The organism is Mucilaginibacter sp. cycad4 (assembly GCF_034263275.1).
In the GTDB taxonomy this organism is placed as follows: Bacteria; Bacteroidota; Bacteroidia; order Sphingobacteriales; family Sphingobacteriaceae; genus Mucilaginibacter.
Genome location: NZ_CP139559.1, coordinates 7,034,752 through 7,092,422, shown reverse-complemented (window position 1 = coordinate 7,092,422; position 57,671 = coordinate 7,034,752). Strand labels below are relative to the sequence as shown.

Sequence of the window (57,671 nt, the reverse complement as noted above, 5' to 3'; positions counted from 1 at the left end):
AAGAGATCTGGTGATTAAATCACTGGAGGGGCATTATAGCGAGGAGCATCTGTTCGCCTTGCGTCAGGCTTATGGCACCTGTTGCTATTACAATAGTTTAATAAAAGAATGCGATGCAGAGATAGAGCGTCAGTTAAAAGATATGTCAAAAGATAAAGACGATATTGAAACAGCTGTAAAACGCAAACCGATTCGTTACCATAAACCTGAAATAGATAACCTGCATAAGCCTTTGCTGAAATTGACAGGAGGCAAAGACCCGATAGGCATAGCAGGAATAACCGATTACAGTTTTCTCCAGATCGTAAGCGAGGTGGGAACAGATATGAGTCCCTGGCCAACAGAAAAGCACTTTAGTGGCTGGTTGAAACTGGCACCGATGAAATCGAGTTCGGGAAAGATGCATAAACGGGTACGGATGAAGCGTCAAAATAATGCAGGGCTGATATTCAGAAATCTGGCCCAGGGTCTATTGAACAGCAAACACCTCGCTCTTGGGGCATTTGGTCGGAGAATACGTGCAAGGCGGGGAAGTCCTATCGCCATAAAGGCAATAGCGCGAAAGATAGCGTGCTATTATTATAGGGTAATGACTAATGGCAGTGAGTTTGTAGAAAAAGGAATAGAGGCCTATCAAAACCATTTAAAAGAACAGAAAAGGAAGCAACTTGAAAAATTGGCACTACAGTTTAATATGCAATTAGTCCCTGCATAAAAAAGTGTGTCCTCAGGATTTGTAGAGGAAAGCCCACAGCGCGGGTTGGGTTTGCGGGCAGGAAAGGCGAGGATTTGCAGCGTAAAGCCCGGCCACAGGCAACGCCCATATCATGAAACCCGATCAAAAAACGCCCTTAATAATCAACCGCTTACAACTAAATCATTATAAAACACGAAACAATTCCCCAAAACAGACAGTAACCGTGCAAATCTCCCTGCAAAGTTGGGGATTGCTTCGTGCCTCGCAATGACGGGAGTATACAGTGACGGGGAATTATAAAACTTACACCTCATTTATTTGTAAATTGTGACCACCGTCATAACTTACGGGGCATTTTTTGCTATTTTTGCACCTACAGTTATGGCTAAAAAAGGAATTTTACTGGTTAACCTGGGCACACCGGATAGCCCAAGTACAGCAGATGTAAAGCGTTATTTGAATGAGTTTTTGATGGACCCGCGGGTTATTGATATCGGAACCATTTCACGTACCCTTTTAGTTAAAGGCCTTATTGTTCCGTTCAGGGCGCCAAAATCGGCTAAATTGTACCAGGCCATCTGGGATCCCAAAACAGGTTCGCCGCTGTTACACTACAGCCTTTTACAACAGCAGGCGTTACAACAGCGCCTTGGCGATGAGTATATGGTTGAGCTGGCTATGCGTTACCAAAACCCATCTATCGAATCGGCTTTGGAGAAACTGAAGGCAGCCCTTGTTGAAAGCATCCGGGTGATCCCTTTGTTTCCGCAATATGCATCGGCCAGTACAGGTTCGGTTTATGAAAAGGTAATGGGTATTGTTGGAAAATGGCCAACATCCCCAAATATCACTTTCATCAACTCGTTTCATGATAATGAGCTGATGATTGAAACTTTTGCAGATAACGCTCAAAAATATAACCCTGAAACTTACGACCATGTTTTGTTCAGCTTTCACGGCTTACCGCAAAGGCAGCTGATCAAAGCTGATCATACACATAACCATTGCCTTAAATCTGCAGGTTGCTGCGAAACGCTTACCGATGCAAACAGGTTTTGCTATTCGGCACAATCACATCATACGGCTAAGCTGATAGCTGAAAAAATGGGCATTCCGAGAGAGAAATATACCATCTGCTTTCAATCGCGGCTGGGCAACGACCCGTGGGTACAACCCTACACCAGCGAAATTGTAGCCAAACTGGCCGGCGAAGGTAAAAAACGCCTTTTGGTATTTTGCCCGGCTTTTGTAGCCGACTGCCTCGAAACCGTATATGAAGTAACTACCGAGTATGGCGATGAGTTTAAAGCCCTCGGCGGCGAGCATGTTCAACTGGTGGAAAGCCTGAACGATGCGCCTAAGTTTATTGATGCTTTGGTAAAGATGGTAAACCCTGAGGTGGTTTAAGAAGGATCTTCGGTTAAGATAAAATTAATACCTAACCTATAACCAAGGGGGGAGGAAATTACTTTTAAAACACGAGGCACCTACGGAGCCTATTTATTAATATACATTCTTTCTATAAACACGTTACTCCTACGGAGTATGGCCACAGGGTTTCCTAAACTCCGTAGGAGTAACGTGTTTATAGATAAAATCAAATAAAGAGTTGGCTCCGTAGGTGCCTCGTGTTTTAAAAGCGATTGTGATCGGCGGTTAGCTTGGGTATATAATTGTTCCAATAATTAAAGGCTTTTTTATTGCATAAAAAAAGCATCTGCTCATTGCTGAACAGATGCTGTACGATTTTTATATAATTGATAGTTTAACCTACTTTTACATTTACCGCATTTAAGCCTTTTTTGCCTTGCTCTACATCGTAGGTAACGCTATCGTTTTCACGGATAGTGTCGATCAGGCCTGAGACGTGTACAAAAACTTCGGCGCCACCGTTAGTTGGTGTAATAAATCCGAAACCTTTGGTTTCATTAAAGAATTTTACTGTTCCTTGCATTATATTTTTATTTAATTATTACAAAGGTAACATTAATAACTCAATAATTAATTAAAAATAAGGCAATTACACTTTTTTAATTTCGCAAGTGTAATTCACAGTTAAAAATCCCCTCTTAAAAACAGCATCCGTGTACTCCCTGAAGCCTTCACACTTAGTGCTTTAACCCTGTTATTGCTGCAATGCAACACTGCTGTAAACGTGATATTCACCGGGCTGCAGCGTCATAGAATATGGCAATGATGTTACACTTATACTGGTTTTGCTAATGTTATCGTACCAGGTTCCGGTAGCCGGGAAACTGATGCTGCCGGTTTGTGGCACCACGTCAAAATTACCAACCACCTCAACATTTGCGCTGACGTCTTTTAGCTGGATAGTTTTGATTGCACCCCCAAGACTGTACGTATAATTTGTTGAGGCAAATACAGCGTTCTTTTCCTTCATCTTAATCATTTTTGAATAAATGCTGTACAAATGCCTCCTGTTGGGATCGGTGTTGTAGTTCCAGTAGATGGGTTTATTGCTGGTGCGGCCGCCCTGGTCAATGCTTACATCGTAGCCAAGCTCGCCAAACTGCCACAGCATTTTAGGGCCCGGAACAGAGAACAGGAAAGCAGCCGCCATTTCCTCGCGCGCCAAACCGGTATTTTTGTCCTTCACGTTGTAGCTGCCAACCGCATTGCCATAGCTTTCATTTTTAAACTGCAGGCGTTCCTCATCGTGGCTTTCAAAATAACTCACCAGGTTATAAGGCTGCGTAAACGTGTGCTGATCATAAAACAAGCCCTGAAAATTGGAGTTGGTTAACCAGCCCATAGTGGCTTCATTGGCATTATAGTTCAGGTTGTTCCAAAGCATCATGCCTTCGCCGGCCAGTTCTTTTTCTTCCTGGTTAGCGGCAAAATGTTCCAGTATCACGTAGAAATTATTATTGTCGATACTTTTGATATAGTTATTATAATCTTTCCAAATGGCTACCCGACTGGCATCATATTGCCCCCAGGGACCAACAGCTGCATCAGATGTGCCATAATTAACCTGCGTAAATCCTTTTGAAAGGTCAAAGCGGAAGCCATCGATCTTATACTCCGTCATCCAGAATTTAAGTACGTTCTTTACAAAATATTTGGTGTCGGCACTTTCATGGTTAAACTGGTAACCCACATTATAAGGATGTGTTGGATCTACATTATACCAGGGATTATTGGCCGCAGGTTTGCCTGCAGCTGTATTAAAATACATCTGTACCATTGGCGATTGGCCAAAGGAGTGATTAAGCACCATATCCTGGATCACTGCTATCCCGCGCGAATGGCATTCATCAATAAAAGCCTTCAAAGCGTTTTTGGTACCATAATATTTATCGGGGGCAAAATAAAAGGACGGGTTATAGCCCCATGAAAGGTTGCCTTCAAACTCATTGAACGGCATCAGCTCAATGGCGTTAACACCCAAATTGGACAGATACTTCAATGTATCGGTAAGGGTTTGGTAATTATGCGCATCAATAAAATCACGCACCAAAAGTTCATAAACAACCAGGTTCTTTTTATCCGGGCGGGTAAAGCTGGCATTTTTCCAATTGTACGCGGGCTGATTGGCCTGGAAAACGCTTACATTGCCGGTAGTTTTTCCGGTTGGATATTTTTTTAAGCTGGGATAGGTATCTGAAGATATGTATGAATCATTATCAGGATCAAGTACCTTTTCAGTGTATGGATCGGCAACTTTTAATGACTTATCAATATAAAACTGGTAGCCATATTCAGTGGCCGGATCTATATTATCAATCTGTACCCACCAGCGTTTACCATCGGGCGTATTGTTCATTACCGCTTTGGTATCATTGGTATCCCAACTATTAAAATCACCGATAACCGATACCGACTTTTTGCCGGGCGCATACAGGTTAAAAATAACCGATTTACCCGAATTGATAAAGGTAACCCCATCTTTTGCGCCGGCCGGCAATGCCTTTCCGGTGTTCACCACCGTATCACCGGGAACGTTCCCGGAATTACCCGGCGAAACGTCCTTCTTTTTGCATGAAGTAAAACCGGCCAATAAAAATCCGGCAAGTAACAGGTAAACATTTTTCATGATCATATTTTGTTATAATTGGTTCTCTGCAGTAAAATAGCTGGTAGCCTGTTGGTTTACAGGCCCAAACGTACTGGCAGCGCAATATCTGTAAAATAATTGGTAAAATTATAATTCCTAAAAATTATGTATTTGTCTTCCCGAGAAGTTTTTATGTAGAGACGCATCACATGCATCTCCCAGCGGACAAGCCGCTTTGTAAGTCATTAACTTCAAGAATTTGCATGCGGGAGACGCATGTGATGCGTCTCTCTACATTTTAAAACAATTAAATTTAAACACCTTCTGAGATAACGCAGTTAAGATACCATCTGTTGCCTAACACCCTTGTTGCGTACCTCCGGCCAATGTCATTAAGTTAAGGGAAAATAGTTGAGGGTTAGTATTCTTAAGGAAGAAAAAGGGAATAAAAAGGATTGTAGTAAGTAGTTTTGAATCGACTAAAACACAAAACACCACTACAACCTTAATGGCCAGGACCGAGATAAAAATAGGAATAAAAATTATTTCCGAACTAAAAAGCTTTGTTTCTTTAATTGTCCAGAACGAACCTCTGTTGAATAATTTCAGAAAGTCTGAAAAAGACTTCACCCGAAATAGAAAACTCCCCTTTGAACGACTTGTTTTACTTATAGTTAAGCTCTGTAAGAAAACACTTAGCATAGAACTTGAAAAGTTTTTTGAAGAATTAGGAGGTCAGAGTCCCTGCTCAGTAAGCGCCTTTACCCAACAACGTATAAAATTAAAAGCATCTTTCTTTTACTGGTGGAACAATGTTCTATTAAGCAGTTATTACCATCATGCGAAGCAGGGGGATATAAAACGTTGGAAGGGTTTTCGGGTAGTTTCCGCAGATGGTTCTAACGTCAGTTTAGTAAACACACCTGTGCTAAGCAATTATTTTGGAGGTGCAAGCAATCAGAGTGGGTGTTTCGTACAAGCAAAGACATTTTACCACTATGACGTGCTGAATGAGCTTGTTCTGATGTCCCGGATCATGCCTTATCGTTATGGTGAGGTACCAATGGCTTATGATGCGATAGAACAACTGAAAAAAGATATGCTGGTTATTTATGACCGGAATTTTTGCAGTTATAAGATGTTTGCCTTGCATCTGTGGGCTGAAGAGGAAATCAAATTTGTCATCAGGGGAAAGAATGATCAGAATATGATAAAGGATTTCATAGCAGGAGGTAAACACACGGCCATTGTTTACTTAGCCCCTGTAACTACAGCTATCAAATCATTAAAAGAGAGTGGGTTTATCACAACCAATAAAACATTATTAAAACTGAGATTGGTACGGGTAGAACTGGAAAACGCGGTAGAGGTGCTGGTAACCAATCTTTGGGAAGAAGAAGGTTATCCCAATAGTGAATTTAAGGCGCTTTACTTTTTGAGATGGGGCGTAGAAACTAATATATCGATTCAGAAAAATATCCTGCAATTGGAAGCTTTCAGCGGCCTAACCGTTGAATCGGTTGAGCAGGACTTTTATGCAACTGTATTCATGACCAACCTACATGCTGTTTTAATAAAAGATGCTCAAGCATCGGTAGATAATAATCTGATAAATAGAAAATATCCCATGAAAGTGAATAAAAATAAGTCCTTTGGAAAGTTAAAGATTAATTTAGTGGCTATTTTCAACGACAATAATGCCGATCACATTTTAGAGGTATTACACAAACATTTTATCAGAGATATATTGCCCGTGAGAAAAGATAGAACCTTTCCACGAGTCAGAAAAAACAGGCAAACAAATAGTAAACACCGAACTTATTCTAACTTTAAACCAGCTTATTAACCCTTAACTTAATGACATTGACCTCCGGCACGCTAAAATTTATTCATTTTACTGTTTCTACAAATCTTTTGTAGCTCTGGTGCAGCCTATCTATAGTGGTAGCGCATCTTTTAGCCCACTACCGAGCTCACAATTTTGGCCGATAACAAACAAAGCGGAATCCCCCCTCCCGGATGTACACTCCCCCCGCAAAAATATAAACCTTTTACTTTAGACGATTTATTGGCATGCCTCAAAAACGCAGCAAACTGGCTGTTTGAACTGGTACCATACAGGGAGCCTTGATATGAGGACGTGCGGCTTTCTATACTTCGCGGATCAAGAACGCTTTCATTAGATATCAGCGGTCTAATATCTTTACCCAGCAGGCGACTTAACTTGTTCAAGATGTTTTTCCCCGCTTCAGCTATCAGCGCATCCCAGTCCTGCCCGGTATTGGCCGGTACATTGATCATCACGAACCAGTTTTCGCAACCCCCAGGAGCATCACCGGGTTCATATTTTGAGCTAATGTTAAGGTATATGGTAGGATCATGATAAATGTTTTTTTCCTGCCAGATATGTTTAAATTCCGCCTCGTAATCAGCACTGAAAAATATATTATGCAGGTTAAGCTCTTTAAACTGATCCCGGATCCCCCAATAAAATATCAGGGCCGAACTGCTCCGCTCCTGGCTTAATATTTTTTGAGGATGGAGCTTGGGATACACACTTAGCAGCGTATGATAAGTAAACCAAATATCCATATTGGATACCACAAGGTCCCCTTCAATTACTCCGTTATTAGTGCTGATTCCTTTTACTTGGTGTCCTCGCAATACAATTTCTGCTACCGGGTTATTGTAGTGAAATTTCACACCTAATGATTCGGCCAGTACCACTAAACAAGAAGTTATGTTATACATCCCCCCTTCAGGAAAATAAGCACCAAAGTGTTGCTCCAGGTGCGGGATCACGTTCAGCGTAGCGGGCGCGTCATATGGATTTGAGCCATTGTAGGTTGCATACCTGTCAAAAAACTGTACAATTCGCTTATCCTTAAAAAAGCTTTGGTTAGCCTTATGCATACTGCGGAAAGCGTCTATTTTTCCAAATCTCAATATTGATTTAACGGTATCCCAGCGCAGGTAAGTTTTGAGCTGATGCAGGGAACGCTCTAAAAAAACATGATTCGTAATACTATAGATCCGGCTGCTGTTTGCAAGGTATTTATTTACAGCCATAGCTGGTTCACCGGTTTGCTGCTGAATCTCATTGCCAAACTTTTCCTTATCGGCATAGGCCATTAACCGGGTGCCATCCTCATAAAAGTATTTGCAAACAGGATCCAGTTTTTGATACCTGAAATAATCGGAGGGATTTTTGCCGGCCAGTTCAAAAAGCTCGTCGACATATTGCGGCATGGTAAACAGGCTCGGTCCGGCATCAAACCGGTAACCATCCTGCTCAAACTGGCTCAGCTTACCGCCGGGGTAGCTATTAGCCTCATAAACTTCAACTTTATATCCTTTTACCGCCAGGCGGATAGCTGTTGCAATACCCGCTATACCGGCGCCAATAATCAAAGCTTTTTTTGAGGAGGGCATGGTGGCAAAGATAACCGGGATTTGGGGGGATTTTTAGGATCAATAGGATTTTTCTTTGACTTAATTAGAAAATCCAGCTGATCTCAAATCTTATAAAACCCCAATTCAGATTCTTCAGAGCTCTTTAAACCAAAGAAAAATCCTGTACTCTCAAAAATCCAATAAAAACCCCGGTTCAGGAATTACACATGATGAACGCCTTCGCCTATCTCTTCAATAGCCTTACGGTTAAATGCTTCCAGATCATCGGGGCGACGACTGGTCACCAGGCCGTTATCAACCACTACTTCTTCATCAACCCAATCGGCACCGGCATTTTTAAGGTCGGTTTGTAGCGAAGGGTATGAAGTTAACCGCCTGCCCCTGATCATACCTGTTTCTATCAGCAATTGCGGGCCGTGGCAGATAGCTGCTACCGGTTTGCCTTCATCTAAAAAAGCAGAGGCAAATGCCACGGCATCTTTATTTTGTCTTAACTTATCGGGGTTAAGCACACCGCCCGGCAAAACCAACGCATCGTAATCATCAGGACTTACTTCGCTTAATTGTTTATCAACATTAATCTCGATGCCCCAGTTGGTTTTGTCCCAGGCTTTGATCTTTCCGCTTTTTGGCGATATCACGTGTACTGTTGCACCTGCCTGCTCCAGGGCTTCTTTTGGGCTTGTTAATTCAACCTGCTCAAATCCTTCTTCGGTAAGGATAGCTACCTTACGACCATTTAAACTTGCCATAATTTATAATTTTTTAATTAATGATTATAAAAATTAAATACAATATAAATACAGGTAAAAACAAGGATGGTTTTAGGAATTTAAAAAGAGGCTATAAGTAATTGATTAGTAATTTATCCGGAGTTTGGCTCCTTAAGCAGCTTCTTCGCAGAGACGCGAAGACGCAAAGTTTTTACTTAGCCACTACGTACTTAATCATTCGGAAGATTGTCCGGTATGCTGCAGCGCAAAATTGATAAAGTTGCTTGTCAGCCCATAATCCTCCGTTCCCTTACGGCGGATGAAAAAGAAATTACGGGTAATTCTAAGGCCTTCAACAGGCACTTCAACCAGGTCGCCTTCGGCCAATTGCCTGATGATGGATGGCCGGGGCATAAAACCAAGGCATTGATCGGCCAGCAGGAAGTTTTTCAAAGCTTCGGTACCACCAAGACGGATCTTCACCGACAGATCGGCCGGTTTAATGTGTAAAGGTGAAAGCGCTTTCAAAACTGCATTCAACGTACCCGAACCGCGTTCCCTTACGGCCAAAGGTGTTTTTACAAACTGTTTTAAGGTTAATGATTTCCCGGCCAGTGGGCTTTTAGCCGAGCAAACCGGGATCACCTCATCGCTCATAAATGGCTTGTATGAAACCGTAGTGAGCTTATTATCAACCTCAATAATACCGATATCAACCTCATGGTTAAGCAAAGCGTTCAGAATATATTCGCTGTTGCGGTTTACCAGTTGTACATCTACATTTGCATATTCACGCTGAAAGCCTGAAAGTATCGACGGTAAAATATACAGGGCGATAGTTGTGCTCGCACCTAATCGTAAATGCCCGGCAGCTTGCGAAAGATTGCTTAGCACCGAAAGATCATACTCAATTTTCCGTTCAATTTCGGTAGCCTGCTGTAAATACTCGTTTAGCTTATTACCAGCTTCGGTTAATAAAATGCTGTTGCCCTTACGCTCAAACAAGGGTACTTTATATTGATCTTCGAGCGCCTTAACGTGCTTGCTGATGGCCGGCTGGGTTATAAACAGCACCTGGGCAGCCTTACTGAAACTCAGGTTGGCGGCAACTTCCATAAATACGCGATGGGCGAAAGAGATCATGGGGCAAAGTTAATTTTTTACCCGTTCAAAGTACTTACCGGTAAATTTATACACGATATAGTCGCGGGTAACCTGTCGGTTTGCATTAACTAACGGACTATGGATGCTTTGTGTTTTAGCATCGTAATAAATAGTCGGGATCACCTTCATATTAACTACCGACAGGAAATTATAATCAAAATATAACTTACTATGCATTCCGGTTTGGGTTTTAACCAGCAATACCGTACCATTTAACTTATCCTTTTCGATAGTAAAAAACTGGATGCCCTGGGTAGCATCCACACTTGAACGTACCGAATTATACGCAGCCAGGTAATAAACTTTATTATTAGCCTTTAAAGTATAAATCTTAGAGTACCAGTAAACCGGGTTATGCTTTTTCCCTACCGAATCCATTTTTAAGGAAGAAAATGTTTTACCATTAACTTTGTACTGCAATACATTGTCAAAATCATAGCCGGTGCTGCCCAGCCTGGTATCCCATGAATAGGTGCGGAACAAGCCATCGGCAGATCTGGCTATCACTACCCGCTCTTTAACCAGTTCGGTAAATGGATAATTAATAGTTTCGGGATATTTGGAGGTGTAATACTTCAGTTTAAAGCCGAAGATTTTATTCATTTTCTCCAATGAATCGACAGCCTTCCACTCTTTTTTGTGAGTACCGTAATAGTTCACCCTTTTAAAAATCCGTAACAGATCAGCTTCAATGGCCTGCGGACTTTGGGCAAACAAATTTGCTGAGTAAAAACAGCAGCAGAAAACAATTATAAACTTAAAGGTTTTCATCGGTAAACAAGATACGCAAAAAAAGCAAATCCGGCGGATATTCGTAGCAAATCAGTGCCAGATGCTTGTTTTTTAGCTTGTTATTTTTTCGAAGTATTGCCCGTTGAATTTGTAGGTAATGAATTTGGATATATAAAAAAATAGGGATAACCAAATGATTATCCCTATCCTATTCTTATGAAAAGAAATATTCTACTTACGCCTCAACCGGCTGACCAATCAAATGCTGAGCAGCAAGGTACTCTGCAATTTGCACGGCGTTGGTAGCTGCACCTTTACGCAAGTTATCAGATACTATCCAGCAGTTAAGTGTATTGTCCTGAGTTTCATCGCGGCGGATGCGGCCTACAAATACCTCGTCTTTATCGTGCGCGTCAAGCGGCATCGGGTATTTCAGGTTAGCGGTATCATCAACCACGACAATACCCGGCGCGTTAGCCAATAACTCACGTACTTCGGCCAGATCAAAATCATTTGCAAACTCAATGTTAACCGACTCAGAGTGACCGCCCATAACCGGGATGCGCACAGTAGTAGCAGTTACTTTGATGCTGTCATCGCCCATGATCTTTTTGGTTTCGAGGATCATTTTCATTTCCTCTTTAGTATAACCGTTTTCGGTGAATACATCAATCTGCGGGATCACGTTCAAATCGATAGTGTAAGGGTAAACTTTCGGCCCGTCGATACCTTTACGCTCGTTAAACAGCTGATCAACAGCTTTAACACCTGTACCCGTAACCGATTGGTAGGTTGAAACTACAACCCTTTTAATTTTGTATTTATCGTGCAGTGGTTTTAAAGCCACTACCATTTGTATGGTTGAGCAATTCGGGTTAGCGATGATCTTATCTTCGGCAGTAAGCACATCAGCATTTACTTCGGGCACAACCAATTTTTTGGTTGGGTCCATACGCCATGCCGATGAATTATCAATAACAGTTGTACCAGCAGCTGCAAATAAAGGAGCCTGCTGCAATGAAGTGCTTCCGCCGGCCGAGAAAATTGCTACGTCCGGCTTCATCTTAATCGCATCCTCAACAGAAACCACCTTAAACTGCTTACCCTTAAAAGTAATTTCTTTACCAATACTTTTTTCTGAAGCTACGGGAATTAATTCTGTAACGGGGAAGTTGCGTTCTGCAAGAACCTGCAACATTTTGGTGCCTACTAATCCTGTAGCACCTACTACTGCGACTTTCATTTTTTAAATTGTTTTTGAAATGTATCAGGCTGCTTCACAGCGCCTGTTTTTAATTAATTATGTGTTTTAAAAGTTAAACCCTCAAATATGCACATTTTTTTGGTATCGGAGAAATATTAAGTCTATGGTTTTTGTGGGGAATTAGTGAGTGGTTGATTGGGTTGATTAAGTGAATGGTTGGTTGCCTGAATCAGAATTTTCAGGATTGGAGAATTAACAGAATGCAAATAAAAATGATAAGTAATTCTGATAATCCGACCTTGGGCGCAAGTCTTGAGCGAAAGCCAGCGGGTGGCGGACTTGTGACTTCTTCGTTCGTTTGGATCTTTTTCTGCTTGAACCTGAATTTTCAGAATTTGAGAATTAATTGAATGACAATAAAAAAATGATAAATAATTCTGATTCAGACAACATCCGGACAATCCTTAAATCCTAAAAATTATGGTTCAGAATATGGGCGTTACCTCCGGCCGCGCTATCCGCTCATACGCCTGCAGGCATTACGCTCATTGACCGGTATCCGCTACTATCGCTAACGCAGAAAAAGTCTGAAGTCCGATGTCCGGAAGTCCGGAAGGTTAAAATTGGCCTGAACTTCCGGACTTTCGGACATCAGACTTGCGGACTCCCAACCACTCACTTAAAAACCCTACCTTTGCCCCGTAAACTCAAAATTGCATGAGCGAAAAGATCTTAGTGATAGGCGCCAACGGCCAGATCGGCACCGAACTGGTAATGGCTTTGAGAAATATACACGGGGCCGAAGCAGTTATAGCTTCAGATATCAATAGCCCAACCTATGCCATGCGCGGCAGCACCGGGCCCTTTGAACTGATCAATGTACTTGATAAAGATAACCTGCACCACATATTTGATAAGCACCGCCCCACGCAGGTTTACCTTTTAGCAGCCATACTTTCCGCCGTAGGCGAACAAAAACCCAAAATGGCCTGGGACCTGAACATGACCGGCTTGCTGCATGTGCTGGATTTTGCAGTTGAGTTTAAAGTAAATAAAGTTTTCTGGCCAAGCTCAATAGCTGTTTTTGGCCCGCATTCGCCGCAGCATAATACACCACAGTATTGTGTAATGGATCCCAACACAGTTTATGGCTTCAGCAAACTGGCCGGCGAGCGCTGGTGCGAATACTATTTTAATAAATATGGGCTCGACGTACGCAGCATCCGCTACCCGGGCCTGATAGGCTGGAAAGCTAACCCCGGCGGCGGCACTACCGATTATGCCGTACATATATTTCACCATGCGTTAAAAACCGGCAGCTACGAAAGTTTTCTGGCTGAAGGTACTGCCCTGCCGATGATGTATATGGACGATGCCATCAGGGCTACCATTAGTTTGATGGGTGCCCCGGCCGAAAAAATCAGCATCCGTTCATCCTATAACCTTGCAGGTATCAGCTTTACACCTGAGCAGTTAGCTGCCGAAATAAAGAAACTGATCCCTAAATTTGAGATCAGCTACAGCGATAATGACCCGCGACAAGCCATCGCCGATAGCTGGCCAAAATCAGTCGACGACAGCTACGCGCAGAACGACTGGGGCTGGAAACTGGAATACGATCTGCCCAAAATGGTAGCTGATATGCTGGAGAACCTTAAAAATATTATTTAAGGTAAAAGGCAAAAGGATAAAGGTTAAAGGTTTTTATCTATCGTTATTTAAACAAATATTATATTTACCGTCTTGTCTTTACAGGGCAAGCTTTGTAAAACAACAAGGTTGATCCATGAACCATCAACCATGAACAATGAACTAAAAAAACATGGGAAGAGCATTTGAATTCCGCAAAGAAAGAAAGTTTAAGCGCTGGGCCAAAATGGCAGTGCAGTTTACCCGTTTAGGTAAAGAAATTGTAATGGCTGTTAAAGCCGGCGGCGGTGATGTTAACACCAACTCGCGCTTACGTACTGCAGTACAAAACGCCAAGGCCGTAAACATGCCTAAAGACCGTGTTGAAGCAGCCATTAAACGCGCCAGTAGCCGCGACGAAAAAGATTACGAAGAGCTTGTTTACGAAGGATACGCGCCTTATGGCGTTGCCGTTTTGGTTGAAACTGCAACTGATAACACTAACCGTACCGTTGCCAACGTACGCAGTTACTTTACAAAATATGGTGGTTCGTTAGGTAAAACCGGATCATTGGATTTCATCTTCACCCGCAAGTCGGTTTTCACTTTTGAGCCGGGCGAACGCGACCTGGAAGAACTTGAATTTGAACTGATAGACGCAGGTTTGGAAGAGATTTTTGTCGAGGCTGACGAAAATGGCAACGATATTGCAGTAATCCACACAGCTTTTGAAGATTTTGGTAAAATGCAAAAAGCATTGGAAGAAATCGGCATCGAGGTAAAATCAGCCAAATTAGAGCGCGTACCGCAATCGTTCCACGCCGTTACCGAAGAACAGGTTACCGATATCATGAAACTGATTGACCGTTTGGAGGAAGATGACGACGTGCAGGCTGTTTACCATAATATGGCGGAGTAAGAGCCCCGCCCAACCCTCCCCGAAAGGGAGGGCTTTGAATACATAATATTAAAAACAAAAGTCTCCCCTTCCGGGGGAGATTTAGAGGGGGCCGATATGCCACTATTCAACACACGTAAAGGAGAGAAAAAAGTAAAGGTTACCTTTGCTAACGGCTTGCTTTTTGTGGAAACTGATGGTGGCAAACCCCAGGCTTTTCCGCTGGAATGGTTTCCACAGTTACTGAACGCTACCGACGAGGAACGTGAAGACTGGAGCCAAACCGAAAAAGGCATCCGGTTTAACAAGCTGGGTGTGGATGTTTCGCTTTAGCTTAGAGTCAGGACAGCAAGAGTCAGGAAACAAGAAAAAAACAAGAATAGGGTACGAGATGTAAGAGGTTAAATCTTCATCTTACAGTCTTGATTCCTGATTCTTACATCTAAACAAAAAATGGTTTTTGAAGAATTTTTAAAGAAGAAAAGAATTGACCTTGCCGCTCTGCAACAGGGCGAACCGGCTTTGTTTTCTGAATTTAAAGATCATTTTGAACAGATGGGCGAAAAAAGTTTCGACCATACTAAAAAGTACTGGTTTAATAAACTAAGGCGCCAGTTCCCGGTACCGCTTGAGGTTAAAACCGAAAAGGCACATATCAAAAACCCGCTTGCCGAACAAACCATTACCGAAAGTTTGATAGAACCCGGCACAGCGGCCAAGGTTGGCTTTACACCGAAGTTCCGCGCAGTGACACCAAAACCGGCGACTCCTGCTGAAGAACTTAAAGAACAGGCAACGGAGCCGGCTACACCGGAAGCTTCATCTGCGGAAGCGGCGCCAAAACCGGCATTCAAGCCGCGTTTCAACCCGGCTATGGCAAAAGCCAAACCGGCAGCAAGTGGGGAACCACAGGCAATAAGTGACGAGCCACAAACCGGAACTCCGACTCCTGCTGCCGAATCACCGACGACAACACCTGCCAAACCCGGTTTCAAGCCCCGCTTTAATGCAGCCATGGTAAAACCAAAGCCAGCAGAGACTGAAGCATCGGCAGAAGATAAAAAAGAAGAAAACACAGCAGAACCACAGTCCCCAACTGCGGAAGCACCCGCACCTAAAATAGGCTTTAAGCCACGCTTTAACGCAGGTATGGTGAAACCCAAACAGGCTGAAAGCGAAACACCTCCTGCAGAGAAAAAAGAAGATACATCTGCTAACGAACCTCAACAACCGGCAGTTGAAACACCGGCGCCTAAAATAGGCTTCAAACCTCGTTTTAACGCGGCTATGATGAAACCGAAACCGGCTGAAAGTGAAGAAGAAACTGAAAATAAAGAGGAGGAACCATCAACTGAAACTTCACAACCAACATTTGAAGAAGTAAACCCGACTGAAACTCCCGCTCCAAAACCTGGCTTTAAGCCTCGCTTTAATGCTGCTGCAATAAAACCCAAAGCCCCTGAAGCTAAGGCGCCGCCAGAAGATAAAAAAGAGGATAAGCCGACCGAAGAGCCTCAGTCGCCGGCTACAGACACTTCTGCACCTAAATTGGGATTTAAGCCACGCTTCAACGCCAAAAATCTTCCTAAAAAATCAGAAGGGGGGGAATAAACATTATTTATTAACCGATTGTCATTTCGATACGAGGAACGAGTGAGAAATCTTGTACACCCTGCTAAGCCGGCATACTTATCGGACTTGCGTGGTGTAGAAGATTTCTCTTTCGCTCTACCACTCAACCCGCCGCTGCTCTATCGAAATGACAATTCTTTAAAGATGTGTACACACGATAGTCTCGAGAGGGGGCGCTGAGGAACGAGTGGTGGCAGGGGTGTATTTCTGCTACAAGCTTATCAAAGCAGAAATACACCCCTCCGCCCCTCTCAAGAGAGGAATCACACAATCCCGCGCTTTTTCTTCCTTAAGTTAACGGCTATGGGCCAAAGCCGGGTGGTAACTATTTCACGGCCTCCGGCCGATGCCGTTATCACTTACTATGCGAAAACAGCCAATGCAGCAAATCAGGCTCATTAAAAGCGTTATCCCAGCTATTATGCCCTACACCAGGATATAGGGTAAACCTTGGATGTCCTCCCGCCTCTTTAATGGCATCAACCATTACCTGCGAATGATCAGCAGGTACTACCGGGTCATTATTGCCGTGGAATATCCATAGCGGAACTTTTTTGGCATATTTTTTTGCATTTAAGGTGTTATCACCGCCGCAAATGGCAAAGGCGGCTGCAAATATCTTAGGTTCGCGGCCAATGATCTCGAAGGTGCCCATGCCGCCCATACTCAGACCACCTACGTAAACTTTGTGCTTATCAACAAAAGGTTTCTCCAAAAACTGGTCAACAAGCCCCATCAACATAATCATAGCCATTGTTGGCGGCGCATCCTCCTGGAAAATAAATTTCCGTTTATTGGTTGCTGAGTCGGTAACCTGTTTCACATTACTCCAGTAGCTTTTTGTGGGGCATTGTGGAAAAACCACTATGGCTTCATACAATTCTCTGCAACTATCCTGCAAAAGTCTTTGCGCTCCGTAAGCCAGCTGCGATTCGTTATTGTTTCCACGTTCGCCCGAACCATGCAGCACAAATAACAGAGGGTACTTTTGCCCCGGGTTAAAATGTTTGGGAAATAAAATGCGGTATGGCAGTGTATCTACTTTAAAAATAAAGCTGCCCCTATCAAACGAGGTCAAATTTTGGGCTTTGGCTAAAAAAGAAAATGCTAAGAGCAAGCTTAGCATTCCTGTGATTCGTAATATTTTGATCATGGGTTAAAATGCTTCTTTGTTTTGCAAGCGGTGTAATTACCGCTGTAGCTTCAAAACAAATTTAACCCCTTTAACGGCCTTTTGTTTATTTTTTTATGCCGAATTAATTTTTTGCGATAGCAGGGCTTTCAAAACCAAGCTTTTTCAAGCCTCCCTGTACTTCGGGACAGCTCATGAAAAGTTTCCAGAGCAAGCCGGTACGGTAATTTTCAATCATCACAATAATCGGCCCCTGGTCTATAGCTAAATAGGAGTTGGCGTACCAGTTATGCGATTCGCTGAAGGCATCGGTAAAACCATATTCGCCCCAGATCTTATCGCCCAGGTCATAATAAAAATGGCGCAGTGCTTTCATCGAGTATTCGGGGGTATAAGGGAACGCCGATAATGCCGCAGTTGGGGTAATTACACCCAGATCGTTAGTTGGCGAATGGGCATTGTATCCTTCAAAGTTATCGCTGGCAGTTAGGCCCCAGCAATTTTCACCATAGCCCTTAAACTTTTTAGGGTTATCAACACAGTAAGCATGATTGATCAATGTGTGGTTTTTATTTTGCTCCCAGTAATCGGCATACTCATCCTTTAATCCCTTAGGATTAAGGCCGAGGAATGAATATTGCGAGAAGAATAGCGGACCGCCATAATCAAAACCAAGCGGCAGTTTAAAACCATAAAAAGTTTTCCCGTTTTTAAAGAAGTCGCTTTGCGCCCAGCCGCGGTGATATACCTCAGCGCTAACCGGGTAACGCTGTGCCGATGCTGCCAGTACATACGTTATTAAACATTCGTTAAATCCGTGGATCGGAAAATTCATGGCCCAGCCATTGTTGGGGCTCCAGTGCCAGTAAAGGGCATCGCGACCGTCGCGGGTGTACCAGTTCCATTCCATTTCGCCCCACATCCAGTTAATTACATCACGGATCCGGCGCTCTTTAGGGGCATCGGCATTGAAATATTGCCTTGCACACAACAAGCCCTGGAATAAATAAGCCGACTCAACAATATCCCCACCATCGTCCTTCCGGCCAAAGCGGATCACTTTGCCTGTTTCACCATTTAACCAATGCGGAAAAGCACCGTGAAAAGCGTCGGCCTTGTATAAAAAGTTAACGATCTTCACCATACGGTCAACCGCCTGTTCATGGGTAATCCATTTGCGGTTGTCGGCCACAATGAGCGACATAATGCCAAAACCCGAACCTCCCGTGGTTACCACTTCATTACCATAATCAAAAGAAGTATTACTGCGTTCGCGGGCCAGTCCGCTTACCGGGTGACCAAAATCCCAAAAGTAACGGAAGGTTTGGCGCTGCACCACATCAAGCAGGGCGCTATCGGTAAGGTTTTTAATAATTCCAACAGGTTTGATACCATCATCTGTTTTTTTTGCTTGTTTTTGAGCAAAGGAACAAATGGCAGCCAATATAAATACCGGAGTAATAAATAGTTTTTTCATAAAGCTATTTGCGTTTGAATATGAAAAACAGGGTTTTCATTAAAAAAAGAGGTTGCCCGTTAAACCCAACAAGGCAACCTCATGATCAATCAACTGTGTGTATTTTATTGGCTAATTAATAACCAGGGTTTTGCGTTAATGCGCCACCGCTCAGGTCAATTTCATTTTGCGGTACAGGCCATACTTCATTTTTGCCAGCTTTCCAACCACGTGAACCAAAAACTGCAGTACCCCTGCCCTGACGGATCACATCGAAATAACGTTCAAATTCCATAGCAAGCTCAACCCTTCTTTCATTGTATATGGCAGTGCGTAATGCAGCCTGATCGGTAGTTGTAACTTTAGGTAAAATAGCGTTATTTCCAGCACGGGCGCGGGCACGAACCTGCTCTAACGGAATTAATGCAGCTGCAGAATTACCAAGTTCATTATTTGCTTCAGCGTTCATCAGCAATACGTCGGCGTAACGTAATACGATCTTGTTTTGCTGGCAGCCTTCATTAAAACCTGATACATACAGGCTGAAAGGCACGTATGATTTTTGGTTATACATTGGGTTATCGCCGGTAGCCGGGATCTTATCACCCTCGGGTGTAGTTTCGCCCCTGAATATGATAGTAGCATCACGACGCGGGTCGCCGGTTTCGTAAGCAGCAGCTAAACCTGCGCTCGGCACGTTAAAGCCCCAGCCGCCGCCCGTAACACCACGTACGCCCTGTACCTGAGAGTACTGCGAATTTGAAGCAGCCGGATTATTAGGGATCAAAGCACACTGTACCTCAAATATCGATTCCTGGTTGTTTTTATGCGTTGTACGGAACATTTGCTCATAATCAGGATACAATGAATAACCAAAACCCATAACCTGGTTGGTATAGCTTAAAACATCGCTCCATTTTTTTAGATACATGGCAACTTTTGCATGCAGTGCAATGGCGGCGCCTTTTGTAGCGTGACCTATATCAGCAGAACTGTAGGTTTGCGGCAATACATTGGCAGCATCAGTCAAATCTGTTTCAATAGCTGCCCAAACCTGTGCTTTGGCAGTACGTGGCAGGTTATATTCAGAAGCATCCTTAGGTAAGCTTAAACGTAATGGTACATCGCCAAATGCCCTAACCAACCTGAAATATGAATAAGCCCTGATAAACTTAGCTTCGGCCAGGTATCTGGCTTTTAAAGTTTCGTCCATCGTAATACCAGGCACATTAGTCAGGATCTGGTTAGCAAAATTGATGTTTTGATACTGCCCTTTCCAGAAACCACCCAGTTGGGCATCACCCGAGGTAATGGTAAAGTTATGGTAGTCATTAAAAAAGGTAGCATCGCTGGCGGTACTGCCTTTTTCTACATCATCAGAACCCATGCTCTCTACAGCAATAGGTGCAAAGGCGATGTTGTTCCACTCGCGCAGGTTGGCATACATGGCGCTAACCGCTTTAGTAGCATCATCCTGGGTTTTAAAAAATTGGGTAGCCGCGGTATTTTGTGCCGGGTCCACATTTAAGAAGCTTTTTTTACAGCTTTGAAACGATATGATTGAAGCGATAAGGCCTAAAGCAACGACCTTACGCGAATATTTTGTACTATTTTTCATCTTTATATTGATTAAAAAGTAACGTTAACACCAAAATTATAGGTAGCAAACAACGGATACACACTTGCATCAATACCACGGCTGCCTACATCACCGCCGATCTCCGGCGAGAAGCCTTTGTAGCCGAACAGGTTGATGGCATTTTGCGCATTTGCATAGATCCTCACTTTTGAAATATTCAGTTTTTTCAGGAAATCGCCCGGTATGGTGTAGCCCAATTGTGCATTCCTCATCCTGAAGTATGCACCGCTTTCAACATAGAAAGAGTTGGGAGCGGCATTGCTATTTTTACCAACATTTACTGAAGGGTAGGTATTTGAAGTATTAGCTCCATGCCAGCGGTGTTCATAAAAATCCTGCGTGAAGTTTTCGTTACCAAAGCGGTAAGCGATATTGGCATTATAAACACTGACACCGGCTACACCCTGGAAATCTAATGCCAGGTCGAAGTTTTTATAAGTGAATGAAGTATTTATACCATAGTTATATTTTGGCAAAGGGCTACCTAAAGCTACACGGTCGCGGCTATCCAATATACCGTCGTTATTGGTATCCTGGTAAATGAAGTCGCCGGGAGCCGCACCAGGTTGTTTTGAAGCAGCAACCTGCGCTGCTGTTTGGAAAATACCCGTCACCTTGTATCCATAAAACTGGCCTATTGGCTGGCCAACCACGGTACGTGTAGCCAATGCACCATTGGCAATACCTTCGCCGCCGTCATAAATTGGGTTTTGACCGGTTACAACTTTAAGTACTTTATTATTGTTGATGCCAATATTAGCACTAAGGCTGTAATTGAAATCTTTAGATGGATTATCTTTCCAACCTAATGAAAACTCCCATCCCCTGTTTTGAATACTTGCCTGGTTGCCTATCAATGAGCTGTTAACCGTACCTAATGAGCCTGCAACCGGGATTGCGAAAATAGCATCCTGGGTTTCCCTGTTGTAATAATCGGCTTCAAAAGTTAATTTATTTTCAAGCAGGCCACCTTCTATACCAAAATCAGATGATACTGTTTTTTCCCAAACGATAGATGGCGGTACTATTGAGTTAATACTTGCACCCGGATAAATTGTAGTCGGGTTGCCGAATAAACCTGTCAGGTAAGGATCTGTTGCAATAACCTGTACGGTTGGGTTAATGGGTACCCCTGAGTTACCAACTTTTCCCCAGCTTCCGCGTAATTTCAGGTTACTGAATACTTTCTGATCTTTCATGAACTCCTCGTTAGTAATTACCCAGCCCGCACCAACCGAAGGGAAGTATCCATAAGTATGGTCTCCATAAAACTGAGAAGCACCATCACGACGAATAGAGGCGTTCAGCAAATATTTATCCCTGAACGAATAATTAACACGTGCAAACTGTGATAATGCACGGGTATGGATCTGGCTGCCCGGAGTTGCAAAGTAGTTTACATTGGTGGTATCAGGGAAAGAGCTTCTGATGCTGCCGTTTTTCACATACGGAACATAATCAGCCTTACCGTCTATTTGTTTAGTATGGTTATTTTGGGCACTGTAACCTACCAAAGCTATAATTTTATGATCTTTTATTTTAACATCATAGGTAAGTGTATTCTCCCAAATCCAGTTACGGACATCAGTATGGTTGATGTCCAGATTGGTTTTATTACTCTGTTGTTTTAAGGTAGCAAAGTATTGAGGGGAATATCCCCTTACTTCATTCTGGCTGATATCGCCGCCAAAGCTCGACTTAAATTTGAAGTTTTTAAGGAAGGTAACTTCGCCGTAAGCGTTATAGGTAAAACGCTTGTTTTTTGTACGCTGATTAAAGAAATCAATAGTGGCCTGCGGGTTATAGTTATTACCATCGCCGGTGCCGTAATCGTTAGGATCGCCATAACCGCCATCAGCTTTTCGTACAGGTAGTGTAGGGGCCGCGCCAAATAACTGGTGAAAAATGTCGCTGTTAACATCACGCGATACATCCGACAAACCACTTGCGGTATAACCGAATTTTAAGTTTTTAGTTGGCTTAAAATCATTTGACAAGTGAACAGTGTAACGCTGATAATTATTTGTTTTAGCCAAACCATCCTGGTTAAGATAACCAAACGAATAGTTGTAAGTATACTTATCAGTACCACCGCTTATTGATGCCTCATGGTTTGTAGTAAATGCTTTGCGCAATATTTGTTTATACCAGTCGGTTCCTTTACCGTATGATGAAGGATCGCTGAATATCGGGTCGCCGCCATTTAATGCCGAAAGCTCATTCACTGCTGTAGCATACTGGTTAGCGTTTGCCATTTTTACCTGGTTAGTAACAGCCTGAAGACCTACATATCCATTGTAATTAATAACCGGTTTACCCTTTGTACCACGTTTTGTTCCGATTAACACTACACCGTTGGCTGCACGGATACCGTAGATAGCTGTACTTGACGCATCTTTTAAAATACTGAAGCTTTCAATATCCTGGGGGTTAAGGAAGCTGATGTCATCGTACCAAACACCGTCAACAACAAACAGCGGTTTGGTATTACCATAAATAGTACCTAAACCACGAATAGTAATATCCGGCGATTTACCCGGAGTACCGCTGTTGGTGATTTGTACACCTGATACTTTACCCTGTAAACCGCTCAGTGCGTTAGGTGAAGCTTGTTTGGCAACATCGGCGCCTTTAACCGTAGCTATCGAACCGGTTACGTCAAGCTTTCGTTGGGTACCGTAGCCAATAACAACTACCTGTTGCAGTTCGTTGGTTTGCGGCTGCAAAGTTATGTTAATGGTTGTTTGCGTACCTACGGCCACAGTTTGTGTGGCATAACCTATATAAGCAACATTTAAAGTGGAATTAGCGGGGGCGTTAAGTGTGAACGCGCCATTTACGTCTGTTTGGGTGCCTATAGTTGTTCCTTTAACTGAAACAGACACGCCTATTAAGGCTTCGCCTGTTTTTCCGTCAGTTATTTTACCTTTTAGTGTAACGTTTTGTGCAAACGCTGCGTCATTGCAAAACAACAGTAACAACATCAACCCTGAAATAGTAAATATTCTTTTCATAGTGGTTAATAAATAATACGGATTGAAAAAATAATTGGTTTGTTGATTTGCAAAGCTGTACAGATAATCAGCCTTTAACAAATAATGTAACTCAACATTAATACACCTGTATAAGAATACTTTCACATGAAATGTTTTTACAAAACATAACAACCTATTTAACAGATAGTTAAAAGCAGACCTACTACTACACAACGTGCATAGCATCCAATGCCTCAAAATGACACAATGAGAGGTAATGATGTAGTGTTAAAGCTCGATGAGAAACTCGGTAAGGTTTTTATCATGCTCCAGGTTGAGCTTTTTGCGGAGCCTGTACCGCCGGATTTCCACACCCCGTAATGAAATATTAAGTAGTGAAGCCATCTCTTTACTGCTCATGTTCATACGCAGGTAAGCGCATAATTTAAGATCATTTGGTACCAGATCCGGGTGGCCGGCTTTCAATTTTTTAAAGAAATTTTCGTGTGCTTCGTTGAAACTGTTTTCAAAAATGTTCCAGTCGCGGTCATCACTCATGCCTTCATCAATCACTTTCTGGATGCGCCGCAATTGCTCATCTGCAAGTTTCTTACCATCGCCTCCTTTCAGGTGGGTTAGTTCGTCGCTTATCTTTTGCAGCAACTCATTTTTATAAACTATGTTCATGGCCGAGTTGGCAAGCTCACGGCTTTTGCTGGCCAGGTCGGCCTGCAGCTGTTCATTTTTTATGTTGATGATATGCTGCTCGTTGGCTATGGCCTCCTGTTTCAGAAATTCCTCTTTTTCTTTTTGTAGCTTTTGGTGAATTTGCTGCTGATGTTTTTTTAATTTAAGGCCGTAATAATACCTTATCAAATAAAACAGCAATACAGCCAGCAACACATAAAACACCATTGCTATTTTGCCGGCATACCAGGGCGGCAACACTGTAAAAGTTATTGTTGAAACAGCAGATTGGTACTGATCATTGATTTTTGCGCGTACCTTGAAATTATAGGTGCCCTGGTTAAGGTTGGTAAACTCTTTTTGGCTTAAAGGCGTCCACTCGCTCCATTGATGCGAGTATCCTTCCAGGTAATATTGAAACCTGATCTTTGCCTGCGTATAGTAAGGCAGCGAATAACTTATGCGAATGTTATTCTCTGCATAAGGAACTTCAATGTTGTTGCTTTCCTCTCCTGCTTCGCTTATCAGCGTAACCTTATCAGTAACATTCTCTATCCTCCTGATCAAAACATCGGGTATTTTGACCCTATTGGGCAGTTGGGCATCCGCATCGTTCAAGATCACAAAGCCATCATCAACGCTTATTAAATAAGTTGAATTGTTAATACGGTTGATGGTTTCATAGTGTTGTACCATTTGGCCGTTCAGAATAGAAAACCTGTTGGTATCAATAGTTAGCTTACCGGGAACAGACATGTCGGCCAAACCAACCCTGCCCTGGTTAATGAACCAGTATTTTTTCCCTATTGCCTTTATGATTTTGCTTGAGGTTGCAAATGTACCCAGCTTGCTGTTAAGCTGCTGATATTTATAAAACCTGTCTGTAATATCATCATAAACATAAAAACCTGAATCGGAAGAGAAAACGATGCGATTATCCAGGTCAAATACATTGATGTTGTAGCTTCCGGGCAATCCATGCTTTTTGTCGTAATAAATGTGCGATACTACAGAGCGCTGATCGGCACTTAAAGTGAGTTTATAGATCCCTTTATAAGCATGGCTCACCCAAATCTGACCTTTGGCATCACGCTCCACGTAACGGGAGGGCTCACTAAACCCTGTCAGTTTGTGGCTATACTGCCAATTGCCTCCGGCATCTTTCCGGTAAATAACCAAACCTGTATAGGTACCCTGCATCAGCACATCGGGAGCCATTTTCTTGATAGTCCAGCCACCTGTTACGTCGGAGATTTTTTTCATTGAAGCTCCGTTTACCTGGTATGTTCCATCATTATGGCCGCAAAGCAACCTGTTGTCCTGTAACGACAAATCCCACACCTGCCCCTGCGAGCCGGGGATCAGCTTAAAATCAAATGTTTGAAATGGGCTGTTATAGTTATCAGGCAGCCAATCGCTGTAAAATAAACCCTGATTGGTACCGAGATAGATCTTTTTATCAAAAATGATACTGGAATAAACCGTACCAAACTTGCCTGTTTTGTCGAAATAAAAATACAAAGGCGAATTAACCTCTATCCTGTCGATCCCATTATCAAGCCCTGCCCACAAGTTTTGCCCCGCATCCGTATAAAGGCTTAACACGGTATTGTTTTGCATACCACTTGCTTTATTGATATGCTGAACCACGCGCCCCGCGGTGTCAATGATCACTATGCCATTTAGGATAGTGCCATAGGCAAAATATTTATTTGCTATAGCTGCGCCATTATTTAGCTGATAGGTTGTTAAAAAATCGTTAGCCTGGTTGGCCCATGGCTTTACTGTTTTTCCGTCATAGATAAACAAGCCGCTCTTTGCCGTGCCGATGAGATATTTATTGTGCTGAAAAGGCAAAATAGATAACACACCGCTTGCACCTAAAATGTTGCTCCCTTCAATATATTGCAACTTTGAACCCTTAAGCTCAAAAATGCCTTTAGTTAACTGCTCTACAAAAAAATGGCTACCGCTTTTAAAAAGAAACAAATACGGCTCATGCGTTTTTACCACCTCAATTTTACCGGCCGAATAAATATAAATAGCACCGAATGATTGAAAAAGCACCCTGTCGTTATCGCAGTATATCTTCCAGATTTCTTCTGTTACCGGCAAAAAACTTTTAGGTACCAGGTTAATAAGCGAGGTATATTTTAAAATACCCCTGCCATCATTGTGCCAGTAACCAAACTCGCCATAGCCCCCTGCATAAACCTTTCCCTTGCCATCCGCACTAACCGAACGTACAATTAAGCCATTAGGCATGTGGTACTGCTGCCAGTACTTGCCATCAAAGGTCAGCAGGCCTTCGGCATTGCCAAAGTACATGATCTCATGCTCATCGCGCGTTACCGACCAGTTTTGATTGCCAAACTGGTAAAGCGCTTTGGTATAATTTTGCACATATGGTACCCCTATGCTCTTGATATCAACCGCAAATGCTTGCCAAACCGAAATACAAAGCAGGTAAATAAAAACTAACAGGGGTTTACGCATGGCTAAAATAAAATGATGCTAATGTAATTCAACTTACGAAAGTAATGTTTGAGCCAGATAAATAAAAAAGCATACCCTTATGGATAAGCTCGGTATCATTTATCATGCAGATGATTTTAATCGGCAGGCTGCAATTTGCTTTTACTTACATTTACTGGCTGCGGCACTTTTACATAATAACCGGTACCATCATAAACGCGTTTACGCGGATGCTCTTTACAAGCGATGCTGCAGCAGCCATCCATAGCAGTACCGCATTCATCGCACTGGGTAAAATGCTCATTGCACTCGGGGTTGGCACAATTGATCATTTTTGGCGTAGTTTTGCCGCAATTTAAACAAGTTGAAATAACAACCGGGTTAACGCTGTTCACATCAACAGAAAGGCGGTTATCAAACACATAGCATTTGCCCTCAAAATCCTCGCCGCCTGCTTCCTTGCCGTATTTAATGATGCCGCCATGCAACTGGTACACTTCAGGAAAACCCTCATGCAAGAGTAATGCCGATGCTTTTTCGCATTTGATACCACCGGTGCAATAGGTCAGGATCTTTTTATCCTTGTACTTAGCCAGCTCATTGATCATCGCCGGAAAATCACGGAAGTTATCGATATCAAGGGTTACCGCATTTTTAAACTTGCCTAAAGAGTGCTCGTAGTTGGAGCGTACATCCAAAACAACCACATCGTCCCTGTCCTTCATCGCCAAAAACTCTTTTGGCTCCAGGTGTTTACCTGTTTGTTGCTTAGGGTCGATCACATTCGGGTCACGAAGACCTGAGTGTACGATCTCCGATTTATAACGCACGTGCATTTTTACAAACGAAGGCGTATCTACTTCATCAATTTTAAAGTCGATACCGGCAAAACGCTCGTCGGCGTGCAGGGTATCCATGTAGGCTTTACAAGCTTCGACAGAGCCCGAAACGGTACCGTTAAGCCCTTCATCGGCCACAATAATGCGCCCGGTTAAACCTAAACTTTTACAAAATTTTAAATGATCGGCAGCAAACTGCTCCGCATTAGCTATTGTTGAATAACAATAGTATAGTAGGGTATTATACATTTCCATAAAATCATTGATACTGCTGCAAACAGTGTTAAATGAGCGCGGCAAAGATACGAACTTTGTTCGTAGTCCGAAAGTCTGAAGTCCGAAAGTCCGTAAGAAAAAGATCAATCATTAAAATCACGAGAAAAAAACTTTCGGACTTATGCGGACTTTCCGACTTCCGGACTCTCCCCTACCTTATTCCGTAAAAGATCCTGAAGCCCTGAATGTACTTTTTATCGCCTGCGTAGGAAATACCATAGTCAACCCGGAAAATGAGGCGCTGGATGCCTACATAAAACTCGCGGTAGTTTCGGTTGTTTTTTGTGGTGAGATAATTGGCCCCGATAATCTCTTCGAGCTTAAATTTCCGTAACAGCGGAATATGGTTAAATATCGACCCGGCAAAGTTATGCTGGTAATGCGCTTCTAAAAAAGCGCCGTTGGTACTGTAGGTATAAAACGGCAGGAAGTGAAAGCTGCCCACATAGGTAGGGTCGAAAGTGGTACCCTGGTTACCTAAAAAGTGGTTATAATCCATGTAATACAGCGTATTGTTATTGAAAAAACCGCCGCCTGATAGTTTAAAGGATGAATAGCCGGTAAGCCCTACGCGGATATGGTCTTGTGAAAGATCCACAGAAGCAAAATCATAATCTACATCCGAGCCAATGATGTTTTTAAACCCCTTGCGATAGTTTACCGTTAACGTTGGATATTTTGAGGGCAGGTTAAATTTGCCGGTGGGCCGGGTTTCGTACCGCTGGTCGAAAGTAAAGGTGGCCGATGCGTTAAATACCAAAGCCTGGTTATCCGGAAACAAAAAAGAGTGGTCATTAGCCGGGGTGCCCGGAGGGGCCAACGGGTTGTTTGAAGTAAACTCACGATCCTTATTATCTTTTATCTTGCTAAACGACGTATTGTACAACTGCGAACGACTTGAATACGACAACCCGCCTTTTAAAAAAACGCCATTCAATATTTCGCGCTGGTAGCCAAAATCACCATAATGACTGCGGTAATATTTAACGTAGTTGTTTTCGCTCAGGAGCGTACTCAGCGTATTGAAATATAATGAACGTGTGCCAACATTATTAAGATCGAGTACATCGCTGCCAAAATCAGCGTAAAACTTAGCGTTATGGAACGGATCATTCTTATACTCAAAGCCCATGTTGGCGCTGAAGATCTTATTGGAGAAACCATAGCGAACAGCCGGCGTAACCGTTAAAGAATGAAAATCATCAATAGTACGGATATAACTTACCTTAGCGTTAATCCCAAACCCCTCAACCGTGTTGTAATAAAAAGTTTGTATAAACGGGAAAATATACAATGAATCCCTGTTGCTTTTATTGCTGGCGGCGTAACCAAAAATCAGGTAACCCGGATAGTTGATATGGTTTTTATGATGCTGAAGCGAATCCAGGTAAGTATCCGTTTTTTTATATTCTTCAAAAGCATCTTTTTTCCTGTAATCACGATCCTCAGAAGCAGTTAAAGGGATCGGTCGTGCATTGGCCCAGTAACCGGGCTTTTTGCTATTGGCCACGGTATCAATTTTTAAAATCTCCCCGGTAAAAAAGCCATCAGGAAAAGTTGGGTTGATTTTATAGTTATTGTAAACAGCGGCGTAATAACCACCAAATTTAAACCCGAAAACGGCACCTTTAAAGTTATATTGGGTTGATGCAGGCATCCATACGCTATCAGTTATGGCTACGTATTGCTGCCTGATCTTTAAAGTATCAACCAGGTTAAGGTTGCTTGTTTTATTTTCAATAAACAGGTCAACGCTGTAAATGCGCCAGTCGCCGTCAACAATATAAATGTCACCTTGAAAATACTGGCCATGCCCGCGCTTCGGAATTACCTGGATCTTATGAATGGTATGGCCATTTTCAACCGAAGTCCCTAACAATTTGTAATTATAAAATCTGGGACCATATGACGCAACCGGCGATACAAAGCCCCGGGAGGCCAATCCGTTTATGATAAATACATTCTGGTAAAAATTGGCTTGCAGGTCGGATGCTTTTTTGTAGCCGAATGCCGTGTTCTGCCCGGCCATTCGGTTAGCAATGGTAATCTCCCGCACCTTGTTGGGCTTTTGAAAATTATATTCGGATAATGATTCGGACTGATAGAGGATACCGCGTCCGTTAGTATCCAGATCGAGTGTTTTCCTTACCTCCTGCCCCAGCAACGATTTGGGCACACTCAACAACTTTTGCACCCCCTTAATATAAACGGCGCATGAGTAGGACGCAGCCTCTTCAATATAATACTTCCGCTTTTTTAGCACCTGCTTCATGATGGTATCGGCCGCATCCCGGTTTTTACGATAAATTTCGGCTACCCTGTTGGTGGCAAATACTTCATCATCCATTTGTACGTTATGTTCCTGATCCTGATCTGTTATGGCTACCTGCTCTATCTTTTCAGTATATCCAACATAGCGATATATGACGTTATAGGTGCCGGGAGCAAGTTTGAACTGGTAAATTCCGTTTTCGTTGGCGGTTGTACCATAGGTGGAATTACGGATATAAATAGAAACAAAAGGAATGGCCTGTCCATTCTTATCGGCTATTTTTCTTGTCAAAAGCGATTGCTGTGCGGAGGCTGTTATTACGCTTAAAGCAATGGTCAATAGTAGTATGTATTTTCTCATATGTTACTTATGCGTAATACTTTAGAGCTTAAAAATGTTTTATTATTCACTTAATAATTATTTAAGGTTTAATAACCCCTATCAAATGCCTGCGAATGCTTAATTTTGTACCCTTTAAAACACGCACGCTATGTACAATACACTAAAGCCGGTTTTACAGCAGGAACTAACCGAAATTGAAAACGCAGGGTTATATAAAAGGGAACGGATCATTACTTCGCCCCAGGGCGCCGATATCACTGTACAAAGCGGTGCCGAAGTAATTAACTTTTGCGCCAATAACTACCTTGGCTTATCTGGCAATGCCAAAGTGATCCAGGCGGCTAAAGATGCCATGGATACCCATGGTTACGGCTTATCATCTGTACGGTTTATATGTGGTACACAGGACATACATAAAGAGCTTGAAAAAAAGATAGCCGAATTTTTAGGCACTGAAGATACCATACTTTACGCTGCGGCATTTGATGCCAACGGCGGAGTGTTTGAACCTTTGTTCAACGACCAGGACGCTATAATTTCTGACGAACTGAACCATGCATCGATCATTGACGGTGTGCGCCTTTGCAAAGCCCAGCGCTACCGTTACAAGCACGATGACATGGCCGACCTGGAAGAAAAACTAAAAGCTACACAGGAACTACGCCACCGGATTATTGTAACCGATGGTGCTTTCAGTATGGACGGCACCATTGCCCAGTTAGATAAGATCTGTGATCTGGCTGATAAATACAGCGCGCTGGTCATGATAGATGAGAGCCATTGCTCCGGCTTTATGGGCAAAAGCGGTCGCGGTACGCATGAGCACCACAACGTTATGGGCAGGATTGATATCATCACCGGTACATTAGGCAAAGCTCTGGGTGGCGCGTCGGGCGGTTTTACATCGGGCCGTAAAGAAATTATTGACATGCTGCGCCAGCGTTCACGCCCATACCTTTTCTCGAATACTTTGGCCCCGGCCATTACAGGAGCTTCTATTGCAGTGCTGGATATGCTGAGCGAAACCACCGAGCTGCGCGATAAACTGGAAAGTAATACGCAATATTTCCGTCAAAAAATGACGGAAGCAGGTTTTGATATTAAACCCGGCGTACATCCTATAGTCCCGGTTATGTTGTATGATGCCAAGCTGGCCCAGGAGTTTGCCGCTAAAATGCTTGATGAAGGGATTTATGTGATCGGTTTTTACTACCCGGTAGTACCGCAAGGCAAAGCAAGGATCAGGGTACAGATCTCGGCAGCGCATGATTTGCACCATTTGGATAAAGCTATTGCAGCGTTTACTAAGGTTGGTAAGGAGCTGGGAGTATTAAAATAAAGTAAATTGTCTTAAATTTGTACATTAACAGTTAAAAGTTATGGCAAAGCTGATTTTGGATATTGAACCGGATGTTTTAAAACAGGCAGAGCTTTATGCCGATAAAACGCATACCAATCTGTCCAAGTTAATTGAACGTTATTTAAAAAGGGTTACAACCAGCGCTACTGCTATTGACGAGCCTAAGGCAAATGTAAAAATTGTAGAAATAGGGGATTGGGTAAAAAAACTAACATTATCAAAAACGCCAACTCCTGACTTTGACGCCAAAGCAGAGTACCATAAACATCTTGATGAAAAATACGGCTTATGAAATTGGCCTTTATTGACTCAGATGTTTTGCTTGACGTTATTTTAAATAGGCCGACCTTTTATAGCGCATCTGCACAAATTCTATCGTTATCCATAGGTAGCGGATATAATTTTTGCACAGCGGTACATACCCTCATTAATGTTCACTACTTTACAAAGAAATACTTAGGAGCAGAAACCGCGATCGAAGCTATAAAATTACTGTCGAAACAGCTACGGGTATTAGGCGAAGACGCCACAACTATAAATGATGCGATAGCTTCGGACTTTAAAGATTTTGAAGATGCCGTTCAATATTTTGCCGCCAAAAATGCGGGAGTAGATCTAATTATCACCCGAAATATAAAAGACTATAAAAACTCAACAATACCGGTTTTAACAGCCGAACAATTTTTAAATACATTATAATGCAAGCTCAGATAGACCAATATACCGCCGAGATCAATGCCTTTTCACCTGCCAACGCAGATGAACTGGAAGCGTTCCGTATTAAGTTTTTAGGCACCAAGGGTATCATTAAAGACCTGTTTGAGCAGTTTAAAAGCGTTAGCCCGGAAGAGAAACGCACCTTTGGTAAAGTACTTAATGAGTTTAAACAACTGGCTGAAGCTAAGTACAACGAACTAAAGGAAAATGTTGGCGCAGATACTCAAAGCAAAGGCAATGATCTTGACCTTACTTTGCCCGGTGATGGTTTTACTGTAGGCTCACGCCATCCGCTGTCGTTGGTTCGTAACGAGATCATCGATATTTTTAAGCGTTTAGGTTTCGTTGTTGCTGAAGGCCCGGAAATTGAAGACGATTGGCATAACTTCTCGGCCCTGAACTTTCCCGAAGAGCACCCGGCCCGGGATATGCAGGATACCTTCTTCATCAAAAAGAATAACGGCAAGGATGATATTGCCCTGCGTACCCACACCTCATCGGTACAGGTACGAATGATGGAAGCAGGCAAACCGCCGTTCCGCGCCATTATGCCGGGCAGGGTTTATCGCAACGAGGCTATTTCGGCCCGTGCGCATTGCTTTTTCCACCAGGTTGAAGGTTTATATGTTGACGAGAATGTATCTTTCTCCGATCTGAAGCAAACCCTTTACCACTTCGTTCAGGAGCTTTATGGCGAAGGTACAAGGGTGCGTTTCCGCCCGTCATACTTCCCGTTCACGGAGCCATCGGCCGAGATGGATATTTCATGCACCATTTGCGGTGGTGCCGGTTGTAACATGTGTAAGCACAGCGGCTGGGTAGAAATTTTAGGCTGCGGCATGGTTGATCCTAACGTGTTGGAAAACTGCGGTATCGACAGTAAAAAATATACAGGCTTTGCCTTTGGTATGGGTATGGAGCGGATTGCCAATCTTAAATACGTGATCCGCGACCTGCGCCTGTTCTCAGAAAACGATGTGCGTTTCCTTAAACAGTTCCAAACTGAAATGTTATGAGGAAACTGCTGTTCATGATATTGGTAAGTATCAGTTGCTTTTCGTGCGGAAAAGCAACTGATAATGTACCGAGCGTACCTGTTAATTTTCAGGCGGCATTGGGCACGCCTGCATTAAGCCCGCTTAACGTTTCGGGCGGCGCGGTGGCAATTAACGGCTATGGCGTTGCCGGACTGATCATTTACCGCAAAGTGAACGGCACTTATGCAGCTTATGACAGGTGCAGTAGTTATCAGCCTGAAAAAAAATGCGCGGTGACTATTGACAATACAGGCTTTACAGTGACGGACCCCTGCAGCGGATCTAAGTTTAGCCTTGAAGATGGCACACCGGTAAAAGCCCCGGCCACAAAGGCATTAAGAACCTATAGGGTAGCTGTTACCCAATTTGAAATTCAAGTAACTAATTAATGGAAGCCGATAAAATAAAAGATAGCATTAAGCGGGCAGCACAGGAACTTTTCCGCAAATTCGGGTACCATAAAACCAGTGTTAATGAGATTGCCAAAAAGGCAAAAATCGCCAAGGCAACCATCTATAAATACTTCGACAGCAAAGAAGCCATATTACACGTTTTGCTGATGGACTACATCAAAGCCAGCGTTGACGACCTGGTACAAAGCAATTGGAACGATATTGATGAAGAGGTTTATCTCAATAACCTCATCATGAAAACCTGCCGCCTCTCCTACACTGTTTGTAATGAGTTCATTGGCTGGGACTTTATCCGCGAATCAACCAACTCCCAGGATTTTTTAAAAAACCTCTCTAACGAACTGGAAGAACTGCTTATGGCATCATTTATCCAGTTGCCCGGCATCCGCAAGCATGAAACTTACCAGCAGCGCTTACGCTTCCTGATCAAATGCAGCAAAAGCATTGTGTTTAGTTTTGCCTTTACTTCAGTAAGTGATTCGGACGTACGGAAAAATTTTGTTTCGTTTCAGAAAGAGATTTTGCCTTATTTGGTTAAGGCCGCGGTCTCGGTTTAATCAGGTTATCTTAATATTAATTGAACCCGACTCTTCAATATCCCATATTGTAGCTTTTTCTAAATTAATCGCATTGAGGTTTAAAAACGAATCGGCTTTTTGTTGATAATCATCTAACCCTTCACCATACCTTGGCAAGGCAATGATACTATTGTCATCTTCGTCGTGCATTCTCCTCAGTCGATCGGCAAGAAGCTCAATCGTGTTTTCTGAATAAGTACATTGAACGTCATCAGCAGGTGATAAATCCTCATTAAACAAAAAATAGTCTGTTACAAGAATAGAGAAAAACTGCTCATCCCTCCTATCAAAATAAAATATTTCAGAAAGCCATTTTGGCGACTGGCGTAATCCTGCTATTATCCAGCCATAAATTTGCTTTTCTTTTTCCATTATGATATAAATATAAAAATTCAAACAACGCCATGTATTGAAACATGCTCTCGTGTTCTAATTATTTTTAATTTACTTTGAAATACAAAGTACTTTACACTATCTTTGTCATAGGCTTAGCAAAAGCCCTTCTTTTTAATCATAAACTTTGAGATGCAAAGTACTTTATATCTAAACAATCATGATAGAGGAACAATTTCCAAAACAAACAACATTAGGCTGGCTCAGGGAGTCGGCAACATTTAAATTAATCTTCATAGGCATCTTAGCGCTTTTACTGCTAATTCCTTCGGCCTTCATCCAAAACCTGGTAACCGAACGTGCAGTCAGACAGGGTGAAACGGCCAAAGAGGTATCAGATAACTGGTCGGCCAGCCAGATCATCAAGGGCCCAATATTGGTTATCCCTTATAAAAAAGGAATAAATATGACCGACACTGCTAAGCAGGCGCCTATAGAAAACCTGTACATACTGCCCGATAACCTGCACATTAAGGCGGGCCTTACAACACAGCTTCGGCACCGTGGCATTTTTGATGTGGCGGTGTATAATACACAGGTAAAAGTAAGCGGTAATTTTGCCAAACTTGATCTCTCCTCACTCGGTATAAATATAAATCAGCTTCTTTTAAACAAAGCCAGGTTTGAATTTAGTGTGAGCGATTTGAAAGGTTTGAAAAGTAACCCGGTCATAAAAACAACTCAACCCACATTTAGCGCCGAACCTTCGTTTGAATCTGTGTTTGGCAATGGTTTGCAGGCCGCAGTTGATCTTTCAGCAATAAACAATAACGAGATCCCATTTGATTACACGCTTGATCTGAAAGGCAGTGAAGGATTAAGCTTTTTACAACTTGGTAAAACTACCGATGTGCGCGTAAATGGCAACTGGAGCAGCCCGAGCTTTGATGGCAATTTCCTTCCCGATGATCCTAAAGTTGATAAAGGCGGCTTTAGCGCCAGCTGGCGCATGATGTATTACAACCGCCCCTTTCCGCAACAGTGGACCGGTCAGCAAAAAACATTGGATAACGATAAAAAACTGGAAGAGGCCACTTTTGGTGTAAAACTTCGCCTACCGGTTGATCAGTACCAGAAAACCATGCGCACCAGCAAGTATGCCATATTTATCATCCTCCTTACTTTCATCTCCTTGTTTTTAACCGAAGTTATCCGTAAGCAGCCCATACATATGTTCAACTACATACTTATTGGCACGGCTATGGTTATTTATTATACGCTGCTGCTGTCGTTTTCAGAACAGGTTGGATATAATGTCGCTTACCTGATAGCCTCTGTATCAACCATAGCGCTCATATCCGTATTTATATCATCACTGTTAAAAAACGGAAAGGCAGCCATGTTATTCGCCTTTATTTTAGCTGTGTTTTACGCTTTCATCTTTGTGATCATTCAACTGGAGGACCTTGCCTTAATGGTTGGCAGTATCGCCCTCTTTATCATTATAGCGGTGTTGATGTATTTTTCGCGCAAGATAAACTGGGATAAAAATTAATCATTATACGCACTGATCAGCAAAGGTTTCAGCAATCTTTGCTGATTAGCAATTAAACCTTATACCAATTTGGTTTTTAGTTTAAAAATCACTATGTTAGCATAGTAATTTTTTATTTTATGAGCAGCGAACTAACAGACTTTTCAGACCTGATTGATGAGCAATTTGAGATAGAGGATATCGATACCACTGATATGGTTAAATATCTGCTAAGCTTATTTGTTAAAGATCTTGTTTTAATATCGTAACGCCTTTTAAAGGCGAACGGCTTTCTTTTGCTTCTTCCCTCCCATTTTCAGGATTAAATAAATACGGTTAACTTTGCAGCCTGATGAGTAAAGCTAACAAACCAAAGTTTTTTGAGAACGTACAGATCATTGACATTGCCGAAGAAGGCAAAGGCGTAGGCAAAGCCGATGATTTTGTTCTTTTTGTAGATAAGGCCGTACCCGGCGATATTGCCGATGTACAAGTGTACCGGAGTAAGAAAAACTTCGGCGAAGGCAAGATCACCGAATTAAAACAAGCTTCTGAATACCGCACTACTGCTTTTTGTGAGCACTTTGGTACCTGTGGCGGCTGCAAATGGCAACACATGACTTATGAAGCACAGCTCAAATTCAAACAAAAATCAGTTGTTGATGCTTTAAGTCGTTTAGCTAAGATCAACGTTGATGGCATCATGCCTATTGTACCATCTCCTGCCGACAGATATTACCGCAATAAACTTGAGTTTACCTTCTCTAACAAACGCTGGCTCTACGATGGCGAAAACAAGGAAGACGGCACCCTGAACATGAATGCGCTGGGCTTTCATATCCCCGGCCGTTTTGATAAGATATTGGATGTAAACCATTGCTATCTGCAAGCCGAGCCATCCAACAGCCTGCGCAATGAAATCCGTGATTTTACCATACAGCAAGGCTACACCTATTATGATCTGCGTAACCACAGCGGCATGCTCCGCAATTTGATTGTGCGCACCTCATCAACCGGCGAGATCATGGTGATTGTAGTTTTTGCATACGCGGAGCAAAGCGAAATCGATGGCCTGATGAGCCATATCGATGCCCGTTTCCCGGAAATCACCTCATTGCTGTACATTGAAAATCAGAAAAAGAACGATACCATATTTGACCAGGATGTTGTGGCCTTTAAAGGACCTGAATACATCCACGAGGAAATGAACGGCATTAAATTCCGAATCGGGCCAAAATCATTTTATCAAACCAACTCCATCCAGGCGCTTCGCCTGTATGAAATAACCCGCGATTTCGCCGAATTTAAAGGGGACGAGCTGGTATATGACCTTTACACTGGCGCCGGTACTATTGCCAACTTTGTTGCCAGTCATGTGCGTGAGGTTGTTGGTGTTGAATATGTACCAACGGCTATTGAAGACGCCAAGATAAACTCGGCCATTAACAATATCACCAACACCAAATTTTATGCAGGGGATATGAAGGATGTGCTGGTAGCTGATTTTGTAGCAGAGCATGGCAAACCGGATGTGATCATCACCGACCCGCCGCGCGCAGGTATGCACCCGGATGTAGTAGCCCGTTTAATGGAAATTGAAGCACCCAAAATTGTTTACGTAAGCTGCAATGCCGCCACCCAGGCCCGCGACTTGCTGGTGTTAAAGGAAAAATACGATACCGTGAAGATCCAGCCGGTGGATATGTTCCCGCATACACAGCACGTGGAAAATGTGGTGTTGCTCTTATTAAGAGATTAGAGATTGGAGGTAAGAGATTAGTTGTAGTTGTCCTGTCCTGAAATAGGTTGACAAAAAAAGGTTAACAAAAAGGCAGGAAACATGACAAGAAGTAGCGTAAGAGTAGTTCGGTACAGTATTAGCTTTAAACAAAAAGTAGTCAGGGAGATAGAAGAAGAAGGTCTGAGCCTGACAGAAGCAAGCCGTCGCTACGGGATCGGTGGAGCAGAGACAGTAAGCAGATGGCTTGGTGCATTAGGTAAACAATATTTACAAAACAAGGTAATCAGAGTGGAAACGAAAGCAGAGAAGGGTCGGTTATTAGAATTAGAACAGGAAGTTAAAAAGTTAAAGCTGGCTTTGGCAGATGCTTACCTGGCGCGGGATTGCGCAGAAGAGGTAGTCAAGCAGGCAGGCAAACTATACGGGGAGGATTTAAAAAAAAAGTTTGGCGGTCAAGTATCGGAGCGCTCCGGTCAAAATACAGATTAAATGAGTTATGCCGCTATTTTGAAGTAAGCCGGAGTGGTTACTATAAAGCGGTATCTGCTGCAGACAGAAAAGCATTAAATGAGACAGTTATCTTATCATTGGTACATGAGGTTCGCAGGAACCATCCGCGTCTGGGAGGCAAGAAGTTATACTTTCTGCTAAAGAAAGATATAACTAAAGCAGGAATACGGATGGGTAGGGATATGTTCTTTGAGTTGTTGGGCCGGCATAAGCTATTGGTAAAAAGACGCCGTAAATATGTTTCTACGACAGATTCTTATCATCGCTTCAGGGTCTACAGGAACCTAATGAAGGATAGACAGCTTACCAGTGCTCATCAGTGTTGGGTATCTGATATTACCTATATTCGTACATCAAAAGACTTTGTATACCTGTTTTTGATCACAGACGCGTTTTCGCGAAAAGTGGTAGGCTGGCATTTGTCAGATAGTCTTAGAATTGCGGGGGCTATCCGTAGCCTTCAAATGGCTATCCGGCAACGACAGTTTACGGATAGCCTGATCCATCATTCAGACCGGGGAATCCAGTATTGCAGCAATGATTATACAAAACTGTTAAAAAAGGCTAAAATCGGTATCAGCATGACAGAAGAGAACCATTGCTACGAAAATGCCATGGCGGAACGGGTGAATGGAATCTTAAAACAAGAATATGGTCTTGATAGTACATTCACTTCCGAAAAGGATGCACTTAGGGCAGTAAAAGAGGCTATAAACTCATATAATATGAACAGGCCGCATTGGTCCTTAAACCTGGCAACACCGCAGCAGATACACATGGCTGCATAAGTTATTAACAAAAGAAACGCATCTTTTAAAAGAAAAAAAGAAGCAAAAAAAGAAAAGCTGTTAATAAGTCGAAAACTCTTCGAGTTTCCGACTTATTAACAGCTCAAATAAACAACAATAATGTCTACTTTTTTCAGGACATGACAAGTTGGCTTATAGTTCATGGTTAATAGTTCATAGCCGAAGCCTCATCAGCGAAATCAACATAATCAAAAAAACATCAACGGTCAAAATCGGTGTAATCACCCGGGAATCGGTGTAATCACAAAATAAAAATATGAACCCTGAAGAACTGCTTAACGAAGGAAACGAACGCAACAAACCGGCGGCTGATAGTCCGCTGATAAGTTTGGAGCGCGACCTGAAATATTTTAATGAGTCAATCAAAGAGGTGTCGGAAGAGATTATGAATGAGGGACTGTCCACATACCCCATTTTTATTGCCCACCAGCATGAATTAAGTCTTGGCGAACTGATCCTTGACCGCCACGATTTAAATTCGGAATGGAGCATCCATGCCTCCACACTCGAGGAATTTATAGAACGTGATGTAATAAAACCCGTACTGAAAGACCGTTTTATTAAAAGCTATAAAAACCCGTACGAGTACATGTGCGTGTTTGTTGTAGTGCCCGAAGGGGCAAACTTTGTGTACTTTCCATACGTGAAATAATTATTGAAAGTTAAAAACTGCAGGGTTGCTTGTATACACGTTACTTGTATATTTACCACAGTTTAGCCAACGTTACAACAACACAACATGTCTGAAAAAAAGCTTCTCATATTAAATAAGCAACAGATCCAGCAAAAGCTCGACAGGATGGCCTACCAGATACTTGAGGACAACTTTGACGAGGAAGAAATATTAATAGCCGGGATCCTTCCGCGCGGCAACCACATTGCCGAACGCCTGAAAACCATACTCGACGGAATAGCACCATTTAAAAGCCGCCTGCTTACCATCGAGCTGGAAAAGCAAAGCAGCAGCCTAAGTGCCAATATTGATTTTGAGGTTGAAGAATGCAGCAATAAAGTAGTGATCCTGGTTGATGATGTGCTAAACAGCGGCAAAACCCTTGCTTACGGCTTTGGTGTATTTTTAGACGTTCCGCTGAAAAAACTTCGTACCGCAGTACTGGTAGACCGCAATCACAAAAGTTTCCCCATCACAACTGACTTTGCCGGCGTAGCCCTCTCAACTGTTATTAAGGAACATGTTGATGTAGTGCTTGATGAGGAAGACGGCGAAGAGGATGCCGTTTATTTGAGGTAGGATACATACATAAAACTATGTCATTGCGAGCGATAGCGTGGCAATCGCACGTAAGCAAATCCGCCCTGTACAGCATGCGATTGCTTCGTACCTACAATGACGTGATCGTAAGCTATTGATTATTAAGTGTATTTTTCGATCAATTTTATAACATGGGCGTTCCCGTTAGCTAACGGGCCGGGCTTTCCGTTCCAAGTCCTCGCTTTGCCTACCCACAAAGCTTACCCGCGCTGTGGGCTTTCCTCTACAAATCCTGAGGACACACTTTTTTATGCAGGGACTAATTGCATATTAAACTGTAGTGCCAATTTTTCAAGTTGCTTCCTTTTCTGTTCTTTTAAATGGTTTTGATAGGCCTCTATTCCTTTTTCTACAAACTCACTGCCATTAGTCATTACCCTATAATAATAGCACGCTATCTTTCGCGCTATTGCCTTTATGGCGATAGGACTTCCCCGCCTTGCACGTATTCTCCGACCAAATGCCCCAAGAGCGAGGTGTTTGCTGTTCAATAGACCCTGGGCCAGATTTCTGAATATCAGCCCTGCATTATTTTGACGCTTCATCCGTACCCGTTTATGCATCTTTCCCGAACTCGATTTCATCGGTGCCAGTTTCAACCAGCCACTAAAGTGCTTTTCTGTTGGCCAGGGACTCATATCTGTTCCCACCTCGCTTACGATCTGGAGAAAACTGTAATCGGTTATTCCTGCTATGCCTATCGGGTCTTTGCCTCCTGTCAATTTCAGCAAAGGCTTATGCAGGTTATCTATTTCAGGTTTATGGTAACGAATCGGTTTGCGTTTTACAGCTGTTTCAATATCGTCTTTATCTTTTGACATATCTTTTAACTGACGCTCTATCTCTGCATCGCATTCTTTTATTAAACTATTGTAATAGCAACAGGTGCCATAAGCCTGACGCAAGGCGAACAGATGCTCCTCGCTATAATGCCCCTCCAGTGATTTAATCACCAGATCTCTTTTCTTTTCCAGTATCCGCTCATGACATAATTCTGCCAGCGTAATGGCATCTCTTTCGCCTCCAAGTATGGCTGTTATCATGCGTATTCCGCTCGCTCCGCTGATATCGTTAATCACTTCTGTAAAACGGATATTCATTTGGGTTAGAGCTTTCTGCATCAAGTGAACCTGTGTGGCGGCGGCACGGATATGATCTTGCCGCAAACGGAGGTAACTTCTAACTTTACGCATTTCAATTTCCGGTATAAAACTTTTCCGTAAAAGGCCATAGCCATGCAATTGACGAAGCCACTGACAGTCTTTCACATCGCTTTTTCGACCTGGGACATTTTTTACATCACGCCCATTTACAAGGTAAACTTCTACACCCGCTTCCTCCAAAACTGTGTATAGTGTTATCCAGTAAACACCCGTGGATTCCATCGCTACTGTATTGATACCTAAAGAAAGCAAGTAATCACGGATCGCGTTACAGTCTGCCGTAAAAGTGGGGAAGATACGGATCTGATCTTCGCCTGCGTCTACAAAGAAATTTCTGCTGCCAATATCTATCCCTGCCGCATTGGGATGGACGATCTCAAGTGTTTTTGACATAAGCCTAATGGTTAAATAAATAAGCTTTAAGGCCTGCTGCTTATAAAATTCGATAGCATCCTGCACGGGAATACCGCTCTATAGAACGGCATCACCAATAAACCTTTCAATAAGCAACTGGAACAAGATTCCCTATCAGGTAATTAACACTAATTTGTAGCACTGTTACTTCCTGTAAAGCCTTATCCAAATTTAAGGCATGTCCCTTTATAAACCAACCGGAAACCCGGCCAGACTTCCCTAACGCAGCCCCCGCACACCACCACTAAAATATATTTCACACGTCATCACATTTTTTTTCAGGGTTTCCCTGATGGTTACTCGCAATGACATATTAATATTAATACCCCCCCAAGGCCTCCTCTAGTTTCTCAACCGACATATCTATCCCTTCAACGATGTTACTTGCCTGTAGGTAAAAACCTTCACGCTCCGCCAGTTTGCCGGTGATAAATTCAACCAGTTCATCGCCTTTTTTGCCCTGTAATACCGGGCGTATGGTTTTGCTGTTCTCCAGCCTGTCGGCAAGTGTTTTGGGTGATAGTTTTATATACAGGGTTTTCCCGTTGGCATTCATCCAGTCCATATGGTCAAAAAAGCAGGGTAATCCACCTCCGGTTGATACTACGGTATTTTCAGGATAATCGGTTTCTTTCAACACTTGCGATTCCAGCTTACGGAAGGCATCTTCGCCAAAAGAAGAAAAATATTCGGCAATGCTCATGCCTGCTTTGGCTTCAAGCACATGGTCAAGATCAATAAATTCGTAGCCCAATTTGGCGGCCAGTTTGCGGCCCCAGGTTGTTTTGCCACAACCCATAAAGCCCACCATAAAATATTTCATATAAATTCCTTCAGCTTAATTTTACCCGCGGATCTATCCACACATAAATAACATCCACCAGGATACTGATCACCACAAATATAAACGCGATAAACAATATCGAACCCATCACCACCGGAAAATCCGACATTTCCAGGGCATCAACCGTGGCTTTTCCTAATCCGTTATAACCAAATATATATTCTACAAAAAATGAACCTGCCAGCAACGAAGCAAACCAGTTGGCAATAGCCGTGATCACCGGGTTCATAGCATTTTTAAGCGCGTGACGATATATAATCGTACGGTTGCTCAAACCCTTTGCTTTAGCCGTGCGGATATAATCCTGCCCTAAAACATCGAGCATAGCATTACGGGTAAGCTGCACAATAATAGCCAGCGGCCGTAAACCTAAAGTAATTACAGGCAGCACCAGGTTTTTAAGGGTGATCACTTCGCCCTTAAATGGGTCATAACTGTATAAACTACCCGACATGTTTAAATGCGTATAATTACTAAGCACAAAACCAAAGATCCAGGCAATAATGATCCCTGCAAAAAATGAAGGAGCGGAAATGCCCAATGTAGAAAAACTAATAGCCAGCTTATCAATCCAGGTATCTTTATTTACCGCACTCGCCACACCCAAAAACACGCCTATGATAATAGCGAAGATCATCGCAGCAGCAGCAAGCACCAAAGTATTAGGGATCACTTCCATCAGCAATGAGGCTACATCCTTGCGGGTTTGGTATGAACGCCTCAGGTAAGGCCATTTTAGCGCAAGTACTTTGCTCTTGCTCACCGGTAACAGTTTTACATAGCTATAGCGCTGTTGCTCTTCAGCCGTATTAAGATGGATGCCCAAGGGCGAAAGGTCATTCAGATAATAGGCAAACTGTACCGGTACGGGCTTATCCAGCCCAAACTCTTTGCGTACGGCCTGTAATGATTGCACATCGGCACGCTGCCCTTGGGTCATGCGGGCTGGGTCTACAGGCAAAATATTGAACAGAAAAAACACAACAAAAACTACCCCGAGCATTACTGCCAGTCCATACATTAATTTGCGGAGCAGGTAGGGGATCATTTTGTTAGCGCCTCTTCTATTTGGGTTTTGAACCAGGAAGTTTTTGCTAAATCAATCCGGTTAAGATTCTGCCTTTCTTTTATCTCAGTACCATAATCTTTGGCAGGAAAAACGGTGTAAAAAGTTTCAAAATCATCACTGTCAAACAACCGTAATATAGCCTCGCTGTTTGATCTAAAGGCCCGTCCTCTCGATTCGTTTTCATTTTCCTTATAAAATGGATATCCGCCCCGAGCTCCTGCTATGCCAAGCAAAACCTTATCTCTGACCGATTTCTTTTCGGCTACAATTGATGCTTTATAATTTTCTTTATTAAACTCTTTGTTGCCCTTTTTATAATGCTCCTCAAGGTTATCCGGATGAAAAAGATAATTCTCTATCGAGTAATATTTAAGCAGAAATAAATTACGATAACGACTTAACAAATCTGTCCGTTCTTCATCTGATAGATAATCCCTATCGGCTATGCCATCATATGAGGGGTTGTTCTTTGCCTTATAAAATACATCAGCTTTATCCTTTGCATTAAAGAATATCGTATCATCAATACTCAGATTGTTGTACAAAGGTGTATCTGTATTTTCTGAAAAAATTATTCGTTTCCCTTCAAATAGGTTAGCTAAAAACTCTTTACTGACTGCTATTTCAAATACATCAAAATTCTTTTTGGGAGATGGGTGGATTATTTGCCGCAAATCAAAATTCAAGCTATCCAAATCAATTATTGCGGCATGCTCAGCCTCGTTGGCATATTCTATAAACCCTAAAGAATGGCTGGCTGTCCACAACTGACAATTATCAGGGATCCAGTTCTCTGTAATTTCCTTAAGTAGATTTTTTTGGAGTTGAGTGTTTAAATGAAGATCTATTTCATCTAAAAAATAGATGGTATCCTGAAAATATTCTTTTCTCACAAGTAGATTAAGCAGGATATTGAATATTTCTTTTTCGCCGCCACTCAAAAAATCATAGGGTATTATAGAATTTCCCTTTTCAAATAAAATCTCCGCCGTTTTACCTTCCGACGGCGGTTTAAACGAAACGAGACTTATTTGGGTGCTATCATCAAAACTGAAAATATTTTCAAAAGCTTTGTTAATTGGAGATACATAACTTTCTTTAATTTTCTCGGTTGTCGTATTCTTCCCAAAGACGTCCTCCAATATTAGCAAAGTAATTTTTTCCAGGTCGTTTTCGAAACGATTATCGCGTTCAATAAATATTCTTGGTCTATCCGAATCGGCTGCAAGCGACACCGAATTACTTCCAATATATGTTCTACTTAACTGTGGAACTTGACGGATGCTCGTTCTTCCATAAAAGGCGTTGTCAGGAATTGGGTTTAGATCAACTATAAAAAAATCACTATGAAACGACCCGCCATTATCAAAAAACAAATCGATTTGGTATTTTTTCTTCTTATTTTTCTGATAATACTCTAACCTTGAAGGCTCATCTATTTTAACATCTCTTTTTGCAAGATTATTTGCAACCTCAAACGCATCGAAAACAGATGACTTCCCTGATCCATTAGTTCCTATCAATAACACAAGTTTAGCTGGTTCAGCCAATGATGTCATATCAATGGTTAAATCGTCAAAGCGTTTAAAATTCTTTAATTCCAGCTTGGTAATCTTCATAAAAATAAAAGTAAGGATTTTATTTCTGTAAGTACTCCTTTACTATATCCTCGTATTTAGGCACCGAATGATAATGCCACTTATTAATAACAGTGCCGTTCTTAATCAACAATACACCGGGATTAGAGCGAACCATTGATTTCAGCGGAACACCATCTGCGTAAAAAATCTCGCTGATCAGTTTATGCTCTTTGGCAAACGCTTTGGCATCGGCAGCTGAATTTGAGGTGAGTAGTATAGTACGGATATTATAATTATCGGTAAGATTAACAGCCAGCGCGTTGAGGCGGTTGATAGCATCTTTATCTGTTTCGCTCAAATCGTAGGCAACTATAAACAGGCTATAGAAGGGGCTCGAAAGTAATTCTTTGGTATAGTCATTCCGCTGCTCATCCTGGATAGCCAGGTCGCGGATCTTTGGCTCATAGCCTTTTTTCACCAGGCGGTTTTCCGGGTCGCCAATAACTTCCCAATCCGCATCCTTCCAGATATTACTTTTAAGATATTCCTTATCGTTCATCACTTTGGTAGCGCCTGTCTTTTTGTTTTTGAGGTGATAGGTTAACTCAAACTCATCAAGGGGCGCGCCGGGCGGAACCTTCATTTCATCGGGCAGGTTAGCGCCTATTTTATATGGCAGAAAATCGATAACCGGCGAAAAATTGTAGGTATATACGCCGAAGCCAACCGAAATTACAGCTGCGAATATCAGCCATTTATCGCCAACCTTCGCACTAAACAATGGCTTAATTTCTTTGCGTTTAACAAACAATATCAGCACTACAGCCAGCAAAACCATGTCCTTACTAAACGACTGCCATGGCGTTAAAGGGATAGCATCGCCGAAGCAGCCGCAGGTTTGCACCACTTTAAAAAAGGCCGAGTAAAAGGTTAAAAAGCCAAAAAAGATAATGAGCAGTAACAAGCCCCAGGCAACCTTTACGGCCCTTGCACCAATGAGCAGGGCAAAACCCAGCAGCATTTCAAGCGCACACAGCACAATAGCCATTGTAAGCGCCAGGCCGTTGAGGAATGTGATATGAAATACCTCGAAATACTCCACCAGCTTATAAGAAAAGCCCAGCGGATCATTGGCTTTGATCAGTCCCGAAAACATAAACAACAAGCCCACCAATAAGCGGGGAATCCACATAACGGCACTATTTGATGATGTATTTTTCATAAGCCCCCTCTAAATCTCTTCCACCTGCCGGCGGATGGACTTTAGTTTATAGTTTATTAAAATTTTATTTACCCAAATGGATATTAAGCTTGATCAATGCGAACACCGCATAATTCAGCATGTCCTGGTAGTTGGCTTTCACCCCTTCCGATGCTTCTGTAAGGCCCTTATTATCCTCTATCTGCTTTACGCGGAGCAACTTCATTAATATCAGGTCGGTAAGGGAGCTGATCCGCATATCGCGCCATGCTTCGCCGTAATCATGATTTTTGGCAAACATCAGTTCTTTGGTTTCATTCACCTTCTCGTCAAACATTTGGCTCACATGATCAGGGTTAAGCTCGGTCGACATTTCCGGGCCGCACTCCAGCTGCATCATGGCTATCACACAATAGTTAACAATGCCAATGTATTCGCCGGTGATATCATCGCCCACTTTTGATACTTTCTTTTCTTCCAAAGTACGGATACGCTGAGCTTTGATAAAAATCTGATCGGTAATGGATTGCGGGCGGAGGATACGCCATGCGGTGCCGTAGTCGCGGGTCTTTTTCATGAAAAGGCCTTTACATATATTAATTACGCCTTCGTATTCTGCTGCTGTATTAGTCAAAAGATGATATGTTTGGATGTTGTAAAGTTTAAATGTTACAGGGTTGTGAAGCCTGTGCTTACAAAGTTAATTAACTTTACCACATTCAAACTTTACAACATCCAGTTAACCGTGATAAAAGATACATTTTTCCGTAAAAAAGTTACGCTCAACGCCGGCGGCCAATTGATCGATCTTTCATCGCCAAAAGTGATGGGCATTATCAATATCACACCCGATTCGTTTTTTGCCGATAGCCGCAAACCCGGTGTTGATGAAGCCTTGTTACAAGCACAGAAAATGCTTGCCGATGGGGCAACCTTTCTTGACATCGGCGCTTATTCATCCCGCCCCGGTGCGGTTGATATTTCCGCGCAAGAAGAAACGGATAGGTTGTTGCCTGTTGTTGAGGCCATTGCTACTGCATTTCCCGAAGCTATTATGTCGATAGACACTTTTCGTGCAAATGTTGCTGAAGCGGCTATAAAAGGCGGCGCACATATTATTAATGATATATCGGGCGGGATGCTGGATAGTGACATGTTTACCACAGTTGCCCGGTTAAATGTGCCCTATATACTGATGCATATGAAAGGCACACCGCAAACCATGAACCAGCTGGCCGAATATGATGATGTATTCAGCGAGGTGTTTGATTATTTTGTATCGAAATACAGCGAGTTAAAACGGCTTGGTGTACATGATGTGATCCTCGACCCCGGCTTTGGCTTTGCAAAAAAAGCGGAACATAGTTATGAATTGATGAGCCGGATGAATGAGTTTGATATGTTCGGCTTGCCTGTGCTTACAGGAATTTCGCGCAAAAGAATGATCTATGGTTTGCTGGGAAATACTGCTGCTGAAGCGTTGAATGGTACAACTGTTTTGAATACTATCGCGCTTACAAAGGGTGCCGATATATTGCGTGTGCATGATGTGAAGGAGGCGGTGGAGGCGGTAAGGATTTGGAAGGCTTGTAAAAGTTGAGATTCGGCGGCCGGGAGGCCGCTTGATAGTTTGGCACTCGGCCGTGGCCGAGCACCGGCCTTTTTATTTTATTTTTTTATCAACTTCATGCTGACGCTCGGCTCCTGCCGAGTGTCGACTATTTCGCGGCCTCCCGGCCGCCGCAGCCCGAAGAATTGACAGTTACTCATCAACCTTAAAAACCGAATCAGGGTTAGCGCTGCTATATACATAAGCCGTTGGATCGTTAACGAACATAGCTTCAACCGGATTATCATGAATATAATCTACCTTCTGGTCAAATACTTTCGCGGTTATCAGTTCCGTTGGATGAGTTGTCTTTTGCCAAAACTGGTATTCGCTATTTTGTTGTGTTACATTCGCAAAATAACGAAACATGTGAAGCAGCCATTCCTTTCTGCTTTCTGTATAACTATCGGTTATCATTGCGATGATCCGCTTAGCAGTATAACTCTTCAGGTCTCTTATAATTTGTGGCAGTTTTGATTCCTCAGATTCAACAATCAAATGAATATGACTGCTCATTATGCAGTAGGCATATACTTTTAAACCCTTATTTTTTCTGCAAAACTCCAGGTTGTCTAAAAATTCCTCGCAATATTCCGATCTGATAAAAACATCTATCCAGCCAACTACTGTAAGAGTTACAAAAAACGGACGATCTGTATTGGCTTTTCTAAACTCTGACATTGTTTTTAGGTTAGCTTGGGCTTCGGCGGCCAGAGGCCGCTTGATAGTCGACACTCGGCTGGGGCCAAGCGTCAGCGTTTTTTTTTATTATATACTTTTTTATTATTCCGCCACCGCTCGGCTCCTGCCGAGTGGTAACTATCCCCAGGCCTCCGGCCTGCTACCCTCTATAACAACTTTATATTTTTCTTGCTTCTTAATTCTTAAAGTCTTGATTCTGAAAAGCCCCCTCCATCATCTTCAAAATAGCATCCACATATTCCCGGTCATTAGCCAATCTTGGCACTTTATGCTGACCGCCTAATTTTCCTTTTTCCCTCATCCAGTTAAAGAAAGTACCATCGGGTGCGCGGCGTACTATCGGGCGGCGAAGGGCCAGGTCTTTAAAACGCTTGGCATCATAGTCGGAGTTGATGCGGCGCAGGGTTTCATCCAACAGGTCAACAAAACGTTCAAACTCGGCAGGTTTTTGTTCAAACTCAATGATCCATTCATGGGCGCCGCACTCATCGCCGTTAAAATAAACAGGGGCTGCCGTGTATTCCCTGATAATAGCGCCGGTTTGCGAGCAGGCCTCATCCAATGCACGTTCGGCATTATCAATGATCACCTCTTCGCCAAAAGCATTGATAAAATGTTTTGTACGACCCGTAATCTGGATCCGGAACGGCGAAAGCGATGAAAACTTAATAGTATCCCCTATCATGTAGCGCCACAAACCGGCATTGGTTGATATGATGAGCGCATAGTTTTTATTTAGCTCCACCTCATCAAGGGTAAGCGTTTCAGGGTTTTCATCGTGCAGGTTTTCGAGCGGTAAAAACTCGTAAAAAACACCGTAATCAAGCATCAGCAACATATCGCCGGGCTCTTTGGTATCCTGTATGCCGAAGAAGCCTTCGGAGGCGTTATAATTTTCGAGGTAGTACATATCCTCGTGTGGGATTAGCTTTTTAAATTGCTCGCGGTAAGGTGTAAAATTCACCGCGCCATGGAAATACATTTCCAGGTTGGGCCATATTTCAAGCAGGTTATTTTTGCCCGTGATCTCCAAAATGCGTTTAAACAGCACCAGGTTCCAGGTGGGTACGCCGCTGATACTGGTAACATTAACATCCTTGGTAGCATGGGCTATCTTCTCAATCTTTTCCTCAAAATTTTCGAGCAAAGCAATATCCAGGTGCGGTGTACGGTGAAACTCGGCCCACATGGGCAGGTTTTTCATGATCACCGCCGAAAGATCCCCAAAGGAGGTATCCGGACTTAACTGACTGATCTGGTGACTGCCCCCAAGCGTCAGGATCTTCCCCGTAAACATACGGGGGTTAGGCTGGTTATTGAAATAAATGGTAAGCAGGTCCTTACCGCCTTTAAAGTGGCATTCTTCCAATGCTTCCTCACTTACCGGGATAAATTTGCTCCTGTCGCTGGTAGTGCCCGATGATTTGGCAAACCAGCGGATCTCCGACGGCCACAGCACATTTTTTTCGCCTTTGAGCATCCGCTCTATGTAAGGCTTCAGCGTATCATAGTTTTGTATCGGTACCCGTTCCTTAAACTGGTTCAGGTTTTCGATACTTTTATATTGGTATTTTTTACCCCACTCTGTATTTTCGGCAACCGATACCAGTTGCTCAAACCATTCTTCCTGCACTTCATTAGGGTACTTCATAAAAAGCTCTATCTGGTGGATACGCTTCTTCATGAACCAGGTAAATACGGAGTTAAAGAGGGTCATAGGGTTATTATTGAGGAAAAACCTTTCTTTTCAGCACAAAGTTTGCCCCAAGATACACTTTCCTCACCATTTCATTCTCGGCTAATACTTCGGGTACACCTGATTCTAATATTTTACCTTCAAAAAGCAGGTACGCTCTATCCGTGATCGACAGCGTTTCCTGCACGTTGTGGTCGGTTATTAATATGCCGATGTTGCGGGTACGTAATTTTGCAACCATCGCCTGGATCTCCTCTACCGCAATCGGGTCAACCCCGGCAAAGGGCTCATCAAGCAGGATAAAGTTTGGCTCGGCAGCAAGCGCGCGGGCAATTTCTGTACGGCGGCGCTCACCGCCCGATAGCAGGTCACCCCGGTTTTTACGCACTTTATGCAAACTGAACTCATCTATCAGTTCTTCCAGCTTATCTTTTTGTTTGTCTTTTGACATATCGCCCATTTCCAGCACGGCTTTGATATTATCCTCAACCGAGAGTTTGCGGAATACCGAGGCTTCCTGAGCAAGATAGCCAATGCCTTTTTGCGCACGGCGGTACATGGGGTCCTGGGTTATATTTTCATCATCCAGGTGGATAGTGCCTTCATTAGGTTTTATCAAACCTACTATCATATAAAACGATGTGGTTTTGCCGGCACCATTCGGTCCAAGCAAACCAACTATTTCGCCCTGCGCTACATCAAACGATACATCGTTTACAACGGTACGCTGCTTGTATTTCTTAACTAAATTATCTGCTCTTAGTATCATTATATGTCTGAACCATGATTTTTGGGATTCATGGATTACCCTGATATTTAACCGTTGATAGCTTTTTGATTTCGCTGATTCCGTTGATTAAGACTTACGGCTATGAACCATGATCCATCAACTATGAACCTAACTCACCAACCTCTAATCACTAAACCTTATCCCCTTCACATTCAACTGTATCGTTCTTCTTTCGCGCCAAACATTTTCTTCTATAGAATAGCACATTTCAAACGGGGCACCCGGCCGTAATTGTTCCAGGTACTGCCCGTGGTTAAAGGCTATGCAATCAAACGCCGCCGACCCTTCCTGCATTACGCTCATTTTAATATGCGAGCCGCCTACCAAACCGGCGTTACCACTAACATACACATTTTTACTTATGAAAACAGGCGCCATATTTTCGGGCCCGAAGGGAGCAAACTGATTCAGGATCCTGAAAAATTTTGGTTCTATCTGGCTTAAACGTAATTCGGCGTCAATTTGTATTTGCTGTATCAATTGTTCGGGTTTTATGGTAGCGCTTACCACCTCTTCAAACCTTTCAATAAAAGCCTCGAGGTTTTCGGGAGCCATGGTGAGGCCGGCAGCATACTTATGCCCTCCAAACTGGATCAGCAGATCTTTACAGCCACAAAGCGCTTCATACAGATCATACCCCAAAACAGAACGTGCCGAACCGGCCACATGCCCGTTTGAGCGGGTAAGCACAATAGTTGGGCGGTAGTATTTTTCGGTTAACCGCGATGCTACAATACCTATCACCCCCTTATGCCAGTTCTCATTAAATAACACGGTCGATTTACGCGCTACCAGTACGGCATCATTGTCAATCATTCCCAAAGCCTCATCGGTAATGCTCAGGTCATGCCCTTTACGTTCGGTGTTTCGCACATTGATCATCAGGCCTTTTTCTTTGGCGATGTCAACATTGGTAGCGATCAGGAGTTCAACCGCGTGTTTTGCATCATCAATACGCCCCGCTGCATTAATACGCGGACCAAGCAAAAACACCACATCCGATATGGTGTAAGGCCCTGTACGGCCTGCTATCTCCATTAAAGCTTTAACGCCGGTACACGGATCGGTATTTATTTTTTGCAGGCCGAAGTGTGCCAGCACCCGGTTTTCGCCGGTAATGTGGACAATATCGCATGAAATGCTGATCACCACCAGGTCAAGGTAACAATTCACTTCCTCAACCGGGATGTTATTCTTATCTGCATAAGCCTGGATCAGCTTAAAACCTATGCCACAGCCTGAAAGTTCTTTATATGGATATTCACAATCTTCGCGCTTGGGGTCAAGTACCGCCACCGCAGCCGGAATTGATGCTCCGGGCAGGTGGTGATCGCAGATAATAAAGTCGATCCCCTTTTCGTTGGCATAGTCAATTTTATCAATTGATTTAATGCCGCAGTCGAGCGCAATAATCAGGGTAATACCGTGGTCGGCAGCATAATCAATTCCCTGTGTGGAAATACCGTAGCCCTCTTTATAACGGTCGGGAATGTAGTAATCGATGTTGGGGTAAATTTTCTTGAAGAAACTGTAGGTTAGCGCGACAGCAGTAGTACCATCTACATCATAATCGCCATAGATCATGATCTTTTCGCCCGCCGCCATGGCCTGCTCAATACGGAGGATGGCCTTTTCCATATCCTTCATCAGGAATGGGTCATGCAGGTGCCGGTGATCGGGCCTGAAAAAGTAGCGGGCATCTTCAAAAGTGGTAATACCGCGCTGCACAAGCATAGCGCTTAATACGGTATCAATGTTGAGTTCGGCGGCTAATTTTATTACATCATCATGGTTTGTATTATCCTTTAGCGCCCAACGTTTATTCATATCTTTGCAGCTTGAAACAGTAAATATACTTATGCTCTGTTAAAGGGGCAAAGGTACATTCAAAATCTGATACTACGTTTACTATGGAATTTTTTGCTTTAGGTGAGGGCTCATATTCGGTTGATGCAACCAAGAAATTTATCCCGTTCAACCCCGAAACCGATAACCCCAAAGATCGCCCGGCTTCGTTGTTCATCCACGTTAACCCCTTCCTCATCAAAACAAAAACCGATCTGATAGTATTAGATACCGGCCTTGGTTTTAAAGATACCCGCGACGAGCTTATGCTGCATCAAAACATCCGCAATGCAGGTTTCGATCCGGATGATGTTACACTGGTGATGATGTCGCACCTGCATTATGACCACTCAGGTGGTTTGGTAGTTGAACGTAATGGTAAATTGGTACCCAGTTTTCCGCAGGCCGAACATGTGATCAATAAACAGGAATGGGAATTTGGTATCAGCGGTAAAGGCTCATCATACCATGTTGAAATTTTTGAGGCTTTGCAGGCAAGCGCAAAAATCACCTTTATTGAAGGTAACGGCGAGTTTAAGCCGGGCATCAGGTATGAGCATTCGGGCGGTCATTGCCCGGCGCACCAGGTATTTTGGTTTGATTTAGAGGGCGAAAAAGTATTTTTTGGCGGCGATGAGCTTCCGGAGCCAGAGCAACTGTTGAGAAAATTCATAGCCAAATACGATATGGACGGCCGCAAAGCTATGATGCTGCGCGAAGAATATGGTAAAAAAGCCGCTGCCGAAGGATGGAAATGCCTTTTTTATCATTCCAAATCATTTGCTATCGGAACGGTTGAAACAGAAGGAGATCATTTTAAAGTTAAGCCTGTTTAGTTTTCAGCAGCTACTTCAAAAAGTTCCTTTATTTTTTCAACGTTAAGGGGCTTGGAAATAAAATCTTTCACCAACGGATATGAACGCGCTTTGTTGATATCGTTGCTAAAAACAGATGATGAAATAATATATATCTTGCTTTTGCCCAGGGGATCAAGGTTGAGACGCTTATACTCGTCCAAAAATTCCCAGCCATTCATAATGGGCATATTGATATCAAGCAAAATATAATCGGGTAGTTTATCAGGATCTTTTCTCTGGATATCGGAAAGTTGCTCAATAGCATATTTTCCGTTCAGGCAGGCCATAATTTCTGTATTAAGTAGAGCTTTCTTTATCAGTTTTATAGAGATAAAGTTATTTATCTCATCATCATCAACCAGTAATACACTTATAGCTTTATTGTTAATGTTCATATCTATATTTTAAGCGCGTTGTTTTATACGAGACCACGATTCAAAAGGTTATATTCCTTATAGTTGTAAATTATAAAGAGCAATATATCACACAAATACATTTAAATAACTCCGCTACAGGGCACTTTATTTGATTGGAGGAATTAAATAAAGTTCAAAAAGCAATAAATCCCGGGTAGAAACTTAGCTCTTGATATGTGATTTAAAAGGTATAATCATGTTCCACCCGGCAAATGCGCACTTTATAATTCAGGTACCATTTATCGCGCCCCTGCTGCTGCGCAAACAGGTGCCGGGCATTAGCTTTCCAATTCTTAATAGCTTCTACCGACTGCCAATAAGACACTGTTATTCCGACATTGTTACGCGCCGATTCAACACCCAAAAAACCTTCCTGCTGCCGGGCCAGTGCTTCCATCTCAACGGCCATATCACCGTAACCATCATCGCCAGGTGTGCGTACGGAGGTAAATATTACAGCGTAGTAAGGGGTTGGAGGTGTTTGGGCTATAAGCCCCTCCAAATCTCCACTAAAGGGAGAGACTTTTGAATGGCCTTCGGGATTAGCTGAACTCATAATATATAACTTGTGTAAAAAATAAAAACCCTCCTGGTTTAGGGGAGGGTTGATTTAAAACTTATTCAATTACGCTTTCTTCAAACTCATACTCTTCAGGCGGAGGGCATGAACAGATCAGCGTTCTGTCGCCATAAGTGTCATTAACCCTGCCTACTGAAGGCCAGAATTTATTGGCAGCTACATAAGGCAGCGGGAATGCAGCTTTTTGGCGGGTATAAGGATGCTCCCACTCGTTGCCGGTAATTACGGCTACGGTATGAGGTGCATTTTTTAACGGATTGTTTATCTTATCAGACAGGCCGTCCACCACATCGGCAATTTCATGACGGATAGAGATCATGGCATCGCAGAAACGGTCAAGCTCATGTTTTGGCTCAGATTCGGTTGGCTCAACCATCACTGTACCCGCAACCGGGAACGAAACAGTTGGCGCATGGAAACCATAATCCATTAAACGTTTGGCGATATCAGTAACCTCGATACCTGCCGATTTAAATGAGCGGCAGTCCAGGATCATTTCATGCGCACAACGACCATTTGCACCAGCATATAATACAGGATAATGTTCCTGCAACCTTGCTTTAATATAATTAGCGTTCAGGATAGCATAACGGGTGGCATTAGTCAAGCCTTCGGCACCCATCATCGCTATGTAAGCGTGTGATATGATGAGGATAGAAGCCGAGCCCCATGGCGCTGCCGAAACAGCATGGATTGATTTGCCCCTGTCGATATCAACTACAGCATGGCCTGGCAGATAAGGCACCAAATGTTTTGCAACACCGATTGGCCCCATGCCGGGGCCGCCGCCGCCGTGAGGGATACAGAATGTTTTATGCAGGTTGAGGTGACAAACATCGGCACCGATATTGGCCGGGCTGGTTAAACCTACCTGTGCGTTCATGTTAGCGCCATCCATGTAAACCTGGCCGCCATTTTCATGAATGATCTCACAAATTTCGATAATGCTTTCTTCAAATACGCCGTGAGTTGATGGGTAAGTAACCATCAAACAGGAAAGCTCATTTTTATATTGTTCGGCCTTGGCACGCATATCGGCAACATCAATGTTTCCGTTATCATCGCACTTAACCACCACTATCTTCATGCCGGCCATAGCTGCCGATGCAGGGTTGGTGCCGTGCGCCGATGAAGGGATCAAAGCAATGTTACGGTGGCTATCGCCCCTGTCTTGATGATAGGCGCGGATCACCATTAAACCGGCGTATTCGCCTTGAGCACCGGCGTTTGGCTGCAGGCTCATGGCTGCAAAACCGGTAATTTCGCTTAGCCAATTGTTGATCTCATCAAACAGCTGCATGTAACCGCCAACCTGGTCGGTTGGGGCAAACGGGTGGATTTTACTAAACTCGGCCCAGGTAACCGGTACCATTTCGGTAGTAGCGTTCAGTTTCATGGTACATGAGCCCAAAGCTATCATAGAGTGACACAGCGAAAGGTCTTTTGCCTCCAATGATTTAATATAACGCAACATTTCATGTTCAGACCGGTGGGTATTGAACAGGCTGTGCGTTAAATATGCCGAAGTACGCTGAAGCTCTGCCGGAATAACAGTTTCGAGGCTTGCATTAACGCCATCGAAATCAACATCATTAAAGGTTTTCCCTTTAACTTTAGCAAAGAACCTTACAATGGTTTTAATATCTTCAACCGAAGTTGTTTCATCAATCGCTATCGTAACTACCGAACCTTCATAATTAAGGTTCATTTCGTTATTTAATGCCTCCGAATGGATAGGGCCAACCAGGTTACCTACGTCAAACTTAACGGTATCAAAGTAAGCTTCGTTTAGCTGCTCATAGCCAAGCTGCCCTAAGGTTTTGGCTAATAATACCGCTAAACCATGAATGCGCTCTGCAATAAGCTTGATGCCATCCGGGCCATGATATACGGCGTACATACCGGCCATAATAGCTAATAGCGCCTGTGCGGTACAGATATTTGATGTAGCCTTATCACGGCGGATATGCTGCTCGCGGGTTTGCAGGGCCATACGCAGGGCGTAGTTGTTGGCGCTGTCGATAGTAACACCGATGATCCGGCCCGGGATAGAACGTTTATATTCTTCTTTAGTAGCAAAGAAAGCAGCATGCGGGCCGCCAAAGCCCATCGGTACACCAAAACGCTGGGATGAACCAACCACGATATCGGCGCCCCATTCGCCCGGGGGCGTTAACAGGGCAAGGCTCATGATATCGGCAACAACGGTAAGTTTAATGCCTTTTTCGTGTCCTTTTGCGGCAAAGTCGGCGTAGTTATAAACGGCACCGTCGCCGGCTGGATATTGTACAATGGCGCCAAACATATCGTCGGTTAATTCAACGGTACGGTGGTCGCCTATTCTCAGCTCAATACCATAAGGCTCTGAGCGGGTTTTTAAGATATCAATAGTTTGCGGAAACACTT

At 43.0% G+C, this 57,671-nt stretch carries 50 protein-coding genes (2 of these 50 only partly in view); 22 read left to right on the top strand and 28 right to left on the bottom strand.

Annotation, left to right across the window (positions count from 1 at the left end; all coding sequences use genetic code 11):
- Together SNE26_RS29390 and hemH are read left to right on the top strand one after the other, a co-directional pair.
- A protein-coding gene (locus SNE26_RS29390; RefSeq protein ID WP_321555135.1) for an IS110 family transposase crosses the window boundary here: on the top strand, positions 1 to 715 show its 3' portion. The gene continues 593 nt to the left of window position 1, outside the view; the window shows 715 of its 1,308 coding nt (coding positions 594–1,308); the start codon falls outside the window, past its left edge; it ends in the stop codon at positions 713 to 715.
- Positions 716 to 1,078: 363 nt separating this feature from the next.
- Positions 1,079 to 2,104, top strand: a complete 1,026-nt coding sequence (gene hemH / locus SNE26_RS29385; RefSeq protein WP_321557350.1) for a ferrochelatase — start codon at positions 1,079 to 1,081, stop codon at positions 2,102 to 2,104.
- Between the two features lie 358 nt (positions 2,105 to 2,462).
- Here the strand turns inward: hemH and SNE26_RS29380 are convergent, their stop codons facing one another.
- Positions 2,463 to 2,654 carry a cold-shock protein gene (locus SNE26_RS29380; protein ID WP_090528875.1) on the bottom strand — a complete coding sequence of 64 codons (192 nt, stop codon included), beginning with the start codon at positions 2,652 to 2,654 and terminating at the stop codon, positions 2,463 to 2,465.
- Between the two features lie 168 nt (positions 2,655 to 2,822).
- Positions 2,823 to 4,754 carry an alpha-amylase family glycosyl hydrolase gene (locus SNE26_RS29375; protein WP_321557349.1) on the bottom strand — a complete coding sequence of 644 codons (1,932 nt, stop codon included), beginning with the start codon at positions 4,752 to 4,754 and terminating at the stop codon, positions 2,823 to 2,825.
- Between the two features lie 469 nt (positions 4,755 to 5,223).
- Between SNE26_RS29375 and SNE26_RS29370 the strand changes: the two genes are divergently transcribed.
- Positions 5,224 to 6,561 (top strand): IS4 family transposase, encoded by a 1,338-nt coding sequence (locus SNE26_RS29370; RefSeq protein WP_321555623.1) that lies wholly within the window; start codon positions 5,224 to 5,226, stop codon positions 6,559 to 6,561.
- A 110-nt stretch (positions 6,562 to 6,671) separates the two neighbouring features.
- Here the strand turns inward: SNE26_RS29370 and crtD are convergent, their stop codons facing one another.
- The 5 genes from crtD to SNE26_RS29345 all read right to left on the bottom strand — a co-directional run bounded on the left by crtD (position 6,672) and on the right by SNE26_RS29345 (position 11,981).
- Positions 6,672 to 8,147, bottom strand: coding sequence for a 1-hydroxycarotenoid 3,4-desaturase CrtD (crtD, locus tag SNE26_RS29365; RefSeq protein ID WP_321557348.1), 1,476 nt, complete (start codon positions 8,145 to 8,147; stop codon positions 6,672 to 6,674).
- A 182-nt stretch (positions 8,148 to 8,329) separates the two neighbouring features.
- Positions 8,330 to 8,881 carry a type 1 glutamine amidotransferase domain-containing protein gene (locus SNE26_RS29360; RefSeq protein WP_321557347.1) on the bottom strand — a complete coding sequence of 184 codons (552 nt, stop codon included), beginning with the start codon at positions 8,879 to 8,881 and terminating at the stop codon, positions 8,330 to 8,332.
- Positions 8,882 to 9,076: 195 nt separating this feature from the next.
- Positions 9,077 to 9,985: a LysR substrate-binding domain-containing protein gene (locus SNE26_RS29355; protein WP_321557346.1), complete on the bottom strand. Its 909-nt coding sequence runs from the start codon at positions 9,983 to 9,985 to the stop codon at positions 9,077 to 9,079.
- Positions 9,986 to 9,994: 9 nt separating this feature from the next.
- Positions 9,995 to 10,777: a hypothetical protein gene (locus tag SNE26_RS29350; protein ID WP_321557345.1), complete on the bottom strand. Its 783-nt coding sequence runs from the start codon at positions 10,775 to 10,777 to the stop codon at positions 9,995 to 9,997.
- 196 nt (positions 10,778 to 10,973) lie between these two features.
- On the bottom strand, positions 10,974 to 11,981 hold the full coding sequence (locus SNE26_RS29345; protein WP_090534105.1) for an aspartate-semialdehyde dehydrogenase: 1,008 nt from the start codon (positions 11,979 to 11,981) through the stop codon (positions 10,974 to 10,976).
- 678 nt (positions 11,982 to 12,659) lie between these two features.
- Between SNE26_RS29345 and SNE26_RS29340 the strand changes: the two genes are divergently transcribed.
- The 4 genes from SNE26_RS29340 to SNE26_RS29325 all read left to right on the top strand — a co-directional run bounded on the left by SNE26_RS29340 (position 12,660) and on the right by SNE26_RS29325 (position 16,080).
- On the top strand, positions 12,660 to 13,613 hold the full coding sequence (locus tag SNE26_RS29340) for an NAD-dependent epimerase/dehydratase family protein (protein WP_321557344.1): 954 nt from the start codon (positions 12,660 to 12,662) through the stop codon (positions 13,611 to 13,613).
- A 151-nt stretch (positions 13,614 to 13,764) separates the two neighbouring features.
- A complete protein-coding gene (locus SNE26_RS29335) occupies positions 13,765 to 14,490 on the top strand; it encodes a YebC/PmpR family DNA-binding transcriptional regulator (RefSeq protein ID WP_110587330.1) in 726 nt (241 codons plus the stop codon).
- 96 nt (positions 14,491 to 14,586) lie between these two features.
- Complete coding sequence (locus tag SNE26_RS29330; RefSeq protein WP_321557343.1) at positions 14,587 to 14,802, top strand: DUF2442 domain-containing protein; 216 nt, start codon at positions 14,587 to 14,589, stop codon at positions 14,800 to 14,802.
- 120 nt (positions 14,803 to 14,922) lie between these two features.
- Entirely contained in the window at positions 14,923 to 16,080 is a 1,158-nt protein-coding gene (locus SNE26_RS29325; RefSeq protein WP_321557342.1) for a hypothetical protein, read from the top strand.
- A 376-nt stretch (positions 16,081 to 16,456) separates the two neighbouring features.
- On the opposite strand, the gene SNE26_RS29320 is transcribed toward SNE26_RS29325, so the two are convergent.
- From SNE26_RS29320 to SNE26_RS29290, 7 genes are all read right to left on the bottom strand, one after another.
- The gene (locus SNE26_RS29320) at positions 16,457 to 17,254 is read right to left on the bottom strand and encodes a dienelactone hydrolase family protein (RefSeq protein WP_321557341.1); all 798 of its coding nucleotides are present in this window, start codon (positions 17,252 to 17,254) and stop codon (positions 16,457 to 16,459) included.
- 103 nt (positions 17,255 to 17,357) lie between these two features.
- Positions 17,358 to 18,710, bottom strand: a complete 1,353-nt coding sequence (locus tag SNE26_RS29315; RefSeq protein ID WP_321557340.1) for a glucoamylase family protein — start codon at positions 18,708 to 18,710, stop codon at positions 17,358 to 17,360.
- 115 nt (positions 18,711 to 18,825) lie between these two features.
- Positions 18,826 to 20,307, bottom strand: coding sequence for a RagB/SusD family nutrient uptake outer membrane protein (locus SNE26_RS29310; RefSeq protein ID WP_321557339.1), 1,482 nt, complete (start codon positions 20,305 to 20,307; stop codon positions 18,826 to 18,828).
- Between the two features lie 11 nt (positions 20,308 to 20,318).
- The gene (locus tag SNE26_RS29305; protein WP_321557338.1) at positions 20,319 to 23,342 is read right to left on the bottom strand and encodes a TonB-dependent receptor; all 3,024 of its coding nucleotides are present in this window, start codon (positions 23,340 to 23,342) and stop codon (positions 20,319 to 20,321) included.
- A 249-nt stretch (positions 23,343 to 23,591) separates the two neighbouring features.
- Positions 23,592 to 26,486: a triple tyrosine motif-containing protein gene (locus SNE26_RS29300; protein WP_321557337.1), complete on the bottom strand. Its 2,895-nt coding sequence runs from the start codon at positions 26,484 to 26,486 to the stop codon at positions 23,592 to 23,594.
- Positions 26,487 to 26,602: 116 nt separating this feature from the next.
- On the bottom strand, positions 26,603 to 27,559 hold the full coding sequence (locus tag SNE26_RS29295; protein ID WP_321560063.1) for a rhodanese-related sulfurtransferase: 957 nt from the start codon (positions 27,557 to 27,559) through the stop codon (positions 26,603 to 26,605).
- Between the two features lie 172 nt (positions 27,560 to 27,731).
- On the bottom strand, positions 27,732 to 30,212 hold the full coding sequence (locus tag SNE26_RS29290; protein WP_321557336.1) for a DUF5686 family protein: 2,481 nt from the start codon (positions 30,210 to 30,212) through the stop codon (positions 27,732 to 27,734).
- Between the two features lie 130 nt (positions 30,213 to 30,342).
- Between SNE26_RS29290 and kbl the strand changes: the two genes are divergently transcribed.
- Genes kbl through SNE26_RS29260 form a run of 6 tightly spaced genes read left to right on the top strand, consistent with a single transcriptional unit; the run spans position 30,343 to position 34,278 of the window.
- A complete protein-coding gene (gene kbl, locus SNE26_RS29285) occupies positions 30,343 to 31,533 on the top strand; it encodes a glycine C-acetyltransferase (protein ID WP_321557335.1) in 1,191 nt (396 codons plus the stop codon).
- A 40-nt stretch (positions 31,534 to 31,573) separates the two neighbouring features.
- Positions 31,574 to 31,846 (top strand): DUF6364 family protein, encoded by a 273-nt coding sequence (locus tag SNE26_RS29280; protein ID WP_321557334.1) that lies wholly within the window; start codon positions 31,574 to 31,576, stop codon positions 31,844 to 31,846.
- On the top strand, positions 31,843 to 32,253 hold the full coding sequence (locus SNE26_RS29275) for a PIN domain-containing protein (protein WP_321557333.1): 411 nt from the start codon (positions 31,843 to 31,845) through the stop codon (positions 32,251 to 32,253). Before SNE26_RS29280 ends, SNE26_RS29275 begins: the two co-directional genes overlap by 4 nt.
- The gene (gene pheS / locus SNE26_RS29270) at positions 32,253 to 33,287 is read left to right on the top strand and encodes a phenylalanine--tRNA ligase subunit alpha (protein ID WP_321557332.1); all 1,035 of its coding nucleotides are present in this window, start codon (positions 32,253 to 32,255) and stop codon (positions 33,285 to 33,287) included. Before SNE26_RS29275 ends, pheS begins: the two co-directional genes overlap by 1 nt.
- Positions 33,284 to 33,697: a hypothetical protein gene (locus SNE26_RS29265; RefSeq protein WP_321557331.1), complete on the top strand. Its 414-nt coding sequence runs from the start codon at positions 33,284 to 33,286 to the stop codon at positions 33,695 to 33,697. The genes pheS and SNE26_RS29265 overlap by 4 nt, the downstream gene beginning before the upstream one ends.
- The gene (locus SNE26_RS29260) at positions 33,697 to 34,278 is read left to right on the top strand and encodes a TetR/AcrR family transcriptional regulator (protein ID WP_274986816.1); all 582 of its coding nucleotides are present in this window, start codon (positions 33,697 to 33,699) and stop codon (positions 34,276 to 34,278) included. The genes SNE26_RS29265 and SNE26_RS29260 overlap by 1 nt, the downstream gene beginning before the upstream one ends.
- Here SNE26_RS29260 and SNE26_RS29255 read toward each other — a convergent pair whose 3' ends face one another.
- The gene (locus SNE26_RS29255; RefSeq protein WP_321557330.1) at positions 34,279 to 34,671 is read right to left on the bottom strand and encodes a hypothetical protein; all 393 of its coding nucleotides are present in this window, start codon (positions 34,669 to 34,671) and stop codon (positions 34,279 to 34,281) included. It lies immediately after the preceding gene.
- Between the two features lie 181 nt (positions 34,672 to 34,852).
- On the opposite strand from SNE26_RS29255, the gene creD reads away from it, so the two are divergent.
- The 7 genes from creD (at position 34,853) to SNE26_RS29220 (ending at position 40,478) form a co-directional block, all read left to right on the top strand.
- Positions 34,853 to 36,187 carry a cell envelope integrity protein CreD gene (creD, locus tag SNE26_RS29250; RefSeq protein WP_321557329.1) on the top strand — a complete coding sequence of 445 codons (1,335 nt, stop codon included), beginning with the start codon at positions 34,853 to 34,855 and terminating at the stop codon, positions 36,185 to 36,187.
- Positions 36,188 to 36,306: 119 nt separating this feature from the next.
- Entirely contained in the window at positions 36,307 to 36,435 is a 129-nt protein-coding gene (locus tag SNE26_RS29245; RefSeq protein WP_321557328.1) for a hypothetical protein, read from the top strand.
- 83 nt (positions 36,436 to 36,518) lie between these two features.
- The gene (rlmD, locus tag SNE26_RS29240; RefSeq protein ID WP_321557327.1) at positions 36,519 to 37,925 is read left to right on the top strand and encodes a 23S rRNA (uracil(1939)-C(5))-methyltransferase RlmD; all 1,407 of its coding nucleotides are present in this window, start codon (positions 36,519 to 36,521) and stop codon (positions 37,923 to 37,925) included.
- An 81-nt stretch (positions 37,926 to 38,006) separates the two neighbouring features.
- Positions 38,007 to 38,396, top strand: a complete 390-nt coding sequence (locus SNE26_RS29235) for a transposase (protein ID WP_321555493.1) — start codon at positions 38,007 to 38,009, stop codon at positions 38,394 to 38,396.
- A complete protein-coding gene (locus tag SNE26_RS29230; RefSeq protein ID WP_321555494.1) occupies positions 38,291 to 39,205 on the top strand; it encodes an IS3 family transposase in 915 nt (304 codons plus the stop codon). The genes SNE26_RS29235 and SNE26_RS29230 overlap by 106 nt, the downstream gene beginning before the upstream one ends.
- A 277-nt stretch (positions 39,206 to 39,482) precedes the next feature.
- Complete coding sequence (locus SNE26_RS29225) at positions 39,483 to 39,878, top strand: hypothetical protein (protein WP_321557326.1); 396 nt, start codon at positions 39,483 to 39,485, stop codon at positions 39,876 to 39,878.
- A gap of 87 nt (positions 39,879 to 39,965) precedes the next feature.
- Positions 39,966 to 40,478: a phosphoribosyltransferase family protein gene (locus SNE26_RS29220; RefSeq protein WP_321557325.1), complete on the top strand. Its 513-nt coding sequence runs from the start codon at positions 39,966 to 39,968 to the stop codon at positions 40,476 to 40,478.
- A 269-nt stretch (positions 40,479 to 40,747) separates the two neighbouring features.
- Here SNE26_RS29220 and SNE26_RS29215 read toward each other — a convergent pair whose 3' ends face one another.
- The 6 genes from SNE26_RS29215 to SNE26_RS29190 all read right to left on the bottom strand — a co-directional run bounded on the left by SNE26_RS29215 (position 40,748) and on the right by SNE26_RS29190 (position 47,347).
- Complete coding sequence (locus tag SNE26_RS29215; protein WP_321555135.1) at positions 40,748 to 42,055, bottom strand: IS110 family transposase; 1,308 nt, start codon at positions 42,053 to 42,055, stop codon at positions 40,748 to 40,750.
- A 340-nt stretch (positions 42,056 to 42,395) separates the two neighbouring features.
- Positions 42,396 to 42,899 carry a shikimate kinase gene (locus tag SNE26_RS29210; protein ID WP_321557324.1) on the bottom strand — a complete coding sequence of 168 codons (504 nt, stop codon included), beginning with the start codon at positions 42,897 to 42,899 and terminating at the stop codon, positions 42,396 to 42,398.
- A gap of 10 nt (positions 42,900 to 42,909) precedes the next feature.
- Complete coding sequence (locus tag SNE26_RS29205) at positions 42,910 to 43,968, bottom strand: ABC transporter permease (protein WP_321557323.1); 1,059 nt, start codon at positions 43,966 to 43,968, stop codon at positions 42,910 to 42,912.
- Positions 43,965 to 45,608, bottom strand: a complete 1,644-nt coding sequence (locus SNE26_RS29200) for an AAA family ATPase (protein WP_321557322.1) — start codon at positions 45,606 to 45,608, stop codon at positions 43,965 to 43,967. The genes SNE26_RS29205 and SNE26_RS29200 overlap by 4 nt, the downstream gene beginning before the upstream one ends.
- 19 nt (positions 45,609 to 45,627) lie before the next feature.
- Positions 45,628 to 46,791 carry a BT_3928 family protein gene (locus tag SNE26_RS29195; protein ID WP_321557321.1) on the bottom strand — a complete coding sequence of 388 codons (1,164 nt, stop codon included), beginning with the start codon at positions 46,789 to 46,791 and terminating at the stop codon, positions 45,628 to 45,630.
- 64 nt (positions 46,792 to 46,855) lie between these two features.
- Positions 46,856 to 47,347: a DUF1599 domain-containing protein gene (locus SNE26_RS29190; protein WP_321557320.1), complete on the bottom strand. Its 492-nt coding sequence runs from the start codon at positions 47,345 to 47,347 to the stop codon at positions 46,856 to 46,858.
- A gap of 168 nt (positions 47,348 to 47,515) precedes the next feature.
- Between SNE26_RS29190 and folP the strand changes: the two genes are divergently transcribed.
- Positions 47,516 to 48,370 (top strand): dihydropteroate synthase, encoded by an 855-nt coding sequence (gene folP / locus SNE26_RS29185; protein WP_321557319.1) that lies wholly within the window; start codon positions 47,516 to 47,518, stop codon positions 48,368 to 48,370.
- 162 nt (positions 48,371 to 48,532) lie between these two features.
- Here folP and SNE26_RS29180 read toward each other — a convergent pair whose 3' ends face one another.
- From SNE26_RS29180 to recJ, 4 genes are all read right to left on the bottom strand, one after another.
- The gene (locus tag SNE26_RS29180) at positions 48,533 to 49,060 is read right to left on the bottom strand and encodes a transposase (protein ID WP_321557318.1); all 528 of its coding nucleotides are present in this window, start codon (positions 49,058 to 49,060) and stop codon (positions 48,533 to 48,535) included.
- 196 nt (positions 49,061 to 49,256) lie between these two features.
- Positions 49,257 to 50,798 (bottom strand): GH3 auxin-responsive promoter family protein, encoded by a 1,542-nt coding sequence (locus SNE26_RS29175; protein WP_321557317.1) that lies wholly within the window; start codon positions 50,796 to 50,798, stop codon positions 49,257 to 49,259.
- Positions 50,799 to 50,805: 7 nt separating this feature from the next.
- Positions 50,806 to 51,546 (bottom strand): LPS export ABC transporter ATP-binding protein, encoded by a 741-nt coding sequence (gene lptB / locus SNE26_RS29170; protein ID WP_112652690.1) that lies wholly within the window; start codon positions 51,544 to 51,546, stop codon positions 50,806 to 50,808.
- Positions 51,547 to 51,690: 144 nt separating this feature from the next.
- On the bottom strand, positions 51,691 to 53,394 hold the full coding sequence (recJ, locus tag SNE26_RS29165) for a single-stranded-DNA-specific exonuclease RecJ (RefSeq protein ID WP_321557316.1): 1,704 nt from the start codon (positions 53,392 to 53,394) through the stop codon (positions 51,691 to 51,693).
- A gap of 83 nt (positions 53,395 to 53,477) precedes the next feature.
- Between recJ and SNE26_RS29160 the strand changes: the two genes are divergently transcribed.
- Positions 53,478 to 54,248, top strand: a complete 771-nt coding sequence (locus SNE26_RS29160; protein WP_321557315.1) for an MBL fold metallo-hydrolase — start codon at positions 53,478 to 53,480, stop codon at positions 54,246 to 54,248.
- On the opposite strand, the gene SNE26_RS29155 is transcribed toward SNE26_RS29160, so the two are convergent.
- The 3 genes from SNE26_RS29155 to gcvP form a co-directional block, all read right to left on the bottom strand.
- Positions 54,245 to 54,664: a response regulator gene (locus SNE26_RS29155; protein ID WP_321557314.1), complete on the bottom strand. Its 420-nt coding sequence runs from the start codon at positions 54,662 to 54,664 to the stop codon at positions 54,245 to 54,247. The two genes, SNE26_RS29160 and SNE26_RS29155, sit on opposite strands and share 4 nt — an antisense overlap.
- Positions 54,665 to 54,866: 202 nt before the next feature.
- Complete coding sequence (locus tag SNE26_RS29150; RefSeq protein ID WP_321557313.1) at positions 54,867 to 55,241, bottom strand: antibiotic biosynthesis monooxygenase; 375 nt, start codon at positions 55,239 to 55,241, stop codon at positions 54,867 to 54,869.
- Positions 55,242 to 55,302: 61 nt separating this feature from the next.
- Positions 55,303 to 57,671: the 3' portion of an aminomethyl-transferring glycine dehydrogenase gene (gene gcvP, locus SNE26_RS29145; protein ID WP_321557312.1), read on the bottom strand. 523 nt of this gene lie beyond the right edge of the window; 2,369 of the gene's 2,892 nt are visible here — the last part of the coding sequence; the start codon falls outside the window, past its right edge — the gene reads right to left on this strand; its stop codon occupies positions 55,303 to 55,305.

Bases quoted from the DNA above. Each gene is read 5' to 3' on its own strand.
- hemH (WP_321557350.1), top strand. From the start codon at position 1,079: ATGGCTAAAAAAGGAATTTTACTGGTTAACCTGGGCACACCGGATAGC.
- SNE26_RS29375 (WP_321557349.1), bottom strand. From the start codon at position 4,754: ATGAAAAATGTTTACCTGTTACTTGCCGGATTTTTATTGGCCGGTTTT.
- SNE26_RS29370 (WP_321555623.1), top strand. From the start codon at position 5,224: ATGGCCAGGACCGAGATAAAAATAGGAATAAAAATTATTTCCGAACTA.
- crtD (WP_321557348.1), bottom strand. From the start codon at position 8,147: ATGCCCTCCTCAAAAAAAGCTTTGATTATTGGCGCCGGTATAGCGGGT.
- SNE26_RS29360 (WP_321557347.1), bottom strand. From the start codon at position 8,881: ATGGCAAGTTTAAATGGTCGTAAGGTAGCTATCCTTACCGAAGAAGGA.
- SNE26_RS29355 (WP_321557346.1), bottom strand. From the start codon at position 9,985: ATGATCTCTTTCGCCCATCGCGTATTTATGGAAGTTGCCGCCAACCTG.
- SNE26_RS29350 (WP_321557345.1), bottom strand. From the start codon at position 10,777: ATGAAAACCTTTAAGTTTATAATTGTTTTCTGCTGCTGTTTTTACTCA.
- SNE26_RS29345 (WP_090534105.1), bottom strand. From the start codon at position 11,981: ATGAAAGTCGCAGTAGTAGGTGCTACAGGATTAGTAGGCACCAAAATG.
- SNE26_RS29340 (WP_321557344.1), top strand. From the start codon at position 12,660: ATGAGCGAAAAGATCTTAGTGATAGGCGCCAACGGCCAGATCGGCACC.
- SNE26_RS29335 (WP_110587330.1), top strand. From the start codon at position 13,765: ATGGGAAGAGCATTTGAATTCCGCAAAGAAAGAAAGTTTAAGCGCTGG.
- SNE26_RS29330 (WP_321557343.1), top strand. From the start codon at position 14,587: ATGCCACTATTCAACACACGTAAAGGAGAGAAAAAAGTAAAGGTTACC.
- SNE26_RS29325 (WP_321557342.1), top strand. From the start codon at position 14,923: ATGGTTTTTGAAGAATTTTTAAAGAAGAAAAGAATTGACCTTGCCGCT.
- SNE26_RS29320 (WP_321557341.1), bottom strand. From the start codon at position 17,254: ATGATCAAAATATTACGAATCACAGGAATGCTAAGCTTGCTCTTAGCA.
- SNE26_RS29315 (WP_321557340.1), bottom strand. From the start codon at position 18,710: ATGAAAAAACTATTTATTACTCCGGTATTTATATTGGCTGCCATTTGT.
- SNE26_RS29310 (WP_321557339.1), bottom strand. From the start codon at position 20,307: ATGAAAAATAGTACAAAATATTCGCGTAAGGTCGTTGCTTTAGGCCTT.
- SNE26_RS29305 (WP_321557338.1), bottom strand. From the start codon at position 23,342: ATGAAAAGAATATTTACTATTTCAGGGTTGATGTTGTTACTGTTGTTT.
- SNE26_RS29300 (WP_321557337.1), bottom strand. From the start codon at position 26,486: ATGCGTAAACCCCTGTTAGTTTTTATTTACCTGCTTTGTATTTCGGTT.
- SNE26_RS29295 (WP_321560063.1), bottom strand. From the start codon at position 27,559: ATGGAAATGTATAATACCCTACTATACTATTGTTATTCAACAATAGCT.
- SNE26_RS29290 (WP_321557336.1), bottom strand. From the start codon at position 30,212: ATGAGAAAATACATACTACTATTGACCATTGCTTTAAGCGTAATAACA.
- kbl (WP_321557335.1), top strand. From the start codon at position 30,343: ATGTACAATACACTAAAGCCGGTTTTACAGCAGGAACTAACCGAAATT.
- SNE26_RS29280 (WP_321557334.1), top strand. From the start codon at position 31,574: ATGGCAAAGCTGATTTTGGATATTGAACCGGATGTTTTAAAACAGGCA.
- SNE26_RS29275 (WP_321557333.1), top strand. From the start codon at position 31,843: ATGAAATTGGCCTTTATTGACTCAGATGTTTTGCTTGACGTTATTTTA.
- pheS (WP_321557332.1), top strand. From the start codon at position 32,253: ATGCAAGCTCAGATAGACCAATATACCGCCGAGATCAATGCCTTTTCA.
- SNE26_RS29265 (WP_321557331.1), top strand. From the start codon at position 33,284: ATGAGGAAACTGCTGTTCATGATATTGGTAAGTATCAGTTGCTTTTCG.
- SNE26_RS29260 (WP_274986816.1), top strand. From the start codon at position 33,697: ATGGAAGCCGATAAAATAAAAGATAGCATTAAGCGGGCAGCACAGGAA.
- SNE26_RS29255 (WP_321557330.1), bottom strand. From the start codon at position 34,671: ATGGAAAAAGAAAAGCAAATTTATGGCTGGATAATAGCAGGATTACGC.
- creD (WP_321557329.1), top strand. From the start codon at position 34,853: ATGATAGAGGAACAATTTCCAAAACAAACAACATTAGGCTGGCTCAGG.
- SNE26_RS29245 (WP_321557328.1), top strand. From the start codon at position 36,307: ATGAGCAGCGAACTAACAGACTTTTCAGACCTGATTGATGAGCAATTT.
- rlmD (WP_321557327.1), top strand. From the start codon at position 36,519: ATGAGTAAAGCTAACAAACCAAAGTTTTTTGAGAACGTACAGATCATT.
- SNE26_RS29235 (WP_321555493.1), top strand. From the start codon at position 38,007: ATGACAAGAAGTAGCGTAAGAGTAGTTCGGTACAGTATTAGCTTTAAA.
- SNE26_RS29225 (WP_321557326.1), top strand. From the start codon at position 39,483: ATGAACCCTGAAGAACTGCTTAACGAAGGAAACGAACGCAACAAACCG.
- SNE26_RS29220 (WP_321557325.1), top strand. From the start codon at position 39,966: ATGTCTGAAAAAAAGCTTCTCATATTAAATAAGCAACAGATCCAGCAA.
- SNE26_RS29215 (WP_321555135.1), bottom strand. From the start codon at position 42,055: ATGTCAAAAACACTTGAGATCGTCCATCCCAATGCGGCAGGGATAGAT.
- SNE26_RS29210 (WP_321557324.1), bottom strand. From the start codon at position 42,899: ATGAAATATTTTATGGTGGGCTTTATGGGTTGTGGCAAAACAACCTGG.
- SNE26_RS29205 (WP_321557323.1), bottom strand. From the start codon at position 43,968: ATGATCCCCTACCTGCTCCGCAAATTAATGTATGGACTGGCAGTAATG.
- SNE26_RS29200 (WP_321557322.1), bottom strand. From the start codon at position 45,608: ATGAAGATTACCAAGCTGGAATTAAAGAATTTTAAACGCTTTGACGAT.
- SNE26_RS29195 (WP_321557321.1), bottom strand. From the start codon at position 46,791: ATGAAAAATACATCATCAAATAGTGCCGTTATGTGGATTCCCCGCTTA.
- SNE26_RS29190 (WP_321557320.1), bottom strand. From the start codon at position 47,347: ATGAAAAAGACCCGCGACTACGGCACCGCATGGCGTATCCTCCGCCCG.
- SNE26_RS29180 (WP_321557318.1), bottom strand. From the start codon at position 49,060: ATGTCAGAGTTTAGAAAAGCCAATACAGATCGTCCGTTTTTTGTAACT.
- SNE26_RS29175 (WP_321557317.1), bottom strand. From the start codon at position 50,798: ATGACCCTCTTTAACTCCGTATTTACCTGGTTCATGAAGAAGCGTATC.
- lptB (WP_112652690.1), bottom strand. From the start codon at position 51,546: ATGATACTAAGAGCAGATAATTTAGTTAAGAAATACAAGCAGCGTACC.
- recJ (WP_321557316.1), bottom strand. From the start codon at position 53,394: ATGAATAAACGTTGGGCGCTAAAGGATAATACAAACCATGATGATGTA.
- SNE26_RS29160 (WP_321557315.1), top strand. From the start codon at position 53,478: ATGGAATTTTTTGCTTTAGGTGAGGGCTCATATTCGGTTGATGCAACC.
- SNE26_RS29155 (WP_321557314.1), bottom strand. From the start codon at position 54,664: ATGAACATTAACAATAAAGCTATAAGTGTATTACTGGTTGATGATGAT.
- SNE26_RS29150 (WP_321557313.1), bottom strand. From the start codon at position 55,241: ATGAGTTCAGCTAATCCCGAAGGCCATTCAAAAGTCTCTCCCTTTAGT.